This is a genomic window from Treponema sp. UBA3813 (genome assembly GCA_002368605.1).
Lineage (GTDB): Bacteria > Spirochaetota > Spirochaetia > Treponematales > Treponemataceae > Treponema_D.
Genome location: DFEB01000043.1, coordinates 1 through 41,215, shown reverse-complemented (window position 1 = coordinate 41,215; position 41,215 = coordinate 1). Strand labels below are relative to the sequence as shown.

Below are 41,215 nucleotides of genomic sequence, written 5' to 3'. Positions count from 1 at the left end.
CGGTGGTTTTTATTAAATGATTCAACTTTTAGACTGTACCCTTCGTGATGGTGCATATGTAAATAATTCGGAATTTGGCGAGCCAGCATTAAAAGGTATAATTAAACATTTGCAAGATGCCAATGCGGAAATCATCGAATGTGGCTGGCTCAAAGACACCCCGCATGAAGAAGGAAGCAGTTATTTCCATGTGCCGTCAGATATCGAACCGTATCTTTTAGAGAAGAAATCTTCCGCTACTTATGTTGCGATGATTGACTACAACCGCTATGACGATTCTGTTCTTCCGCAGTATAACGGAAAATCTATTGACGCAATCCGCGTCGTGTTTCCGCACGGCAAGCATGAGGAAGGCATTGCTATCGGGGAGCAGATTAAGAAAAAAGGATACAAGGTATTCTTTCAGGCTGCGAACACGCTTGCCTATTCCGATGACGATTTGCTTGTACTAGCAAAAGCCATGAACAAAGTGAAACCTGTCGCAGTCTCAATCGTTGACACTTTCGGCGCGATGTATGAGGACGACCTTGAGCGCATCTTCTCAATTCTTGACAGGGAACTTTCAAAAGACATAAAAATCGGTTTCCATGCGCACAACAACCAGCAGCTTGCCTTTGCGCTGTCTTCAACATTTGTGGAGCTTGCAGAAAAAGCGGGGCGCGATGCCATTGCCGATGCTTCTTTATGTGGCATGGGACGTGGGGCGGGAAATACGACCACAGAGCTTATGACAAACTACCTGAACCGAAAGCATCACAAGAACTATGACATGAACGAAATCCTTGATGCCATCGACATGTACATGACGGGCATTCAAGAAAAATACTCGTGGGGATACTCAACGCCGTATTTCATTGCGGGCGTGTACCAGTGCCATGTGAACAACATCGCATACCTACAGAAAAACCACCGCACGAACGCAAAGGATATGAGTAACATCATCGCATCGCTCTCCCAGTCAGAACGAAGGGCTTATGACTATGACTTGCTTGAAAAACGCTACATGGAGAATCAAGACAGGATTATTGACGACTCTCTTGCACTAAAGGCTTTGCGCGAGGAATTCGCAGGTAGAACGATACTGCTCTTGGCTCCCGGAAAGACGATTGTTTCTGAGAAGGAGAAAGTCCAGAGGTTCATAGAATCCGAAAAACCTGTCGTCATTGCGGTGAATGCAGTTCATAAGAACTATGAGTGCGATTTTGTCAGCTTTATCAATTCCGTGCGTTACCAGTATGCAAAGGAAGCCTACGGAAAGAAACTGGCAGGATTGAAGAAAATCCTTCTTTCAAATATCAAAACTTCTGGCGAAAATGATGAAATTATCGTGAACTTCAACAGCGTCATAAAGCGCGGTTGGGAACACTTTGACAATGCCGTTATCTGTGTCCTCCGACTTTTGAGCAAGCTTGAAGTCCAGAATGTCGCAATCGCAGGCTTTGACGGTTTTAAGACCGCATACAATGAGAGCTATGCAGATGTTTCTCTTCCGACTTTGAACCCTGACGGAAAATGGGACGAACTGAACAAAGAGATTGAGAATATGTTCACCGATTTTTTGCTGTCTACAAAAGGAAAGATGAGCATCCAGTTTGTAACTGAGAGCATATTTGAAGGAGCAATAAAGTGAAATTTATCATCGTGCAGGCGGGCGGAAAAGGGACTCGCCTTGAGCATCTTACGCGCAACAAACCGAAGGCTCTTTTGCCCGTGCAGAATCTCCCAATGATTTTCCATCTGTTCCGCCAGTTCCCCGAGAAAAAATTCATCGTCATCGGCGACTACAAAATCGATGTGCTGAAAAAATATCTCGCCGCATTTGCCGATGTAGACTACAAAATTGTTGACGGTGCGGGAAAGCCCGGTACATGCGCGGGGCTTTCGGACGCGCTTGCGCTCATTCCAGAAAACGAGCCGTTCATGCTTACCTGGTGCGATTTGATTCTTCCCGAGGACTACGCGCTTCCAAAAGAAAATGCCGACTACATCGGCGTGTCGCGCGGCTTCAAGTGCCGCTGGAAGTACGAGGGCGGTGCTTTTGCCGAAGAGCCGAGCGAAAACCACGGCGTGGCGGGGCATTTCATTTTCAGCGACAAAAAACGGATTTTTGATGTTCCCGGCTCAGGGGAATTCGTCCGCTACCTTTCGGGGAAGAACATCGCCTTTAAGGAGCTTCCGCTTGCACGGACGCGCGAATTCGGGCTTCTCTCTGAATATGAAAAGCTTGCAACGGAAAAATGCCGCCCGTTCAACCGCATGACAATGCAAGGCGACCGCATCATAAAAGAAGGAATAGACGAGCAGGGAAAAAAGCTTGCCGTCCGCGAAAAAGCGTGGTACGCAAAGGTCGCCGATAAGAATTTCAAAAACATTCCGAAGATTTACGCGCTCGACCCGCTCACTATGGAAAAAATCGACGGCAAGAACATTTACGAATACTCCACCATCAGTTCTGACGAAAAAAAACAGATTCTTTCCCAAATAATCGGCTGCCTAAAGTCGGTGCAGACGCTGGAGTCTGCCCCTGCCGACCGAGAAAGCTATGATGACGCATACATCGGAAAAACAAAGGCGCGCCTTGAAAAAGTGCGGAATCTTGTTCCGTTCGCAAACGACAAGACCGTAACGGTGAACGGCAGGACTTGCCGCAATGTGTTCTACCACTGGGAGGAGCTTGAAAAAATCGTTGCTTCATTTTACCCATCTGAATTCCGCTTGATTCACGGCGACTGCACATTTTCAAACATGATGCTCCGCACCGACGGAAGCCCCGTTTTGATTGACCCGCGCGGCTACTTCGGGAAAACCGAGCTGTACGGTGACACGGCTTATGACTGGGCGAAGGTCTACTACTCTGTCGTGGGGAACTACGACCAGTTCAATTTAAAGCGGTTCCGTCTTGACATCCGCGAGCGCGATGTTGAACTCAAAATCGACTCGAACCACTGGGAAGACATGGAGGAATCCTTCTTTGAACTGCTTGGCAATGAGGTTTCAAGAAAACAGATAAAGGCTCTCCACGCGATAATCTGGCTTTCGCTCACCACCTACGCATGGCATGACTACGACTCAATCTGCGGCGCGTTCTACAACGGGCTTTATTATCTAGAGGAGGTTTTGGGCTAATTGCTCACAATAAGAAAAATATGAAAGAGTATTTTGATTCTATAATAAAAACAATTTCAGCATCCGTGAATTCATTAGATTACGAAAAACTCAACGCTCTTACCGAAGCGTGTGTGAATGCAATTGAAAGCGGGCATAAAATAATTGTGTCTGGACTTGGAAAGAATGTTCCAGTCTGTGACAAATTTGTTGGTACGATGAATTCTGTCGGTCAGCCAGCTGTTTTTATGAATACAAATAGTGCAGTTCATGGTGATATTGGCATGGTAAAAGAAGATGATATTGTCATCATTCTTACAAAATCTGGTGAAACCGAAGAGTCTGTTTATCTAGAAACTTTGCTTGAAAAACGGAATTGTATAATTTGGCTTTTAACTTTTACTAAAAATTCAAAACTTGAAAAAGCTATACATAATTATAGGGGGGGGGTAATATCTTTGGAACTTGAGAATGAAGGTGACAAATGGAATATTATTCCTAATAACTCAACAACAGTCAACCTTATAGTTTTGCAAGGTTTGGCAATGGAAATTGCTAATAGACGCGGAGTAACGCTTTCAGATTTTAAGAAAAATCATCCTGGTGGACATATTGGAGTGCAACTGAAAAATGTTAGATAAGTTAGAAAAAACGATTGAATTCTCAACTCTTCCAAAAACATGGATTTTGGATTTAGACGGCACTATTTTAAAACACAATGGCTATAAACTAGATGGGCATGATTCTTTTCTTAAAGGAAGTCTTGAATTTCTCCAATCTATTTCTCCTAATGATATGATTATCTTTATTACATCAAGAAAAAAAGATTACGCAATACAAACGGAATCCTTTTTAAAACAACATAATATTCACTATAATTCAATTATTTATGAAGCCCCATACGGGGAAAGAGTTATAATAAATGATAATAAACCTAGCGGTTTAAAAATGGCTTATGCAATTTGTACAAAACGAGATTCTTTTAATGTCCCCACTTTTATAATTAACAAAGAGGTTTAATAATATTTTATGAACAAGAGAACACTTATATTAAAATTGAAGATAAAGTTGTCAAGATTTTTTATTATCTCCAAGTTTGCTAGGAATTATTATATAAATGAGTTAAAAAAACTTATTCCCCTAAATGAAAAAACTTTATCAAATGAAAATGTTTCCTTGACAGATGTTTTAGATAATAGAATCGAAAATGATTTTTGCATTGCTTTATTACCAGCTTCGCTAGGGGATACAATGTTATTTTTCATGTATAAAGACGAGATAGAGAAACAGAATAATGTCAGAATCTTTACAGTTCTTAGAAAAAGTCATTCAGTTATTCCCAAATTATTGAATGAACAACCTGAAAATTATTTGCTAGTAAATAGTGTTTTTGATATTTTTAATATGCCAGAGTTTAATATTTTTTTTGGAAATTGGAAAAAATGTTGTGGAGATATAGGACTTATTAGTTTAAAACCCTCTAAAAAAAGTTTTTTTATTGCGCATTTGGACTATATGAGAAACAGGAAGGCAGAGTGGGCTACGAAAAAAATAAATGATTTTTTGGCTTGTACAAGATTTACATTTTATTTAAATTCCTCTACTAAGTTTTCACGCAAATTGAACTATTCTCTTCTACCGCAAAAAAAACTGTTGAAAAAAACAGTTCTGTTGGCTCCAGAGTCCGCAACACTTGCCACAACACTTGCCATAGATAAAACTTTTTGGAACACCATAGCAGAATATTATAAACAGAAGGGTTTTAATGTTGTGTATAATGCTGTTTCTGAAATTAACTATTTATCAAAGAGTTGTTCTTGGTTAAATGCAGATCTGGAAACTGCTTTGGGAATAGCAATTCAATGTGAGACTGTCATATCAATTAGAAGTGGTTTTTGCGATTTATTATATAAACTAGGAGAAAAACTTATCGTTATTTATCCTAATAAAATTTTTTTTGAAATGTTTTCTCTTAATAAAATGTTTGAAGTTAATGATATAAAAGAGTTTGTTTACAATAAAGACTCATTAAATGAAATATTGTCTTGAAGGTAGAGAATAAAATGAAGGTAAAGGTTTCAGATTTTGCTTTTGATTACATTTCCTCACTTGGCGTAAAGCATGTGTTTTATCTGCCAGGCGGCGGAGCAATGCACCTTGATGATTCTCTAGGGCATAATAAAAATCTTACGCCGATTTGTATGCTCCATGAGCAGCCCTGTGCGATTGCGGCAGAAGCGTATGCCCGCATAAGCGGTAATTTTGGTGTATGCGTGGTAACAAGCGGTCCCGGTGCTACAAATACTATTACAGGTCTTGCGGGAGCATGGCTTGACGCGACGCCTGTCATTTTTATTTCAGGACAGGCAAAAAGAGCAGATTTAGTTCGCAACCAGAAAATCCGGCAGTTTGGCATTCAGGAAGTGAATGTTGTCGAGCTTGTAAAATCTGTAACAAAATATGCTGTTCAGATAAAAGAACCTGAAGATATTCTTTATGAACTTGATAAAGCGGTTGCAATTGCAAAAGAAGGAAAGCCGGGACCTGTGTGGTTGGATATTCCTCTTGATATTCAGGCTTCTCAAGTTGAGCCAGAACGATTACCTCGTTTTACTAAAAAAATGCCTTTGTATGAATGTAAAGAAAGTGATGTGAAAAAAACAATGGATCTTTTTAATAAAGCAGAAAGACCTTTGGTTGTTTTAGGAAACGGTATCCGTCTTGCAAATGCAATTCCAGAAATGGAAGAGCTTATAAAAAAACTTAATGTTCCTGTTATGACAACGTGGAATGGCGTAGACTTAATTGAAGATGATAATCCATTGTTTTTCGGCCGGCCTGGCGCAGTTGGCCACAGACATGCAAATTTTATCCAGCAGAATGCTGATTTTGTGCTGACAATAGGAACTCGTCTTAATCTGCTTTCTACTGGTTATGATTTTGAAAGCTTTTTACGAAAAGCCAAACATGTTATGGTAGAAATAGATAAAAACGAAATGAATAAATGCAGCGTTCATCCTTATCTCAAAATTCATGCAGATGCAAAATCTTTTTTACAAAAGATGCTTTCTAACAAAGACAAAATCGAAGACAAAGAGCGAACTGAATGGTGGAACTATTGCCATAATATAAAGGCAAAATATCCACTTTTTGTTTCTGAACAGACTCCGGACGGGCAGGGAATTAACACATATAAGCTTGTTGATAGCCTAACCGGAAAAATGACTTCTAATGATATTTTTCAGTTTACAAGTTCTGGTACAGGCGCTGATATTTCTATGTATTCGTTTAGAATTAAAAAAGGTCAGAGGGCATTTCTTACAAAAGGACTAGCTTCTATGGGATTTGATCTTTCTGCATGCATAGGCTCTTGCATTGCTGGAAACAAGCGAAGGACTGTTTGCATAACAGGTGATGGCGGATTTCTGATGAATGTACAGGAGCTTGCAACTTTGAAATATTTGAATCTTCCTGTAAAAATCTTTATACTTTGTAATGACGGTTATGGAATGATTTATAATTCCCAGAATGGCAATTTTAAACGCCTTACAGGATGCACTAAAGATAGCGGACTTGGAATGCCAGAAATGAAATCTGTCGTAGAAGGTTTTGGTATAAAATGTTTTGAATTATCTGATGAAAATGATTTAAATAAAACTATAGAGGCTGTTCTTTCTTACGACGGACCTTGTGTTTGTAACGTCAAAGTCTTTATTGGCCAAAAAATACTTCCGCGTCAGACAAATTACATGAAAGAAGACGGACAAATGGCAAGCCGCCCGCTAGAAGATATGTCACCACTTTTGGAACGTGATGAATTTAATAAAAATATGATTGGAGAAAATGAGGCAATATGAAACAATTTACTAGGGCTGATATTGAAAAATTTTTAAAACAGAACATTTCTAATTTGAAAAACAAAACATTGTATATAATGGGGGGGGGCAATACAACACAACTTTTTCAAGAGGGCTTAAGCCGTGAATTTTTTTATAATCAGATAAAAGGTTATACTAATTCAAACTCTGTAAATTGGGGAAAAGAAATGTTTGGTAAGCCTTGTGTGGGCCCTGAAAGCTTGGCTGGACAGGAGGATGTACTTGTTCTTATAAATACACCTCAGCCAGCCTTTATTAAGGAAATGAGGAAAAAACTTTCCGAACTTAATATTGAAAGTTGCCTTATGGAAGAGGCAATATTAAAAAATCATGCAAAAGAAGTTCTTGAGGTTTATGATATGCTTTTTGACCAAAAATCAAAAGATGTATATGCGAATATGCTTTGGTGCAGATTAAAAGGCGAATATCCAGACTGTGATTTGCTGACAAAAGATCAGTATTTTTGCTGGAATGAATTCACAAACAAGAATATCGGTAGTGTTTTTGTAGATTGCGGCGCCTATGTTGGTGACAGCATGGAGCGTTATATTTGGAATAAAGATGGCGTTGTAGATAAAATAATGTGTTTTGAACCAGATAAAAACAATTATAAGGCAATGCAGTTCAGAACAGAGAGATTAAAAAAAGAATGGAATTTGTCAGATAATAAGATTACACTTCTACCTTATGGTGTAAGTGACATCTCCATGGAAGGTGTCGTTCAAGAATATTCGGCAAATAATGGGCTTGGCTCGAAAATTATACAAGGAAGTTCTGCAGAAGGAACAAGCATAAAAATCGTTGCTTTGGACGATGTTATAAGTGAAAGAATTGATTATTTGAAAGCTGACATTGAAAGTTATGAGTATAAAATGTTGCTTGGCGCTGAAAAAACAATAAAAAAATATCAACCTTGTGTTGCGGTTTGTATTTATCATAATTCGACAGATTTTTATTCTATACCGCTTTTATTAAAACGAATGATGCCAGAGGCCAGAATGGCCGTTCGGCATCATTCGAATACATTAGCTGATACTGTTCTCTACGCCTGGACTTGAGAACAGTCTCAGCCGTAGAGAACAGTATCAGGAAAAAAGTAATGAAAAAGATTCTTATAACCGGTGCTACAGGAATGATTGGCTCTGCTATCATCCGAAAAGCCTTAAAACAAGATTATGAAATAACATGTCTTGTTAGAAAGAACTCCTCTCGTATAAATAATATTCCAAAAGATGAGAGGGTAAAAATTATTGATTGTAATATTAGTGATTACAATACTTTAGAACTTGATGATACTTATGATGTTTTTATGCATCTTGCCTGGAATAAAACTTCTGTGGGTGGACGTGATGATGTAGATTGCCAGCTTAAAAATGTTGAGTATACATTGGATGCTGTAAGGCTTGCAAAGCGATGCGGATGTTCTGTATTTATTGGAGCTGGCAGTCAGGCAGAATATGGTGTACAGACAGTGCCACTTACCCCTAATTTGCAGGTAAACCCAGAAAGTGGTTATGGTATTGCTAAATATACAGCAGGAAAATTTGCAGGGATGCTTTGTAAACAAATTGGAATACGATTTAATTGGATGCGAATCTTGAGTGTTTATGGACAAAATGACGGTGAAAATACTTTAATAAGTTATGTAATTCGTGAACTTAAAGCTGGTAAAAGTCCGGAACTTACAAAGTGTGAGCAGATCTGGGATTATCTTCATTGTGATGATGCTGCTAGAGCTTTTCTGGCTGTTGCAGAACATGGAGTTGCTGGAAAAATATACCCTCTTGGAAGTGGCTGTGGAAGGAAACTTTGTGAATATGTAGAAGATATACAGAAGTATTTAGCTCCATCAATTCCTGCAAAATTTGGAGTGAAAGACTATTATCCACACCAACCGATGTACCTTGTGGCGGATATTTCTGAACTTACTGCGGATACAGGATGGAAAATAGAAATGTTATTTAAAGATGGAATAATGAAAATCATCACTTCAGAAGAATTAAAAACAATGAAATAAGGAGATACTGTAAAATGGATAAAAATATCATAAAAAAATGTAATATTTGCCATACAAATGTCGGGGGGGGGGTATAACTCTTTATTAAAAGAGTTAATTGGACTTGGAGATTATACTCAAGAGATTTGTCAGTGCAAAAATTGTGGATTCATATTTGTGAAAAATCCTTTGACTCAAGAACAACTAGATGAGCAATATAAAAACTTTAGTAAATACGAATTTGATAGCAAGGAAGTAAGTGTTTCAAAAACTTATATGAATCGGTGTGTTGAGCAAAAATCTTTTATTGAGAATTCATTAAAAGCTAATAATGAAGTATTCGAAAGTATTCTTGAAATAGGTGCAGCAAGTGGTGCAAATTTGAGTCTCTATAAAGATAAATATGCTTTAGGTGTTGAACCTAGCAAGTGGAATTGCGATAATGCAATGAAAAATTATGGTGTCGAAATGTTTGCTGGTACTTTTGAAGAGTACATGAATAGTGCTGTTCAAAAGAAATTCGACATGATATTTCTTTCGCATACGCTAGAGCACATCGTAAATCCTTGTGATTTTGTAAAACAGTGTTCTAAAATTAATGAAAAATATTTTTTTATAGAAGTTCCTTCTTTTGATTACAAATTGAAAGATGAGCCATACGGAATGTTCACGGATGAGCATGTCAATATGTTCACCTTTGAGAGCCTTCAGAATCTGATGCTTGTTTGCGGCTATGAGCTTTTGAATGCAGAAATTCCTTTTGATATTGGAAATATTGCTCCTAGCGGATATCCATCCCTTAGAACTTTATGGAAAAAATCAAACAATCAAAAAAAATATGAACCCGTTCTTTCAAGTAAAGTCTTGTTCAAAGAGTATATGAAATGGTCTGAGAGGGAATTAAAGAATATTTCGAAAAGAATAGATGAAATCCCTTCAACTGCAAAAGTAGCAGTATGGGGAATTGGTAATACTGCAGCAAGACTTCTTGGAAGTACAAAGCTTGGAAAGAAAAACATCGTCAGATGTTATGACTCAGACAAACGAAAGCATGGGCTTAAGTTTGCCGGGGTAGAGGTTAGCACTTTTGATAAAGATGATATAAAAAACGGCATAATCGATACCATTATAATTACAACATGCACTGCACAAAATACTTTAATGCGGATTCTCAAAAATAATTCGCCTGACATTGAAATTGTACGGCTCTTTAATGTATAGTACATAATTATAAAATGCAAAAGTTACATATCATTTGGGATTTAGACGGCACATTAATTGATTCTGCCCCTGAAATTAAGGCAGTTTTGGCTAAGTCTATAAAAGAAACTGGATTTTCTGAAATAAAACCATTGGAACCTTTCCGTTCGGGGCCTCCTTTGGATAAAACTTTAGGATATATGTATGGACTACAATTATCCGCAGAAAATATAGAGCAAATTCTTTCAGCCTTTCGTAATAACTACGACAACTGCGGATTTAACCATACACCGCCATTTGATGGCATGGAAGAAATCTTGGCAGACACAAGATTTTTACATCACATCGTTACCAATAAACCCGATTTGGCGACAAACCGCATTTTGAAAAAACTCGGCTGGAAAAAATATTTTTCTTCCGTGGTGACTCCTTACAGCTACATGAAATCAAGCGATGACAAGCGAAAAACAAAGACAGAACTTTTTGCTTTGTGCATGAAAGACTATCCAAATGAAAAATTTGTCGGAGTAGGCGACATGGACACGGATGCAAAAGCGGCATTGGAAAATGATATTCCTGCAATAGGCGTTCTTTGGGGAACTGGCTCGGAAAAAGAATTAAAAGCGTGTGGATGCACAAAAATCGTCCATAGCGTTAATGAATTGAAGCAATTATTGGCAGATTTCTGCTAAAAAATCAAAATTACACGAGGTAAATTTGATTTCCATGTTCTTTGACATTTCTATATTTAACTGATAATTACCTTGTTTTTCTCCGGAAAGTTAAGTAAAATTAAACTTAATGGAGGAAATACATATTGTTAAATACAGCATTTGCTCTTGTTTCAGAACTTAAGAATCACTACAAAGCTCCTAAAAACAAATTACTTTCTTTGGAAAAACAGGGACGAATCATAAAAGTCGTAAAGGGCCTTTATGAAACAGACAAATCTGTTTCACCTCTTTTACTTTCTTCTGCGATTTACGGGCCATCATATATTTCCTTTGAGACAGCTCTTTCATATTGGGGTTGGATTCCTGAAAAAGTTACATCCATAACGGCTGCAACCTTCGGTAAGAACAAATCAAAGAGGTTTGACTCAAGTTTTGGAACATTCCTCTATCGGGATATTCCAAAAACGGCTTTTCCTTATGAAGTTTATATAATAAACGAAGGGGAACGCTCCTTTTTGATTGCAGGAAAAGAGAAAAGCCTTTGTGATATACTTTATCGCCAAAGTCCTTTAGAATCTGAAAAAAAATTAAAAGAATATCTTTTTGAAAATCTTAGGATTGTAGAAGAAGATTTTTATTCCGCTGATTTTTCGCTTATCTTTGATTTGTGTGATTTTTATAAGTCTACAAACCTGAAGATTCTGAAAAAAATTGCACAAAAAACAATGGGGGGAAAATCATGACAACACCCGTCCAGCAGATGCTTGAAAAATATGGTTGCAAAAATACTTTGGAATATAAAAACGCACTGAAAGAAGTGATACAGGAAGTAGCTTTATGTGGACTTTCCAGAGGAGGATTCTTTAAGAAATCTGCTTTTTATGGGGGAACCGCCTTAAGAATTTTTTATGGACTAGATCGTTTTTCTGAGGATATGGACTTTTCTCTTACAGAAAAAGATTCTGATTTTCAGATTGATAATTATTTTTCTTATCTTTCTGATGAGCTTTTGTCTAACGGATTTGAGCTTAGCGTTGAGAAAAAAGAAAAATCAGCCATAAGCAATGTTCAGTCAGCGTTCATAAAAGACGGAACTATGGTCCATCTGTTAAAAATCATGCCGACAAGCGAAAAAATTCTTGGTGTTTCAGATAAAGAGTTAATCAAAATCAGGTTCGAGATTGACACAAATCCCCCGGACGGAGCTTCTTTTGAAACAAAGTATGCTCTTCTTCCGATTCCTTATGCAGTGCAGCTGTATGATGAAGGTTCTCTTTTTGCAGGAAAGATTCACGCAGTCCTTTGCCGTTCCTGGAAAAACCGCGTAAAAGGTCGTGATTTTTACGATTACCTTTGGTATCTTTCCCACGGAACAAAAGTAAATCTGAGCCATCTTCAAAAACGACTTGAACAAAGCGAAAAATGGCACTCGAAAGAAGAACTAACTTTACCAAAATTGATTGATTTGCTTTGCGAGCGTTTTGGTTCAGTTGATTTTGATAATGCAAAAAATGATGTTCTTCCGTTTATCAAGGACCCACGCAAACTTGATTTGTGGAGCCGGGATTTTTTCTGTGCAGTTACAAAAGCAAGTTTAAAATGATTCAGTGAAAAAATAGAAATGTCATCGAAATAAATGAAACAACCTGCTCTAGGGCAGTTGATATATATGTTATTTGATATTTCTATTTTTATGTTTAAATCTGTAATATACTTTACAGATTATAACAGTATATGTTATGATTTGTGAAGTATGCAGCCAATAATCCAATTTGAAAAGACTTTGCGTAATCTTTCCTCCCCGGAGCATTTTATTTATTCAAAGTACGATTTAAGAAACATATTTCCGAATATTACGGATTCAAATCTAAATATGATTCTTTCAAGGGCGTGTTCAAAAGAAATTTTGGAGCGTGTTTGCAAGGGAGTCTATATATTTGATTTTGCAAATTTTGGAAAACCTAATGTTCTTTATCATGTGGCGGCAAAATTACGCTCTGATTGTTTTAATTACATCAGTTTGGAAACTGTTCTTTGCGAAACTTCCTATATTTCACAACAGATGATTTCTTATCTTACCGTTATGACCAGCGGGCGCTCCGGAATTATAGACTGTGGAAAATTCGGTACGATTGAATTTGTACATACTGCAAAAAAAATTGAAAGGATCTCAAAAAATCTTTTTTTGGACACTAAATCTAAAATGCTCAAAGCTAAACCTGTTCAAGCCTACAAGGATATGATAGATGCTAAGCGAACTACAATTGAATTGATTAGCAACGAAGCAAAAAAGGAGCTTTCGTATGAATGAATTTGACATACTTGTTTCAAAAGTTCTTGAACAAAATTCTAATCTTATAGTTTTACAAACCGTTGTTGAAAAAGAACTTTTGCATCACGACATCTTGCGGATAATGAACGAGAATAATTTTCTTTCCAAACTCACTTTCATAGGCGGAACTTGCCTTAGAATGTGCTATGGCTCAGAAAGATTGAGCGAAGATTTGGATTTTTCAAGCGATTTTGATTTTTCGAAAGATTCTCTTTCCAAGTTGGGAGGTGTCCTTTGTGCTGAATTTAATAAAAAATATAACCTTCCTGTAACAGTAACTGAGCCAAAAAAAGAAGAAGGAAACACCGATACATGGAAAATCAAACTGATTACGAAGCCCGAAAAACCTGATTTTCCATCGCAAAAGATTAACATTGACATTTGCCACCTTCCTTCCCACGACAGAAAAATTCGTATTCCAAACAACTATTATGGTATTAATTTGGGAACGGATGACCTGCTTTTGTATGCAGAGAGTATGGAAGAAATCCTTTGTGATAAATTGATTGCTTTTGTGAACAGACCTAACCGTGTAAAGAATCGCGATTTATGGGATATTTTCTGGCTAAAGAGAAAAAACATTGAGAAAAATGAAAATCTGCTTGAACAAAAACTCGCCGACAGAAAAATCTCACTTTCTGACTACAAAGAGAAGTTTCAAAATCGGATTGAGCAGATAAAAACCGAACAAGAAGCTTTCCTAAACGAAATGAAGAGATTTCTTTTTCCAGAAAGCTTCACGAAGAATTTTATTTCACCGTTGTGGTGGGAATATCTTCTCGGACTGCTGAGCGAATTAGAGTAAAAATAAATAGAAATGTCATCGAACACAATTTGATATTAAGTAGTCTGATTTTTGATGAAAAAACTTATTCTTACAGGTGCCACAGGCATGATTGGTTCTGCAATCGTGCACGAGGCATTAAAACAGGATTACGACATAACCTGTATCGTCAGAAAAAATTCTTCTCGCATAAAAAATATTCCGCAGGACTCTCGCGTTCATATCATTGATGCGGATATTTCTGAATACAAGAATCTTGAACTTAAAAAAAATACGACATATTCCTGCACCTCGCATGGTACAAAACTTCTGTTGGTGGACGAGATGATGTAGATTGTCAACTCAAAAATGTTGAGTACACCCTTGATGCTGTTCGCCTTGCAAAACGATGTGGGTGCACTGTCTTTGTTGGGGCTGGAAGCCAAACTGAGTATGGCATTCAGTCCGTTCCGCTCACAACGAATCTTCCAGTGAATCCCGAAAGCGGGTACTGAATCGCAAAGTATACGGCAGGAAAACTTTCTTCGCTTCTTTGCAAGCAACTTGGAATTCGCTTCAACTGGATGCGAATTCTGAGCGTATACGGAAAGAATGACGGTGAGAATACACTGATTTTTTATTGCATTCGTGAGCTGAAAAACGGCAGAAGTCCGGAACTCACAAAATGTGAGCAGATTTGGGATTATCTGAACTGCGATGATGCGGCTCGGGCATTCCTTGCTGTATCTGAGAAAGGAGTTGACGGAAAATTCTACCCGCTCGGTAGCGGTAATGGACAAAAATTGTCGGAATACATTATAATGCTAAGAGATTTGTTAAATCTTGAGTTGCAAATAGATTTCGGGAAAAAAGAATATTACCCACACCAACCTATGTATATGGTCTCTGATATAAGAGAGTTAGTAATTGATACAGGATGGAGGCCGGAGATATTTTTTTCTGACGAAATAAAGAAATTATGTTAGACATCATTAAGTAAGGATGCATAAATTGGAAAATAACATTTCTGATTAGCTAAATAGAGAAATCTTTTATCGTAATGAGACTCCCAAAAGAAGATTACTGGAGAAAAAACAATGTCGTATAATTTACTTTTGTCAATTTGTATTCCAACCTATAATCGATACGAAAAGCTTCGTCCTATGTTGCTACAGCTATTAGCTTGTAAGCGAGAAGACTTTGAAGTTATAGTTCAGGATAATTGTTCCAATGATGGTACACAAAATATAAAAGAAGATATAAAAGATTCTCGATTACGATTGATTGAAAATTCTAAAAATATTGGTGGAATTCTAAATGGTTATGGGGCTCTTTTAAATGCAAATGGAAAATATTGCATGATATGCTTGGATAAAGATTGTGTATTGGGAAATAAACTTGAAGATTTTTTAAAAACTTTAACAGAAACCCCAGCAATAAGTTATGGACTTTGTAATTTAAATGTAAAATCACAAAACGAAAATGAAATCTATACTTCGCAAGAAGAAAGATTCAAATTCTTTGCCTACATAGGACGCCATCCTAGTGGAATGTTTTGGAAGTCTCAACTCTTAAAGAATTGTTCTATTATCCCTAGAATTCTAAATTCCAATATTACATTTGGATTCTTCACAGAACTCATATTTGCTGAATGTTCAAGTAAAGAGGGAAATGGGTTGTGTTATAAAAATCCATTGATAATAACAGAAACTCCTGAAGAAGCTGCCCAAAAAAAGACTTTAACATATGATATTTCACAAATATTCTTTTTGCCAAAAAACAGAATTACTGAATATAAGATTTATTTAGGACATCTTGAATTATTAACATTGAATAAAAAAATTTTTGCATGGTTTAGAGTATTTATAAGAGGATTAAAAATAACTACTATGTGGTATAAGAAAATTATGAGAGATACTCTCCATTTGGAGCATTATGGAATTTCCCCAAGAAATATCACTACATTGGAAATTATTGGTATAGCCGTTAGATATGTAATTAGTGTTTTATTTGCATCAAGAAAAAAGGCTTTTAACGGACTTTTTCTAGAGGATTTTTAATAAATGAAAGAAACCATTTTAATCACAGGTGCTACTGGATTTCTTGGAAGCCGACTGCTCCATAAGTTGCTAGATTTAGGGCAGTATAATATAATAATTTTTAAGCGTAGTTTTTCAGATACTGTACGACTTTCTGATATCATTGATAGAAAAAAAATTAAATATATTGATTTAGATATCGTGAATGAAAATTATTATAAGGATTTTTTTGCTTCTCATACCATTGATATTATTATTCACTGCGCTACATATTATGGAAGGGAAGCCTCGGTCTCAATCACTAAAGTCTTAGAAACCAATCTGATGTTTCCCCTTTCACTTATAGAAGAAGCTGTAAAACACGGACTAAAACTCTTTATAAATACAGATTCATATTTCAATAAGCCAAATCAAACTTATAAAACACTACTAGATTATTCACTTTCTAAAAAAACATTGAATCTATGGTTGGAATATATTGCAACTAAAGTAAAAGTTGCAAATCTTAGACTTGAACACATTTATGGTGAAAATGACAGTCCAACAAAATTTGTTGAGGCCATGATTCGTAAAATCGCATTCAAAAAAGAAGACTCAATAGCTCTGACTTATGGTCAACAGTTGCGAGACTTCATTTATATTGATGATGTTTGTGATGCATATATTGCTGTATTAAATAATTACAAAAAATATTCTTTTCATTATCTGACTTTTGAAGTAGGAACAGGAAAAACTTGTTCAATCAGAAAATTTGTAGAAACAATAAAAAAGATTTCTGATTCATCGTCGAAACTGGAATTTGGAAAACTACCTTACCGTGAAGATGAAATCATGAGTTCCTATGCTGATACATGTTTTCTGCAAAACCTTGGCTGGCACCCAAAAACAACAATTGAACAAGGGATAGAAAAGATTATTCAACACTATCGTTCAAATGGTTTTATTATACCTCTAATAAACTTACAAGAGTCTAAGTTGCATTCTGATAATCATGAGCCTGTAATATCGCTTTGTATTCCATCAAGCGGAAGAACACACTTTCTAAAAGAAACTTTGAATTCAATCTTCGAGCAACAGACTGATACATCTCTTTTCGAAGTATGTATTTCAGATAATTCAGATAATGAAGAAACTAGGAAACTGTTGGAAAACGAATACGCAGATAAAAAGAATATAAAATATAAAAAAAGCACAGAATATTCATATCTGAATTTAATAGAAGCTCTTAAAATGGCTAATGGAACATATTTAAAACTTCTCAATGATTATACATATTTAAATGATAAACAAACATTAAATTACATGATTAATACAGTTTCTAAATATGCGGGCAGCAATACGGTTGTTTTTTTCAGCTTACAGGAAAAAAATAAAGAACCTAAAGAGTATAATAATTTTGATTCTTTTTTAAAAAATGTGAGCTATATAGAAACTGCAGCTCCATGCTTTGGAATTTATAAAAGTGTATTTTATTCAATAATGAAGTCTGGAGTGACTCTGAACTATTGGTTTCCTCATGTAACACTCCTCCATAATCAAGCAGCAGAAAAATACATTGTGGATGATACAAAAATACTGAAAAGTTTATCAGTAAAAAAAAAGGGCGGTTATAATCTGCCAATGGTTTTTGGAAATGAATATATCAAAATGAATGAATTACTATTAAATACTGATAAGATATCTCGGAGTACATTTGATTTTGTACGTCTTGAGACATTAGATTTCATTGCAAGCTGGTATTCTAGGTCAAAATATGATAAAAAGCATTGCTCTTTTGATTTCTCAGAAATGAAAAATTGGTTATCGAACTATTATAATGAAAGGGAAATAAAAGATTTTTTCATTTTAGCTAGAAATTATAATAAAAAACAAATTATTCGTAAAATTTTTTCTCTTGTTTTTATTGTTGTCAAAATCTTAAAAAATCTTTCAAGAATAATGACTAGTAGAAAAACATACAGAGCGGAGTATTAAATTATTGTACAATTCCTTTAAAAAAGAAATCAGACAGAGCATGTCTAGAAAAGGAACTGTATTGATAATTCAGTGATGGAAAACTTTTTTGGATTGTTAAGTCAGAGCTTTTATACTTACAGGAGTTTGAGTCTGTCGAGCATTTCAAAAAAGAATTGATTGAGTATTTGTCTTGGTACAACGAAAAGAGAATTAAGGTTAAATTAAAAAGACTGACTCCTTTACAATTCAGGAATCAGTCCTTAAAATCAGCCTAGTTAAAGTGTCCAATAATTGGGGTGCACTTCAGCTGGACTATGTCCATCGAAGACTGGGGACTGGCACTTAATCAATTTGCAATATTATTTGACGGGCGTGTTCCCGGCTTTAATTACCCCCTGCCACTTACACAGAATTTATGACAGGGTCACACAAAATTTTTATAGGTTTAATGTGTAAAAATCAATGCATACAGTTTTCTATGAAAAGACCTTTTCTCTATCGATAATGTAGTTACCATTGACATGGTTTCTGCATCTAGAATACTATGTATTATAAAAGTATTTTCTTCCATTTTCGCCCTCTCTCCATCTCCCCCCCATTGAAGAATCTCTAGTTTTTCTTTAAACTAAATATAACCTATATCGTCTTATGAAAAACTTTCTTAAAATCTTCAAAATTTTAACCCGCCGTCAAATGACACTTTGCAGTTTTCTCATCGTTCTCATGCTCATAATAGCTGTGTTTGAAGCTCTTGGAATCGGTCTGTTATATCCGCTTATAAATATAATCGGTAACCCAAACTGGCTTGAAGACCATGAGAAAATAGCCAAAATTCTTTCTGTTTTCGGGATAAATTCACACCGCAAATTAATTTTCTTTGCGTCAATATCACTTTTCGCTTTCTATGTTTTCAAAAATTTTCTTATATTGTGGCAGGGGAAAATCCAGATAAATTTCTCGCTCAACAATCAGCGTGATTATTCAAAGCGATTGTATGCTTATTATATGAATAAGCCTTATCTATATCATCTTGACACCAACATTTCTGTCATATCAAGAAATATTCATAGCGGAGGAGACACCGTCTTCAGCCAGATTCTTATAAGTACGCTCCAAATTATGACAAATATCATAACGATTATTGTAATCTGGGCTTTTATATGCTTTATGGACTGGCTCATAGCTATTGGTGTTGCTTTTATTCTCGGTCCTTTGGTTCTTGCCATGCTTAATTATTTCAGAAAAAAAATTGGAATTGCAGGTACAATTCAAAATAAATGTCAAATTAACAATGGGAAATGGATAAATCAGGGCTTCTATTCCGTAAAAGAAACTAAAGTTATGCAACGAGAAGACTATTTCATTTCTGAATTTGACAAAAGCTATACCGAGTTCATAAAAAGTAACAAAGATTTTCTTTTTGTGCAGCGCTTTCCGAAATCAATAATTGAATTGTTTACTATCGGTGGAATTCTAATTCTTATAGCAGTAAAAATGATTTTAGATGCGAATCCAGCCTCATTAATTCCGACTCTTGGTGTCCTTGCATTAGCCGCGGTTCGCCTTATGCCGAGCCTCAATCAGATGATTGCAATGTTCAATTCTATAAAATTCAGAATGCCTCTTTTCACCGAAATGTTCAATGATCTTATGATTGTAAGGAACAACAAAGATTTGGAAGAGCAAAATTTTATCAAAAAATCTGAGTCAACATTAAATTTTGACAATGAGATTTCCATTCAAAACCTAACATTTGCTTATCCATCAAAAAAAGAAGATGTTCTTTCAAATGTATCATTCACTATTCCAAAAGGCTCTTTTATTGGTATAATAGGTCCAAGTGGTGCAGGAAAAACAACATTCGTGGACATACTCCTTGGGCTTCTTCCGCCAAAATCTGGTACTATAACCGTTGATGGTCATGATATTCACAAAAATCTTTCTAGCTGGCTGAACAATATAGCATATGTTCCTCAGAGCATTTACCTTATTGATGGTTCGATAAAAGATAATATCGCTTTCGGACTTGCACCAGAAGAAATTGACGATTCTCGTATTCTGGAAGTGCTTAGAATGGCAGAGCTTTACGATTTCGTTCAGACTTTGCCTGAAAAGGAAAACACTAATGTCGGTGACCGAGGTGCAAAACTTTCTGGTGGGCAGAAGCAGCGAATCGGTATTGCGAGGGCCTTGTACCACAATCCAAATGTCTTGATTCTCGATGAAGCGACCAGTGCCCTTGACAATGAGACCGAAAAACAGATTACAGATACAATCTTAAAACTAAAAGGAAAAATTACGATTATTGCCATTGCTCATCGTCTTAGCACCCTTGAAAACTGTGATTTTAAGATTAAATTTGATGGGGGAAAAGCAGAGCGGGTATAGCCGAAAATACTTCTTTTCCTATATAATCTACCTATATGCTTCTCTATCTCGCATTCAAGAACATTATCTCTAAAAAAAGTTCTTTCGTCATAATTCTTTTTATCGCCTTTGCAGTTATGCTGCTTGTAATTACGAATGCCGTTTTTGACAGCACGGAGCAGGGCGTTCAGGAGACTTTTGTCTCAAGTTTTACAGGAGACATCGTTATCCGTCCTGAATACAAGTCTCCTTTGTCGCTTTTTGGCGATGAGACTCCAGTTACTGGCAGTCTTACTGAGCTTCCAAAACTTATTCCCTATGATGAGATTTACAGTTTTCTTTCAGAGCATCCCTCTATCAATAATCTCGTTCCCCAAGTTTCAGGCATGGCTGTCTTAGAGAGTGATTCTGAAGACACAAAATGCTACATGTTCGGAGTTCCTGCCTCCAAGTACTTAGAGCTCATGTCTTCAATCCGTCTTATAGAGGGTAATGCATGGGCAGATGGCGAAAAGGGAATCATGCTTTCAAAGCCTTATGCAGAAAAACTAAAGGTAAAAATAGGGGATACCCTTCAGTTTGAAATCAGCGAGGGATTCTCCTCTCGTATCCGTTCCGTTCCTCTCACCGCAATTTATGAATATTCTGTTGACAATGCGATTCTCGACAAAATCGTTCTTACAAATCCAGAAACTGTCCGGGCAATCATGGATATGTCTGATTTGTCATCTGCTGATAAAGTCGAATTTTCCGATGACATAGAAAAAATGCTCACGGATTTTGACCTGGAATCGTTTTTTTCTGATGCCGAAGACACAAGCGAGGGTATCACAACTGATGAAATCACCGTCTCAAGCGAGGATATTGCCGCTTTGGAGAACAGTTACACAAATTCATCGTCATGGAATTTCCTGATTTGTAGGGCTGATAATCCTAAAAAAGTCAAAAAATTAATCAAATCATTAAACAAGACTTTCAAAGAAAATGACTGGCCTTGCGAAGCAGTCAACTGGAGAAGTTCTGCGGGAAACACTGCTTTTTACCTCTACGTTCTTCGTCTTATCCTCAATATCGGTATCATCATAATTCTTGGAGCCGGTTTTATCGTCGTTAATAATACGCTTGTCATTAATGTTCTCGACCGTATCCGTGAAATAGGCACGATGAGGGCTATCGGGGCGAACAAACGCTACATCACGAAAGAATGTGCCTCTGAGACTTTAATCATGGCTTTCATAGCAGGAATTTCAGGCTGTATCCTCGGCATAATCGGCTCGCATGTCGTTTCGTCCATGCACATCACTTTCTCAAACTCATTCATCGTACAGCTTTTCGGAGGAACGGTTCTGCAAACTTCTGTTTCCTTGCAAAATCTTCTGGGGGCTTTCTCGCTCTCAATTTTCATTGGTCTTATCGCCTGGATTTACCCGCTTATCAATGCCATCAGGGTTAATCCCGTTGAGGCGATGCAGGGGGCAAAATAATGTATCAGACGAAAATTGCGCTTCGCTCGCTTCTTTATCGAAAAACACAATATATAAGCCTCTTTCTTGTCTGCATGGCAGGCGTCGCGATTTCCCTAACCTCAATAGCAATAAGCTCAGGAATGATAAAATCGCTCAATCAAAAGGCAAAAATCTACTACGGCGGCGATATTGCCCTTATGTGTTCCGTAAATTCTGACGGACTCGACATTTATAATTATAAAACGCATATCGATGAAATAAAGTCTGTCCTTCCAAAAGATGCCATTGTCAGTCCCCGCATGGATTTTGACGCCCGCTACTCGTCTTTTTACTTTGAAGGAGTGCAGGCTTTGCAAAACGTCATAAAAGGCGTTGATTTTAACAATGAAAAAGATTTGATTTCAAGTTTTACATTTGTTGATGGCGGAATCGAGGAAATGGCCGGATCAAACGGCGTTCTCATCTCTTCTCCCATAGCAAAAATGCTCAATGTTCATGTAGGGGATGAAATCACATTCCAGCTTGAAACTGTTGATGACTATATTAATACAGTTCCTGTAATCGTGAGGGGAATTTTTCAGGATTCAAGCGTATTCGGTATGTATACTTCCTATATGGATTTTGAATTTATCCGTGACACATACGGCCGACCTCAAAATTATGCAAACCGAATCTGCGTGAACTTTCCCAACAGGACTGTTTCCGAAAAAGAGCTTCATGATTATTACAATTCTCTCTCAAAAGTCCTCAACATGTATTCTTGGGTTGATGACAAAGACGACTATATTGACGCGACGGATAATTTCAAGGTTGAGACATGGGGATTTATTCCTTTGAGCGCAAATCTAAATGATGTCGAAATTATGGAATTGGCGATGGATGCGATTATCACCTTTATTATCGCAATCCTCACACTTATCATTATCGCAGGAATCGGAAGCACATACCGTGTTCTTATCATGAAGCGCATCACCGAAATAGGAATTTACATGGCCGTGGGGATGAAAAAACGCTCTATCATCAGTACGCTGCTTTTTGAGGCTTTGCTTCTTCTCATCGTCGGCTGTATCGGCGGAATTCTGCTCAACTCTGTTTTCTGCTCAATTATTTCCCTTTTTGATTTTTCTTTTATCCCTTCTTTTGATATGTTCCTCGAAAAAGGTAACCTTTGTCCGCGCATGGATGTTATTAAAAGTGTAATGGTTATCGTAGCAGTCATAACCTTTACGATTCTTGCAGTGTTGTATGCGACGCTCAAGTCTATAAAAATCATGCCGGTTCAAGCCCTTGCGACAACGGAATAGGCGGGGGCTTTCACAATAAGGAGGCGAACCATGAAACTTACAATGAATTTTAAAAAGATTTTTACAAGTGCTTTTATTCTCTCTTCACTTTGTCTTTCTGCAAATGCGATTTCATCATCTGATGCAAAGGCTCTTCTTCAAAAAACAGAGGATACGACGGCATTCTATGAGACCGATTTCAAGGCAGATTACGAAGTTATCCAGCAAAAGCCAGGCGAGGGTAGAAGCGTTACGAATGCTACAATTTACCGCCGTGACAAATCCCTCAAATGGACTATTCTTATCAAGGCACCTCTCAAGGATAAAGGCAAGGGCTATTTGCAGACTGACAACAGCATCTGGTTCTACGATCCTGCTGACAAACGATTCACATTCACAAGCTCTAAAGATAAATTCCAGGGTACTAACGCAAACACTTCAGATTTTGCTCCCCAGCTCTATGCAAAAAATTACGATATAGAGTCTGCTGAAGAGGTCAAATTAACAAAATTTGACTGTGTTCTTTTTACGCTCAAGGCTAACTCAAAGAATGTAGACTATCCAACCATTAAATTGTGGGTTACAAAAAATGACGGACTTACCCGTATGAAGGAAGATTATTCTCTTTCAGGTCAGAAATTACGGACAACAATTATTCCTTCTTACCAGAAAATCAATGGTGCTGGCGGTAAAGTCTATTGGATTCCTGTAAACATGAGGATTATGGACAATCTCAAGGGTAAAAAAATCAGTGGCAAAATGGAATATGAAACCACGCTTATCTCAATTTCAAATGCTGCTCTTGTAAAACAAGACGATGCCATATATACTAAGCCCTACCTAGAACTCATGGCTGGCAATTAAAAAGTGACTTCACCCTTCAAAAAACTCTTTACATTAATACTTCTTTCTCTCGTGCTTTCTTCTACAGCGATTTTTTCCCAGGAAGAAAGCACGGAGCAAGATTTTTCTGAATTTTTTGAAGATGCAACCGACATTGAAGAGCCTGTAATAACAGAAGAATCAAATCCTACTACAAATTATGATGTCACACTGGGAAACCTCAGGTTTCCAATTGAGGTTTCTGGCAAAATGAATTCCGAGCTTGGTCTTGCCTATGTCCGAAAAGACAAGGAAGGGGATGCAGCAGGATATTTTGATTTTAAGAATTACATTTATTTTACCACCCGCCCTGATAAATACCTTGCCCTCAAAGGAACCCTAAAATCAAGTCTTCCTGCCGACAGTGATGATGAGCTCGACGGTCAGTCAAATTATTTATATATCTACGAGATGTATTTTGACTATCTTATGATTGACCGCATATATATAACGGCAGGGAAAAAAAAGACTGTTTGGGGAAACATCCGTCTCTTTTCCGACACAAAAGAATATGAGGGAGATGAAGATGCCTTGTGTACAAATATTCTTTATGACTCCCGCGACCATATTTCTGGTATAGTAAAAATTCCTATATACAATCATACCTTTACAGGTCTTGCGATGTACCGTGGTGGAACAGGAAATGATTCTCCAGGAACAAAAGACATGTCATTTGCAGGAAGCGCAGAATTCATTTTTTTCAACACATCGATTAACTTCTTCGGAAGACGATTTCCTCTTAAAGACAGTGACATTGCAATACAAAAACCTGAGCTACACAAAAATTCAATAATCGGTCTTGAACTTAAAAGGACATTTTTCGGCTTTGATATTTATGGTCAGGAATTGGGAAAACTTTCAGAAGATGAAGACGCTTCTATCAAAAAAGTATTCACATCCAAATTTGACGATATGACGGCTTTTGACAAAATCATCTCAACAGGTGGAATTTACAGGATGTGGACAGAAAGCACTCCGTATTTTGGATTCAATTTTGAATTTCAGAACATTTATAATCCTGCGCCGGAAGACAGTGAAAAATTTTTCGTAAATCGCTTCGCAAGCTACATAGGAATCGCAAAACTCGGACCTAACAAAGATATCAGTATTGGCATTCAGTGGAATCACAATATCACGGAAAAAACAGGATTTATAAAGCCTGGAATTAACTTTTCAAGGGTTCTCCCTCACTGTGACTGGCGCTTCGGAGCAAAATACGAATACGGCTATGACGAATTGGTCAAAGGCTATTCAACGAAGCTCACAGTGGGAACATATATTACGATTTCAATGGATTACTAAATTATTCACCCTGAATCTTACCGTCCCTGATTTTGATAACATGGTCAGAGAGGGCAACAATTTTCGCATCGTGGGTAGAGAAGACGAAAGTTGTCTTTAAATCCTGATTGAGTTTTTTCATGAGCTCAAGGATCTGGTCGCCGTTCTTTGAGTCAAGGTTGGCTGTTGGCTCGTCGGCGAGGATAATGGGAGCCTTTGTGACCAGGGCGCGGGCAATGGCGACACGCTGCCTCTGACCGCCAGAAAGTTCTGAAGGTTTGTGATCCTTCCAGTCAGAAAGGCCAACTGTCTCAAGCAAAAATGCCACCCAATCCTTTTTTTCGGCAGGCGAAAGAGTGTCGTTTGCAGGAGATTTTCCGAGAGAAAGAGGGAATTCCACATTCTCCCAAACATTAAGAACCGGAATAAGATTGAATGTCTGGAAGATAAAGCCCAAATGGGCGCGGCGGAGTTCCGTGAGTTTTGAGTCGATTTTAAATGGCACTTTTTTCGATTTTTCAAGGTCGATTCCTTTATAGACATCCGTGCCTTCAAGGATAATTGAACCAGAATTAGGCAAGTCGATGAGACCAATCATATTAAGAAGGGTAGATTTTCCTGAACCAGAAGGACCTGAGAGAGCGGCGAATTCACCTTCTTCGATTTTAAAAGATGCCTTGTCCACCGCTTTGACTTGTACTTTATCCATCTGATAGATTTTGCTAACATTTTTTAACTCAATTACTGCCATATCTTCTGATTATACACTTTTTTTTTATTTGCGACAATGTTATACTAAGGCTTATGAAAGGAATAATTCTAGCAGGCGGAAGCGGAACCCGCCTTTACCCGATTACAAAAGCAGTTTCAAAACAAATTCTTCCGCTCTATGACAAGCCCATGGTTTACTATCCTCTTTCTTGTCTCATGCTGGCAGGAATCCGCGAAGTCCTTATTATCTCAACACCACGGGACATTTCCCTTTTTAAGGAACTTTTCGGTGACGGTGCCTGGCTTGGCATGACTTTTGAATACGCAGTTCAGGAAAAGCCCAGGGGCTTGGCAGACGCTTTCATCGTCGGCAAGGATTTTATCGGAAGCGATGATGTTGCCCTTGTTTTGGGGGACAATATTTTCTACGGTCAGAGTTTTACCAGAACCCTCAAAAATGCCCGTGCAAAAATGGAGTCAAAGGCAAGTGAAGCCGTGATTTTCGGTTACATGGTAAAAGACCCCACGGCTTACGGCGTGGTTGAATTCGACAAAAATGGCAAAGTTCTGGGAATCGAAGAAAAGCCGAAGGAACCAAAGTCAAATTATGCCGTTCCAGGTCTTTATTTCTACAATAACGAAGTCGTCAAAATCGCAAGCGAGGTAAAGCCCTCTGCCCGCGGGGAAATTGAAATCACTGCCGTGAACAACGCCTACCTTGAGCGAGCTTCTCTTTCTGTGGAGCTTTTGGGCCGCGGTATGGCCTGGCTTGATACAGGAACTTATGACGGTCTTCTTGAGGCAAGCAATTTTATCGCCACGATTCAAAAACGGCAGGGCATGTATGTTTCTTGTATCGAAGAAATCGCCTTTGCCAACGGCTGGCTTTCAAAGGAGTCTCTTCTGGAACTTGCAGCCGGCTATAAAACCGACTACGGCGCATACTTAAAATACATCGCGGAGAAAAACTAAATGTCTTTTGAGTTTAAGAAATGTCTGGCGGCGGACGGAAAAGTTTTTGACGGGCTTTACGAGATTCAGCCTAAAGTTTTTGGAGATGCACGGGGATATTTTTTTGAGGTTTATTCTGAGAAGGATTTTTTTGAGGCCGGCTTAAAGATGAAGTTCGTGCAGGATAATCAGTCTTCTTCTTCAAGGGGCGTGCTTCGTGGCCTTCATTTCCAGACCCGTCATCCTCAGGGAAAGCTGGTGCGTGCTGTGAGCGGCCGTGTCTATGATGTGGCTGTGGACTTACGAAAAGGCTCTGCCACTTTCGGAAAGTATTACGGAGTCATTCTGGACGGCGAAAAACAGAATCAGTTTTATATTCCTGAAGGATTCGCCCACGGCTTTTATGTCCTTTCAGATTCAGCTGTCTTCGCCTACAAGTGCACTGACTTCTACGACCCGAAAGGCGAGGGTGGCTTAATGTGGAATGACGGGACAATCGGAATCGACTGGAAGTCTGTCGCTCCTGAGATTAAGCCTCTTCTTTCAGAAAAAGACGGCAAACATCCGGCATTCGACCCCAACGGCGACTATTTTGACATCAAGGGAAAATGGATTGGAACAAACTGAAAGTGGAAAACTGAAAACTGAGTTCATTTTTTTGCACAAATAAAAATTAACTTTCCACTTTCCGTTTTCAACTTTCAATTTAAATAAATGGAGAAGAATATGTCTAGAAAACTTACAAATATTCTGGTAACAGGCGGGGCAGGTTTTATCGGCTCTAATTTTATCAACTATCTCTTCGGGCAGAGCGCGACTGGTAGCAAAGAATTCATGGATTCGGGCTTTAAGGGCAAAATCGTCAATGTGGATTGCCTTACTTATGCCGGAAACCTTGAGAATCTTTCCGGTGTGGACGCTAAATTCGGTAGCGGGGCGAGCGAGAGCGAGCGGAGATATTTCTTTGAGAAAGTTGACATCTGCGACAGAGGGGAGATTGAGCGGATTTTTAAGGCTTATGACATCGACACGGTGATTCACTTTGCCGCTGAGAGCCATGTTGACCGCTCGATTTTGGGGCCTGAAGCCTTCATCAAAACCAATGTAATGGGAACTTTCACCCTGCTTGATGTTGCGCGAAATTACTGGGGAGTTTCCCTTGACAATAAGCGGGATGATGTTCTTTTTCATCATATTTCCACGGACGAAGTTTACGGCTCTCTTGGGGAGACCGGCTACTTCACCGAAACTACGAATTACGACCCCCGCTCGCCATATTCTTCTTCAAAGGCAAGCTCTGACCATATCGTAATGGCCTACTATCACACTTACGGCCTTCCGATTACTCTCTCAAACTGCACCAACAACTACGGGCCTTATCAGTTCCCGGAAAAACTTCTTCCCCTTATGATTTCAAATATCCGCGACGGAAAGAACCTTCCGGTCTACGGCGAGGGAAAGAATATCCGCGACTGGATTTATGTCGAGGATCATAACCGGGCTGTATGGCAGATTGTAAATTCTGGTAAGACAGGCGAAAAATACAACATCGGCGGCGAAAACGAATGGCAGAACATCAAGCTTTTGCACAAAGTCATAGAGCTTACCGCTCCAAAAGTAAACAAATCCGCAGAAGATGTTGAAAAGACAATCGTCCATGTAAAAGACCGACCCGGCCACGATGCCCGCTATGCAATCGACTGCTCAAAAATCAAGAAAGAGCTTGGCTGGGAGCGAAAAATGACCTTCGAGCAGGGCTTAGAGCTTACGGTAAACTGGTATCTTTCCCACAAAGACTGGGTAGACCACATTTTAAGCGGCGAGTACAAAAACTGGATTAATGCAAATTACGGCGAGCGGAAGTAAATGGTTTGGATTATCGGCTGTAACGGCATGCTGGGCACGCAATTGTGCCGCACTCTTGAAGAAAAAAATCTTTCTTACACAGGAACTGACAGCGGTGTGTCAATCCTTGATTATGCCGCCCTTGAAAACTTTGCCTCCGATAAGGACATTTCATTTATCGTAAACTGCGCGGCTTACACTGCAGTGGATAAGGCTGAGACCGATGCTGAACTGGCCCGTGCCCTGAATGAAGAAGGACCGCGAAATATCGCCAGACTTTCAAAAAAAATCGGCTGTCCCCTTGTCCATATCTCAACTGACTATGTTTTTGACGGCTCGGCTTCTTCCCCCATTTCTGAAGATTCTCCAATAAAGCCAATCGGAGTTTACGGCGAGACAAAGGCCGCTGGAGAAAAGGCTGTATCCTCAGAAACAGATGATTTTTACATTTTGCGCACGGCCTGGCTATACGGCTTTTACGGAAAAAATTTCGTCTATACGATGATTCGTGCCATGAACAGCAGGGAAAGCGTTAAGGTCGTCGCCGACCAGAGGGGAACGCCTACAAACTGCCTCACTCTTTCTTCCGTGATTGCAAGAATCATTGAAAACCGCCTTGAAAATCCTGACTCGGAAAACCATTCCCAGAAAATCCCCAACGGAATCTATCATGTGACTGACGAGGGGGAGACGACTTGGTTTGACTTCACCAAGGAAATCAAAAAACAGGCGTTTGAGGCGGGAATCCTCACGAACGAAAAGTGTCAGGTCAATCCCTGCACTACGGCGGAGTATCCCATGCCTGCGAAAAGACCGGCTTATTCAGTCCTTGACAAGTCAAAGATTCAGCAGACTCTGGGCATAAAACTTCCCCAATGGCAGGAAAGCCTCAGAAAATTCATAAATTCACCACACTTTGACAAGAAACGCATTGATATAGTAAAATAAAGTGTGTTTTTGGTTTTATTTATAACAACCATTTGTATTTTCCTCGTTATTCGCCTGCTTGTTTTGTTTCAGGTTCAAATTCAATTCTTTATGATGGGGCAGGACAAAGGCTTTAAATTCAACGAAATCACTTTACTTTGGAAGCTGGCAAAAGAAGCCGAAATCGAAGAGCCTATGCAGCTCTATGTTTCAGTTCCAACGCTTAACATGGCAATCTCAAAAATCGTCATGGATTCAAAAGCAAACGGAACAGAGAGCCTTGAGTCTACACAAACATTCATCAACAAATTATACAACTACAGAACAAAAATCGACATCGATCACGAAAACAAAAAAGGGCTGGAGTCAACGAAATACCTTGAAAAAGGGCAGCGACTTCGCATTATCCTCAAAGGCAAGGGAATTTTCGTTTCTGAAATTCTTAGTGTCGGACATGAGTTGATTATCCGTCTTCCTCTGCAAAAAAATATCAGGACTCTTGATGGTGATGATTGGGTTACCCATGATGTAAGCGTATATCTCTGGCGAAAAGGAGATGCTGGCTATGTTTTTGATACGCGCGTAACAAATGCGGGAGTCTTTCAGGGGCAGAGCGTAATTTATCTGGCGCATACTAACACTCTGGAGCGAGCACAAAAACGCAAATCAGTTCGTGCAGCATGTCAGATTTATGCACAGCTTTATTTTATTGATGCTGATGAGCCTGACTTTGAAGCCGTTGAGGTCGAGGCTGGCTATAAATGTCTCCTTGAAGACATTTCTGAAGACGGAGCGATGGTTCGAATCGGCGGTCGTGGCAAACAAAACATAAAAATAAAACTCCAGTTTGAAATCGATGAAAAGTTAATCATCATGTTCGGAATTATCAGGGCAGTTGAATATAACCAAAATACTAATCAGTCTCGCTTGCATTTTGAGTGCCTTCATATCGAAAAAGAAATGAAGAATTCAATTCTAGCCTTTATTTACCGTGACTTGTCAGATGAGAAAAAAGAAGAACTCACGGCTCTTGCAGAAGTTGAAGAAGAAGAACAGGAGTCACAGAAAATTCACGACACAGATTATTCCTCATTGCAGCAAAATCAAGCAGATGCTAATCCTACAGAGCAAGTTGGTCAAGAAGGGCAGGCGCCAAGCTATGACGAAGAAATTCCAGAAGAAAATTCATCGATACCAGAGGAATAAACTCAATGAAAAGAGCTGTTTTTTTTCTTCTTTCCTTCTTTTTCTCATTATTCATTAGCCAAGCCAGCGAAAATGAAAAAAACTTCATCAAAGGAAGCCTTTCTGAAAAAATAATAATCCTTCAAAATCTAAATGAATCAGAACGTTTTTCTGTGGTAAAAAAAGCCCTTGATTTTTCAATTGAGCATGCGGCAGTTCTTTCTGAAGATGAAGATTTTACAAAACTTGCGCTTGCTGCCGTCACAGTTCTTTCCGACAAAAAAGACGAAATTACTAAAATCAATCTTGATGAACAGATGAAAATTTCCGAAAAATTGATGGCTCTGTTTCGTCTGTTTAAAAATAAAGAATTAAAAAAAGCCGTTATGGAAAAACTTCCCCTCTATTCAACGGAAAATTCTTCCCTTACGGTTGATTTCTTAAATGAATATTTGTTATCTTCGTTCAAACAAGGAAAAAATTCTTCAGAAGTCCTTGAATCTTCTATCGAAGCTCTTGGAAAACTGGGAAATGAAGAGTCGCTTTCAATAATCTACAACATCTGGCAATCTAAGATTTGGCCTGAATATCAAAAAACAACCGATGCGGCTCTTGTAAGGCTTTCACAAGAAAGTTTTGCTGATGTAATCAAGATTTTTTCCATTTCTACCATTGAAGACGCTGCCCATTATTTCACGCTTTTGCATAAATCTTCTAAAGTTTCACAAAATTCTTTGTGCGATATTGCCGAAAACTCACTTTTAATTGCTATTAATAATGCAGAGAAACTGAAGGCAGGAAGTGAGACGGCAGAACGCGCATTCCTTGGTTTTCAAATTGAAGCCCATGAAGTGCTTACAAATCAAAAATGGTCACACGCATCTTCTGTAATTGTAAAAAGTATTCTTCTTGCAAAAAAATCATACGATGCAGGAATTTTGGGCGAAAGTGATTTCACAAAGCTGATTCGTTCTTCCGTTCAAATCCCGTCGCATGAACTCGCGCAAAGCCTTTGCGACATGCTTTCAGAATGCAATGGCAAAGTAGAATCATTCGCTCAAGGGGATTCTAAAATGCCTGCCAAGAGCGTTGTTCTTGCTCTGATTTTTGCATTAGGGGAGCTGGGAGACAAAACGGCTTTCGATACGCTTCTATATGTCACTTATATCTCATATCCGCTTGAAGTAATCGATGCGGCAAAAGCGTCTCTCGCAAAATTACAGTGGTAAAAAATCCCATATTTTTATCTTCTCTTGTCATCGCATTCCTGTTTTATTCTGGAATTGCCCAAGTCAGGGAGCGTCATCCCTTTGTCAGTCTGGCTGAAGAAAGTCAGATAATCAGCATTGAGGGAGTTCTTTCTTCAAATCCCGTAAAAACATCTCTTTTCTCATCGTCATATAAGGCAAATCTTTCTGTAAAAAAAGTATTCACGGAAAAAGGAATATTTGAGGCAAGGGGAGAGGTGACCGTCTTCGTTCCCAGCGAACTTGCCGAAGCCTTTTATCCCGGTAAATTATATAGCCTTGGAATGAAATCATCGAACGGGGGATTTCTTCTTGAAAACGGCGGGATTTTTTCATTTGATGTAGCTGCCGTTAAAACGGAAGGATTTTCTCACTCTTTTGTCGTAAGAAGGGGAAAATCTCTTGGTTGGAGCGGAAACAGAATCATGAGAAAAATTAAATTTTTCCGCGCCCTCTGCCGCCTTCAGTTCAAGCGACTCATGTACGCTTGGGGTAAAGCCGGAGGACTTCTGCTTGCCCTTCTTTCCGGAAGCAGGGAATATACAGAAAAGTCAGTCTCTGACGCATTCCGTGACTCAGGACTTTCTCATATCCTTGCGCTTTCCGGCATGCACTTAGGGCTTTTCGGTTCAATCGCAAATTTTTTCGGTAAAAAGGCCAGGGGAAGGAATTTCGGGGATGCGATTCAACTGGGAGCCGTCTGCTTTTTCGTATGGTTCGCAGGAATCTCTCCGTCACTCTTCAGGGCATTTCTCGCCGCCCTTATCTTGTATTTAAATTCCCTGTTCAGGATGAACCGCCCGGATTCAATTTCCCTTTTATGTCTCTGTTTTATTCTTCATTTCCTTGTTTTTCCGGAGCATATTCAGGATGCGGCCTTTATGCTTTCTTATTCTTCCCTTACCGGAATTATAATCTTTAGCAAGATGTTTAAAAAAGTATACCCGGTTTTTGTTCCTCACAAGTTACGAATGTCTCTTTCCGATTCAAGCGCGGCCCAGCTTTCCACGGCTCCTGTCTCACTGCGCTTTTTCGGAAAAATCGCGCCTCAGGGAATCATTGCCACAGTCTTTGTATCGCCATTAGTCTTTCTTTTTTTATATATAGGTCTTTTTGGGGTAATAATTTGCCTGCTTTTGCCTTTTCTTTCAGGGCCAATCAGTGCTATTATGAATGCGCTCTATCTTTTGATTAAGAAATTTGTTTTCTTTTTCAGTTTCAATATATAAGGAATAATATGAATCACCCAGACTACAACAGCCCCCTGGCATTAAAAGCATTTTTAGACGATAACGGCATGGCCATGCAAAAAAAATTCGGTCAGAATTTTCTTGTAAACGCTGATGCCCGTAAAAAAATCATCGACTGCCTCGATATTGAGAAGGGCACAAAAGTCTGGGAGGTTGGTCCCGGCTTGGGCTGTATGACAAGCGAAATCCTTGAACGGGGAGCAAATGTCACCGCCTTTGAGATTGACCACGGATTTGCCCGACTTCTCCGTCAGTTTTTTCCCGAATATTCAGAAAAAAACACTTTCGAGCTTGTGGAAGGCGATGTCCTAAAGACATGGAAGAAATACAGTGATAGTAACGGAATCGCCCAAAGATTTTTCGGAAATTTACCTTACAATGTCGCGGCCACTATTATCGCAGATACAATCAACGAGGGAGTCAGATTTGACAAGGCCGTCGTCACCATTCAAAAAGAAGTTGCCCAGCGCATGAATGCAAAAGAAGGAAGCGAAAACTATTCCTCATTTTCTGTTTTATGCCAATGGGCCTATGAAATAAAGAATGTCGTAGACTTGGCTGGCGGAAATTTCTGGCCTGTGCCTAATGTGGCAAGTCGGGCAGTTCTCATGACAAAAAGAGAAGATTTTCCCCGTTGTGAGAATCCAACACTTTTCATGAAAATGATCCGGCAGCTTTTCTCTTCACGGCGAAAAACTGTCCGAAACAATCTGCTCGCTCTCGCCGGTGCCGAAAAAACCGACATTGCCTTGAAAACGGCTGGCATCAAGGCGAGCGAAAGGGCTGAAAACCTGAGCGTTGAAACCTTGCTTTTGCTTTCTGATGCCTTGAATAAAGTTTTATAAAATGAAACGATTTTTTTGCTTTTTATTTTCTTTTTTTCTATTTTTCTCATGTTTACCGCAAAATCTAAGGGCAGCCGACTCATCGGCAAATACTTCCTACGATGACATAAACTTTCCTCAGTGGGCAAAAGACTTGCGTCGAACAGAAATCATCACATTCGGCTCACTTCCTTTCGTAACTCTTTGGACGACCGTAGGCTACTCACTTTATGAATACGGTGAATTCAGGAATCCATTGGACAAAAGCACCGATGGTTTTACCGAAGACGATCAATGGAAAATCATTAAAATTTCTGCCGCTACCTGCCTTGCTTTAGGGCTTACAGACCTCATGATTAACCTAATTTCCCGCACAAACAAAGAACGGCGTTTACGAAAAGAACTGGAAATGCGTCCTTTCACAATTAAGCCAGAAAGTGAGATTATAAAACAGACTCCCCCCCGCATTGAAGAAGAAAGCGATGAAGAGGCGACAGACCGTCTGAAACGAGAAAAAGAAATGGAAAAACACCCAAGAGAAGAATTTTTCATTGATGAAGTTGAGAGCGCGGTCTTTTAAAATTACTTTTTTCCGTATTTTTCATGAAGCGTCCTGAGCACTTTTTTAAAACGAAGGGGAACGGGAGCTTTAAAAACCTTAGGCTCTTTCTGGTCAGGAAGCCTGATTTTTAAGAGATAAGCATGAAGCATAAGACTCGCGCTTTGAAACGGTGAGCCCTTCAAAAAATTGCCGTAAATCGGGTCTCCCATAACAGGGCAACCTATATACTTCATGTGCACGCGGATTTGGTGAGTCCTGCCAGTTTTGATGCGGATTCTCATAAGGGAGAAGGGACCGTAAGTCGCGAAGCATTTGTAAATCGTGACGGCTTTTTTTCCTTCGTTTGTGCCAGTGACAGCCTTGAATCTTTTTCGGTTCCGCGGGTCACGGATTATCTGCGTTTCGATCCTGCCTTCAAGTTCTTTTGGACGGCCGCAACAGATTGCTATGTATTCTTTTAAAATCCGATTGTGATGCAGGAATTCATCGTGCAAGAATTCTTCCGCCATTCTGTTCTTCGCAGTGATAATCAGGCCGGAAGTATCTTTGTCCAGGCGGTGAATGATTCCAGGACGGCGTTTTGCAAGGATTTCGGCATTCACTTTCTCCACGGAGCCTTGATGAATCGCCTGCCTTCCCCAATGATACAAAAGGGCATTTACCAGCGTGCCTGTCCAGTTTCCGGCTGCAGGATGCGTGACCATACCCTGCTTTTTGTTAACGACGCAGACATTTCCGTCCTCGTAAAGGATTTCCAGCGGGATATTTTCAGGCTCAATGTCTTCGGGAATGTTTTCTTCCCATTGGATATCGATGATGTCGCCAGCCTTTACCTTCGCCGCAAGCTTTGCCTTTTTACCGTTGATAAGAATCTCGCTTGCCGCGCTTTTTAGCCTGGAGCGGTTCATGCTCGTTCCACCGAATTTTTCTTTGGGGATTGATGCAATGAATTTATCGAGACGGGTTGAATCTTTAAAATCTTCGGGAACTTTCGCACTGAAAAATGGCATTTTTTTCAAAAATTAAAAATAAAGATGACACAGAGTATCACAGATTTTGAATTTTGACTATAATGAAACAATGAATGTCATTCACGAGCCCAGCGCTTCTTCTCCTTTTCTCGTTATCTCTAAGCCTGCGGGAATTCCATCGGCCCCGCTTTTTGAGGGAGATGAAAGTCTGCTCACCCAGGCAATCCGTCTTTTTCCAGAAATAAAAAATGTCTGCGGGAAAAAAAGTGTTGAGCACGGACTTATACATAGAATTGACACGGAAACCAGCGGGCTCCTTTTGATTGCGACAAGTCAGGAAAGCTACGACGCTCTCCTTAAGGCCCAAAAAGACGACAAATTTGAAAAATTCTACCGTGCAGAAATCGAGAAGATTCCAGACTGCGCAGGAATTCTCGGCGGCTTTCCCCCTCTGCCAGACGCTTTTTCAGGCACAGAAACAAAAATCTCTGCCGAAAGCTCATTCCGCACCTTCGGAAAAGGCGGAAAGGAAGTTCGGCCAGTTACACAAGAAGCGGGGCGGGCCGCACTCAAAAAAGGGGGAAACAGGCTTTACAAAACGGAAATTGTTTTTGAGTCAGAAAAAACCGCCCTCTGCCATATTACGGCAGGATTCCGTCATCAGGTAAGATGCCATCTGGCCTGGTGCGGATTTCCCGTACATGGCGACAAAATCTACAATCCCAAGGCAAGAAATCTCTCAAGCGAAAATCACGACATGAAATTCTGTGCCTGCAAGATTATTTTTCCTCATCCGCTGACCGGCTTGCCTCAAGTTTTTGAAACATAAAAAGAACGAAAGATTTTATTCTTCCGCAGAACATTTCCTCAACAAAATCGCTGAAAAAAGGACCGTGAAAAATATAAGCTCCGCCCAAGGCGTAAATCACCCAGTTTTCGCCATATCTGAACACAGAGACTCCGGCTATCATCTTTTCTTTTTTAATTGCATTCAAGAACAGGTATTTGACTTTTTCTGTGTTCCTCAGCGTGTAAAAATAATAGTCGCCCTGATTTTCGGCCTCAATACGGGCTGTATAGGATTTAAGGGGATTCATCAAAAGCCGTTCGTCAATTATGAGTTTTTCATTTTCTTTACTAATCGAAATAATTTCAGCCTCTTCAAAAAGCTGGAAATAACGCTCATGCTTTTCTGAATAGTAGGGAATTTCCTTGTACGCGTCTATATCCTGCATGATTTCAGAAATTCGCTCTACAAGGTTTTCATTTCCTTCGTAAGGAAGAATTTTTATGACCTCGATAAGATGATTCGGATTTACTTTTTTTACAGTCTCGATATCCTGCTCAGTTTCTTTAATTTTGTTTATTCTGACATTTTTGATTGACTTAATGCTGTTAAACACAAAATCGCCGTTTTTAAGTTGATTTTTTTCTGAATCTGTAAGTCGCTCATTAAATATGACAGAGAAATCAATTTCTGACATCTTAACATTTTGCTGGGAAAAAAGATTATATGAGAAATAAAGGTATAGGAAAAGGAAAAATATTTTTTTCATTTGGGAACAGGCTTTTATTTTATAAAATTCTCGCACTGTTCGCAATCTTGTGATATACTGTTTCATCATGATTGCAAAACATATTCAGGAAATGATAAATTCAAAAGGCGCTTCCGTTATCCGAAAAATGTTTGAGGAAGGAATCGTCCTTAAAAAAGAACATGGCGAAGAAAATGTCTTCGACTTCACTTTAGGAAACCCGGACTTAGACCCGCCGCAAAAAGTCGTTGCGGCCATTCAGGAAGAAGCAAAAGACATCTCTCACGGCTGTCACGGTTACATGCCAAATGCGGGCTATCCTTTCGTCCGCGAGGCAATCGCTCAAAAAATCACAAAAGAGCAGGGGCTTTCCGTAAAAGGAGAGAATGTCATTATGACGGTGGGGGCGGCCAGCGCTCTTAACTGTGTATTCAAGTCTCTCCTCAATCCGGGAAATGAAGTGCTTGTTCCCATGCCATTTTTCGCCGAATACCGCCACTATGCCAGAAATCACGGCGGTTCTCTCATCGAAATTCCCTCTAAGGCAGATTTTTCCCTTGATTTACAGGCGATTAAGGCTAAGCTTTCTTCAAAAACGGCGGCTGTTTTAATCAACAATCCCAACAACCCAAGCGGAAAGATTTATTCAGAGTCCGATATCAAAGAACTTGCCACAATTTTAAGCGAGCACAATAAAAAAACAGGCAGAATCACTTACCTTGTCTGTGACGAGCCTTACCGCGCCATTGTTTACGACGGCGCAAAGGTCGCTCCGGCCTTTCAGTTCTATGAAAACACGGTCATTGTCTCATCTTTTGCAAAAGATTTGAGCCTGCCGGGCGAGCGAATCGGCTACATCGCTGTAAATCCGAAGTCAGACGCTCCAGAAGAATTCATCAAGGCAGTCACTTTTGCCCTGCGTGTTTTGGGCTGCGTAAATGCCCCTGCCTTCTTCCAGAAAGTCATAGCCAAATCTTGGGATGCCCAGGTGGACTACTCAAGCTACAAAATCCGCCGGGACAAACTCATGGCTATTCTGGACAAATGCGGAATCGAATATTACCGTCCTCAGGGAGCTTTCTATCTTTTCTGCAAGGTTCCTTCCCGATTTTCCGGCGATGACGGCGACTTCTGCGACTATCTCAAAAAGTACTTGATTCTCGCGGCTCCGGGAAGCGGATTTGGCGGTAAGGGCTGGTTCCGCCTGGCATATTGCGTTTCAGAAAAAACAATAATCAATTCAGAAAAGGCCTTCTCTAAGGCAATGGAGGAATTAAAATGAAAATCTTGATGGTAAGTGCTGAAGCAGTTCCTTTTGCAAAAACCGGCGGTCTGGCTGACGCTGTATCCGCTCTGGCAGGAAATCTTTCTCTTTTGGGCCACGATGTTAAAATCGTCATGCCACGCTACTATAAAATCGACCGAAAAAAACTCACTGCCCTTGAGGGCCCTCTTGGCGTTCCCGTTGGAATGGGGCAGGAGTGGACAGAGGTTTACAAGGCTCCTCTTCCGGGCTTTCCCAAAGTCGAGGTTTACTTCCTTGACCATGAGAATTGCTTTGGCCGTGATGGTGTTTACGGCACAAAATTAGAGCCTGACTTCTTCGATAATCCCTACCGATTCAGTCTCTTGTGCCACGGAGCCTTTCAGGTCTGCAACAAATTGCAGTGGTTCCCCGACATTGTTCACGCCCACGACTGGAGCGCTGGTCTCGCGCCTGTTCTTTTAAAGCATGTGTGCCGTTATCAGCCGGCTTTTTCTCACACAGCCAGCGTTTACACCATTCATAACATGGGCTATCAGGGTGTTTACGGCAAAGACAAATTCCCTGACCTTGGAATCGACTGGGGGCTTTACTACGGTGCCGGCTTTGAGCGAAACGGAGCAATCAATCACTTACAGGCAGGAATTTCCTGCGCCGACATGGTGACTACTGTTTCTCCCACTTACGCCCGCGAAATACAGACAATGGAAGGCGGATTCGGCTTGGACGGTCTTCTGCGAGTCCGAAGCGATGTGGTGCGGGGTATCGTAAACGGAGTAGATGTCTCAACCTGGAATCCAAAGACTGACAAAGAGCTTCCGGCAAATTATTCGGCCTCAAACATGAAGGGCAAGGCAGATTGTAAAAAAGCCTTGCAGGAAGCTTTCGGCCTTGAAGTGAATCCCGACATTCCCCTCATCGGCATGGTTGGACGCTTGGTAAGTCAGAAAGGCATCGCCGAGGTTTTTGCCCCAACTTACGGCTCAATCTACAGCATTTGCCGTGACATGAAAGTTCAGTTCGCCATTATCGGAACCGGTGAAAAATGGTGCGAGGACGAAATCAATAATCTCCAGTCAAAATTGCCAAATCTCCGGGCAAAAATCGGCTATTCCGAGGCCTTGAGTCACTTGGTCGAGGCAGGAAGCGACTTCTTCCTCATGCCGTCAGCCTACGAGCCATGCGGTCTTAACCAGATGTATTCTGAGCTTTACGGCACTCTCCCAATCGTACGAAGAACCGGCGGTCTGGCCGACACGGTGGAAAACTACAATCAGGAGACGGGCGAGGGCACAGGCTTCATGTTCGACTCCCTCACGCCTGGCGCAATTTACGACACGGTAGGCTGGGCTGTCTGGGCCTACTACAACCGCAAAGAGCATATCAAAAAGATGCAGAAAAAGGCAATGAGCCAGGATTTCACATGGAAGGCAAGCTGCGAAAAATATGTTGAAGTCTACAAAGAGGCTCTCGCCAGAGGTTGCGGAATAAAGAACTAAACACTAAAAATACCGCTTAATCGCATTGACTAAGCGGCATTAAAAATGATATAATCATGCTCAACCCCTTGAGTCTGCGTATGCGGATTCCAAATGTCCATAAGGAGAACATACAGAAATGAAAAAGTATGAACTCATGACTATCTATCCTATCGAGGATGAAAAGTTCAAAGACGGCACAGAAAAGGTAAAGGCCGTTCTCGCACAGTTCGGTGCAACAATCGAAAAAGAAGAGTCTTACGGAGAACGTGATCTCGCGTATGAAATCAAAAAAATCAAGCGCGGTAAGTTCGTTCTTTTCACAGTAAAGGCAAATCCTGCAAAAATCGTCGAAATCAACACACAGTTCCGATTGAACAACAATTTGCTCAAATCGCTTTTTGTCAAACTCAACGACAAAGAGGCATAAGCTGACTTTAGCTTAATAAACCACAAAAATCTTTCTTTCGGGGGCAAAAATGACTGACATCAATACTGTTACAATCGTAGGTCGGTTGACTCGTGACTTAAACGGCAGCGACCAGCGGGAATATGCGTTCACACCGAACGGACAGGCTCGCGCAAACATCAGCATTGCCGTCAATCGTAGCCGAAAGCAGGGTGATCAGTGGGTCGATGAGGCTAATTTCTTTAATGTCACAATCTGGGGAAAGACAGCCGAAAATCTTCTTCCATACCTCAAAAAAGGCAAGCAGATTTGTGTTGAAGGCTATCTCAAACAAGACCGTTGGCAGGACAAGACTACAGGGCAGCAGAGAAGCAATGTTTCAATCGTTGCAAATAATGTTCAGCTTTTGGGCGGAAATTCGGGAAATGGCGGCGCACAGTCCGCTGGGGGTTATACACCGAAATTCCAGCAGCCACAGCAGAACTCTTTTGCTCCCAGTCAGGAAGCACCAAGCTATGACGATCAGAGTTTTGGCGGCGCTCCAGACAGCGGATTCCCGGAAGACATTCCATTTTAATTCCCGATTTTTTATGTCGGATTCCATTTTATAGGAGAACACTATGTCAGACGAAGTTACAAACGAAGTCGAACTCAAAGATAACCAGAATGTTGCGACAGAAGGTCGCGATGGCGAAGAGAAAGGCGCTCGCAAGGGAAAAACTTTCTTCCGCAAGAAGGTTTGCCGATTCTGCGCTAACAAGGCAAAAATCGATTACAAAGATGCAGACGGTCTCAAACGCTTCACAACTGAGCGCGGTAAGATTCTTCCACGCC

Annotated in this window: 40 protein-coding genes and 2 pseudogenes; 39 read left to right on the top strand and 3 right to left on the bottom strand. The window is 39.6% G+C overall.

Going from position 1 to position 41,215, the window contains the following annotated elements; all coding sequences use genetic code 11:
* Window positions 1–16: 16 nt before the first annotated feature.
* From B2089_RS07650 to B2089_RS07535, 24 genes and pseudogenes are all read left to right on the top strand, one after another.
* On the top strand, window positions 17–1,630 hold the full coding sequence (locus tag B2089_RS07650) for an aldolase catalytic domain-containing protein (protein ID WP_296323004.1): 1,614 nt from the start codon (window positions 17–19) through the stop codon (window positions 1,628–1,630).
* A complete protein-coding gene (locus B2089_RS07645) occupies window positions 1,627–3,126 on the top strand; it encodes an NTP transferase domain-containing protein (RefSeq protein WP_296323007.1) in 1,500 nt (499 codons plus the stop codon). The genes B2089_RS07650 and B2089_RS07645 overlap by 4 nt, the downstream gene beginning before the upstream one ends.
* Before the next feature lie 20 nt (window positions 3,127–3,146).
* On the top strand, window positions 3,147–3,746 hold the full coding sequence (locus tag B2089_RS07640) for an SIS domain-containing protein (protein WP_296323009.1): 600 nt from the start codon (window positions 3,147–3,149) through the stop codon (window positions 3,744–3,746).
* A complete protein-coding gene (locus tag B2089_RS07635) occupies window positions 3,736–4,125 on the top strand; it encodes a hypothetical protein (RefSeq protein ID WP_296323012.1) in 390 nt (129 codons plus the stop codon). Before B2089_RS07640 ends, B2089_RS07635 begins: the two co-directional genes overlap by 11 nt.
* A gap of 9 nt (window positions 4,126–4,134) precedes the next feature.
* On the top strand, window positions 4,135–5,154 hold the full coding sequence (locus B2089_RS07630) for a hypothetical protein (protein ID WP_296323015.1): 1,020 nt from the start codon (window positions 4,135–4,137) through the stop codon (window positions 5,152–5,154).
* Window positions 5,155–5,168: 14 nt separating this feature from the next.
* The gene (locus B2089_RS07625) at window positions 5,169–6,962 is read left to right on the top strand and encodes a thiamine pyrophosphate-binding protein (protein ID WP_296323018.1); all 1,794 of its coding nucleotides are present in this window, start codon (window positions 5,169–5,171) and stop codon (window positions 6,960–6,962) included.
* Window positions 6,959–8,041, top strand: a complete 1,083-nt coding sequence (locus B2089_RS07620; protein ID WP_296323020.1) for an FkbM family methyltransferase — start codon at window positions 6,959–6,961, stop codon at window positions 8,039–8,041. Before B2089_RS07625 ends, B2089_RS07620 begins: the two co-directional genes overlap by 4 nt.
* 41 nt (window positions 8,042–8,082) lie before the next feature.
* The gene (locus B2089_RS07615) at window positions 8,083–9,000 is read left to right on the top strand and encodes an NAD-dependent epimerase/dehydratase family protein (RefSeq protein WP_296323023.1); all 918 of its coding nucleotides are present in this window, start codon (window positions 8,083–8,085) and stop codon (window positions 8,998–9,000) included.
* 156 nt (window positions 9,001–9,156) lie between these two features.
* A complete protein-coding gene (locus B2089_RS07610; protein WP_296323024.1) occupies window positions 9,157–10,200 on the top strand; it encodes a class I SAM-dependent methyltransferase in 1,044 nt (347 codons plus the stop codon).
* 14 nt (window positions 10,201–10,214) lie between these two features.
* Window positions 10,215–10,871 (top strand): HAD family hydrolase, encoded by a 657-nt coding sequence (locus B2089_RS07605; RefSeq protein ID WP_296323028.1) that lies wholly within the window; start codon window positions 10,215–10,217, stop codon window positions 10,869–10,871.
* 125 nt (window positions 10,872–10,996) lie between these two features.
* A complete protein-coding gene (locus B2089_RS07600) occupies window positions 10,997–11,596 on the top strand; it encodes a type IV toxin-antitoxin system AbiEi family antitoxin domain-containing protein (protein WP_296323032.1) in 600 nt (199 codons plus the stop codon).
* Window positions 11,593–12,456, top strand: coding sequence for a nucleotidyl transferase AbiEii/AbiGii toxin family protein (locus B2089_RS07595; RefSeq protein WP_296323035.1), 864 nt, complete (start codon window positions 11,593–11,595; stop codon window positions 12,454–12,456). Before B2089_RS07600 ends, B2089_RS07595 begins: the two co-directional genes overlap by 4 nt.
* Before the next feature lie 150 nt (window positions 12,457–12,606).
* Window positions 12,607–13,164: a type IV toxin-antitoxin system AbiEi family antitoxin gene (gene abiEi / locus B2089_RS12085; RefSeq protein WP_296323039.1), complete on the top strand. Its 558-nt coding sequence runs from the start codon at window positions 12,607–12,609 to the stop codon at window positions 13,162–13,164.
* A complete protein-coding gene (locus tag B2089_RS07585) occupies window positions 13,157–13,990 on the top strand; it encodes a nucleotidyl transferase AbiEii/AbiGii toxin family protein (protein ID WP_296323042.1) in 834 nt (277 codons plus the stop codon). The genes abiEi and B2089_RS07585 overlap by 8 nt, the downstream gene beginning before the upstream one ends.
* Before the next feature lie 54 nt (window positions 13,991–14,044).
* Window positions 14,045–14,302, top strand: coding sequence for an NAD-dependent epimerase/dehydratase family protein (locus B2089_RS07580; protein WP_296323054.1), 258 nt, complete (start codon window positions 14,045–14,047; stop codon window positions 14,300–14,302).
* A pseudogene (locus tag B2089_RS07575) lies at window positions 14,248–14,934 on the top strand (NAD-dependent epimerase/dehydratase family protein). Before B2089_RS07580 ends, B2089_RS07575 begins: the two are co-directional and overlap by 55 nt.
* 129 nt (window positions 14,935–15,063) lie before the next feature.
* Window positions 15,064–16,008 carry a glycosyltransferase family 2 protein gene (locus B2089_RS07570; protein ID WP_296323057.1) on the top strand — a complete coding sequence of 315 codons (945 nt, stop codon included), beginning with the start codon at window positions 15,064–15,066 and terminating at the stop codon, window positions 16,006–16,008.
* Between the two features lie 3 nt (window positions 16,009–16,011).
* Entirely contained in the window at window positions 16,012–17,961 is a 1,950-nt protein-coding gene (locus B2089_RS07565) for an NAD-dependent epimerase/dehydratase family protein (RefSeq protein ID WP_296323060.1), read from the top strand.
* Between the two features lie 19 nt (window positions 17,962–17,980).
* Window positions 17,981–18,218, top strand: a pseudogene (locus B2089_RS07560) (IS3 family transposase); the annotation flags it as partial.
* A gap of 373 nt (window positions 18,219–18,591) precedes the next feature.
* The gene (locus tag B2089_RS07555; protein WP_296323063.1) at window positions 18,592–20,331 is read left to right on the top strand and encodes an ABC transporter ATP-binding protein; all 1,740 of its coding nucleotides are present in this window, start codon (window positions 18,592–18,594) and stop codon (window positions 20,329–20,331) included.
* A gap of 35 nt (window positions 20,332–20,366) precedes the next feature.
* Window positions 20,367–21,794 (top strand): ABC transporter permease, encoded by a 1,428-nt coding sequence (locus tag B2089_RS07550; RefSeq protein ID WP_296323066.1) that lies wholly within the window; start codon window positions 20,367–20,369, stop codon window positions 21,792–21,794.
* Window positions 21,794–23,080 carry an ABC transporter permease gene (locus tag B2089_RS07545; RefSeq protein WP_296323069.1) on the top strand — a complete coding sequence of 429 codons (1,287 nt, stop codon included), beginning with the start codon at window positions 21,794–21,796 and terminating at the stop codon, window positions 23,078–23,080. The genes B2089_RS07550 and B2089_RS07545 overlap by 1 nt, the downstream gene beginning before the upstream one ends.
* A gap of 30 nt (window positions 23,081–23,110) precedes the next feature.
* Window positions 23,111–23,923, top strand: a complete 813-nt coding sequence (locus tag B2089_RS07540) for an outer membrane lipoprotein-sorting protein (protein ID WP_296323072.1) — start codon at window positions 23,111–23,113, stop codon at window positions 23,921–23,923.
* Window positions 23,924–23,926: 3 nt separating this feature from the next.
* Window positions 23,927–25,243, top strand: a complete 1,317-nt coding sequence (locus tag B2089_RS07535; protein ID WP_296323075.1) for a hypothetical protein — start codon at window positions 23,927–23,929, stop codon at window positions 25,241–25,243.
* A 1-nt stretch (window position 25,244) separates the two neighbouring features.
* Here B2089_RS07535 and B2089_RS07530 read toward each other — a convergent pair whose 3' ends face one another.
* A complete protein-coding gene (locus B2089_RS07530; RefSeq protein WP_296323078.1) occupies window positions 25,245–25,973 on the bottom strand; it encodes an ABC transporter ATP-binding protein in 729 nt (242 codons plus the stop codon).
* 53 nt (window positions 25,974–26,026) lie between these two features.
* Between B2089_RS07530 and rfbA the strand changes: the two genes are divergently transcribed.
* The 9 genes from rfbA (at window position 26,027) to B2089_RS07485 (ending at window position 34,742) form a co-directional block, all read left to right on the top strand.
* Window positions 26,027–26,905, top strand: coding sequence for a glucose-1-phosphate thymidylyltransferase RfbA (gene rfbA / locus B2089_RS07525; protein WP_296323081.1), 879 nt, complete (start codon window positions 26,027–26,029; stop codon window positions 26,903–26,905).
* On the top strand, window positions 26,906–27,511 hold the full coding sequence (gene rfbC, locus B2089_RS07520) for a dTDP-4-dehydrorhamnose 3,5-epimerase (RefSeq protein WP_296323084.1): 606 nt from the start codon (window positions 26,906–26,908) through the stop codon (window positions 27,509–27,511).
* A 99-nt stretch (window positions 27,512–27,610) separates the two neighbouring features.
* Window positions 27,611–28,750, top strand: coding sequence for a dTDP-glucose 4,6-dehydratase (rfbB, locus tag B2089_RS07515; protein ID WP_296323086.1), 1,140 nt, complete (start codon window positions 27,611–27,613; stop codon window positions 28,748–28,750).
* Window positions 28,751–29,677: a dTDP-4-dehydrorhamnose reductase gene (gene rfbD, locus B2089_RS07510; RefSeq protein WP_296323088.1), complete on the top strand. Its 927-nt coding sequence runs from the start codon at window positions 28,751–28,753 to the stop codon at window positions 29,675–29,677.
* Between the two features lie 9 nt (window positions 29,678–29,686).
* Window positions 29,687–30,862: a PilZ domain-containing protein gene (locus B2089_RS07505; protein ID WP_296323091.1), complete on the top strand. Its 1,176-nt coding sequence runs from the start codon at window positions 29,687–29,689 to the stop codon at window positions 30,860–30,862.
* Window positions 30,863–30,867: 5 nt separating this feature from the next.
* Window positions 30,868–32,070 carry a hypothetical protein gene (locus B2089_RS07500; protein WP_296323096.1) on the top strand — a complete coding sequence of 401 codons (1,203 nt, stop codon included), beginning with the start codon at window positions 30,868–30,870 and terminating at the stop codon, window positions 32,068–32,070.
* Window positions 32,064–33,317, top strand: a complete 1,254-nt coding sequence (locus tag B2089_RS07495; protein ID WP_296323109.1) for a ComEC/Rec2 family competence protein — start codon at window positions 32,064–32,066, stop codon at window positions 33,315–33,317. Before B2089_RS07500 ends, B2089_RS07495 begins: the two co-directional genes overlap by 7 nt.
* Window positions 33,318–33,325: 8 nt before the next feature.
* Window positions 33,326–34,183, top strand: a complete 858-nt coding sequence (gene rsmA, locus B2089_RS07490) for a 16S rRNA (adenine(1518)-N(6)/adenine(1519)-N(6))-dimethyltransferase RsmA (protein WP_296323125.1) — start codon at window positions 33,326–33,328, stop codon at window positions 34,181–34,183.
* 1 nt (window position 34,184) lies between these two features.
* Complete coding sequence (locus tag B2089_RS07485; RefSeq protein WP_296323128.1) at window positions 34,185–34,742, top strand: hypothetical protein; 558 nt, start codon at window positions 34,185–34,187, stop codon at window positions 34,740–34,742.
* Window positions 34,743–34,744: 2 nt separating this feature from the next.
* On the opposite strand, the gene B2089_RS07480 is transcribed toward B2089_RS07485, so the two are convergent.
* Window positions 34,745–35,734, bottom strand: coding sequence for an RluA family pseudouridine synthase (locus tag B2089_RS07480; protein ID WP_296323197.1), 990 nt, complete (start codon window positions 35,732–35,734; stop codon window positions 34,745–34,747).
* A gap of 70 nt (window positions 35,735–35,804) precedes the next feature.
* Here B2089_RS07480 and B2089_RS07475 point away from each other — a divergent pair, with 70 nt between their 5' ends.
* Window positions 35,805–36,524: a pseudouridine synthase gene (locus B2089_RS07475; RefSeq protein WP_296323130.1), complete on the top strand. Its 720-nt coding sequence runs from the start codon at window positions 35,805–35,807 to the stop codon at window positions 36,522–36,524.
* Here B2089_RS07475 and B2089_RS07470 read toward each other — a convergent pair.
* Window positions 36,475–37,251 carry a DUF6675 family protein gene (locus B2089_RS07470; RefSeq protein WP_349675783.1) on the bottom strand — a complete coding sequence of 259 codons (777 nt, stop codon included), beginning with the start codon at window positions 37,249–37,251 and terminating at the stop codon, window positions 36,475–36,477. The two genes, B2089_RS07475 and B2089_RS07470, sit on opposite strands and share 50 nt — an antisense overlap.
* Window positions 37,252–37,318: 67 nt before the next feature.
* Here B2089_RS07470 and B2089_RS07465 point away from each other — a divergent pair, with 67 nt between their 5' ends.
* From B2089_RS07465 to rpsR, 5 genes are all read left to right on the top strand, one after another.
* A complete protein-coding gene (locus tag B2089_RS07465) occupies window positions 37,319–38,512 on the top strand; it encodes a pyridoxal phosphate-dependent aminotransferase (protein WP_296686569.1) in 1,194 nt (397 codons plus the stop codon).
* A complete protein-coding gene (locus tag B2089_RS07460) occupies window positions 38,509–39,993 on the top strand; it encodes a glycogen synthase (RefSeq protein WP_296323139.1) in 1,485 nt (494 codons plus the stop codon). The genes B2089_RS07465 and B2089_RS07460 overlap by 4 nt, the downstream gene beginning before the upstream one ends.
* A 118-nt stretch (window positions 39,994–40,111) precedes the next feature.
* Window positions 40,112–40,402, top strand: coding sequence for a 30S ribosomal protein S6 (gene rpsF, locus B2089_RS07455; RefSeq protein ID WP_296323142.1), 291 nt, complete (start codon window positions 40,112–40,114; stop codon window positions 40,400–40,402).
* A gap of 49 nt (window positions 40,403–40,451) precedes the next feature.
* Window positions 40,452–40,958 carry a single-stranded DNA-binding protein gene (locus B2089_RS07450; protein ID WP_296323147.1) on the top strand — a complete coding sequence of 169 codons (507 nt, stop codon included), beginning with the start codon at window positions 40,452–40,454 and terminating at the stop codon, window positions 40,956–40,958.
* Between the two features lie 43 nt (window positions 40,959–41,001).
* The coding region (gene rpsR, locus B2089_RS07445) for a 30S ribosomal protein S18 (protein WP_296686565.1) at window positions 41,002–41,215 on the top strand (214 nt) is incomplete at its 3' end.

Bases quoted from the DNA above. Each gene is read 5' to 3' on its own strand.
- B2089_RS07550 (WP_296323066.1), top strand. From the start codon at position 20,367: ATGCTTCTCTATCTCGCATTCAAGAACATTATCTCTAAAAAAAGTTCT.
- B2089_RS07580 (WP_296323054.1), top strand. From the start codon at position 14,045: ATGAAAAAACTTATTCTTACAGGTGCCACAGGCATGATTGGTTCTGCA.
- rpsF (WP_296323142.1), top strand. From the start codon at position 40,112: ATGAAAAAGTATGAACTCATGACTATCTATCCTATCGAGGATGAAAAG.
- B2089_RS07585 (WP_296323042.1), top strand. From the start codon at position 13,157: ATGAATGAATTTGACATACTTGTTTCAAAAGTTCTTGAACAAAATTCT.
- B2089_RS07615 (WP_296323023.1), top strand. From the start codon at position 8,083: ATGAAAAAGATTCTTATAACCGGTGCTACAGGAATGATTGGCTCTGCT.
- rfbB (WP_296323086.1), top strand. From the start codon at position 27,611: ATGTCTAGAAAACTTACAAATATTCTGGTAACAGGCGGGGCAGGTTTT.
- rsmA (WP_296323125.1), top strand. From the start codon at position 33,326: ATGAATCACCCAGACTACAACAGCCCCCTGGCATTAAAAGCATTTTTA.
- B2089_RS07630 (WP_296323015.1), top strand. From the start codon at position 4,135: ATGAACAAGAGAACACTTATATTAAAATTGAAGATAAAGTTGTCAAGA.
- rfbC (WP_296323084.1), top strand. From the start codon at position 26,906: ATGTCTTTTGAGTTTAAGAAATGTCTGGCGGCGGACGGAAAAGTTTTT.
- B2089_RS07635 (WP_296323012.1), top strand. From the start codon at position 3,736: ATGTTAGATAAGTTAGAAAAAACGATTGAATTCTCAACTCTTCCAAAA.
- B2089_RS07555 (WP_296323063.1), top strand. From the start codon at position 18,592: ATGAAAAACTTTCTTAAAATCTTCAAAATTTTAACCCGCCGTCAAATG.
- B2089_RS07545 (WP_296323069.1), top strand. From the start codon at position 21,794: ATGTATCAGACGAAAATTGCGCTTCGCTCGCTTCTTTATCGAAAAACA.
- B2089_RS07595 (WP_296323035.1), top strand. From the start codon at position 11,593: ATGACAACACCCGTCCAGCAGATGCTTGAAAAATATGGTTGCAAAAAT.
- B2089_RS07540 (WP_296323072.1), top strand. From the start codon at position 23,111: ATGAAACTTACAATGAATTTTAAAAAGATTTTTACAAGTGCTTTTATT.
- B2089_RS07640 (WP_296323009.1), top strand. From the start codon at position 3,147: ATGAAAGAGTATTTTGATTCTATAATAAAAACAATTTCAGCATCCGTG.
- B2089_RS07480 (WP_296323197.1), bottom strand. From the start codon at position 35,734: ATGCCATTTTTCAGTGCGAAAGTTCCCGAAGATTTTAAAGATTCAACC.
- B2089_RS07460 (WP_296323139.1), top strand. From the start codon at position 38,509: ATGAAAATCTTGATGGTAAGTGCTGAAGCAGTTCCTTTTGCAAAAACC.
- abiEi (WP_296323039.1), top strand. From the start codon at position 12,607: ATGCAGCCAATAATCCAATTTGAAAAGACTTTGCGTAATCTTTCCTCC.
- B2089_RS07565 (WP_296323060.1), top strand. From the start codon at position 16,012: ATGAAAGAAACCATTTTAATCACAGGTGCTACTGGATTTCTTGGAAGC.
- rfbD (WP_296323088.1), top strand. From the start codon at position 28,751: ATGGTTTGGATTATCGGCTGTAACGGCATGCTGGGCACGCAATTGTGC.
- B2089_RS07500 (WP_296323096.1), top strand. From the start codon at position 30,868: ATGAAAAGAGCTGTTTTTTTTCTTCTTTCCTTCTTTTTCTCATTATTC.
- B2089_RS07450 (WP_296323147.1), top strand. From the start codon at position 40,452: ATGACTGACATCAATACTGTTACAATCGTAGGTCGGTTGACTCGTGAC.
- B2089_RS07465 (WP_296686569.1), top strand. From the start codon at position 37,319: ATGATTGCAAAACATATTCAGGAAATGATAAATTCAAAAGGCGCTTCC.
- B2089_RS07475 (WP_296323130.1), top strand. From the start codon at position 35,805: ATGAATGTCATTCACGAGCCCAGCGCTTCTTCTCCTTTTCTCGTTATC.
- B2089_RS07470 (WP_349675783.1), bottom strand. From the start codon at position 37,251: ATGAAAAAAATATTTTTCCTTTTCCTATACCTTTATTTCTCATATAAT.
- B2089_RS07605 (WP_296323028.1), top strand. From the start codon at position 10,215: ATGCAAAAGTTACATATCATTTGGGATTTAGACGGCACATTAATTGAT.
- B2089_RS07620 (WP_296323020.1), top strand. From the start codon at position 6,959: ATGAAACAATTTACTAGGGCTGATATTGAAAAATTTTTAAAACAGAAC.
- B2089_RS07530 (WP_296323078.1), bottom strand. From the start codon at position 25,973: ATGGCAGTAATTGAGTTAAAAAATGTTAGCAAAATCTATCAGATGGAT.
- B2089_RS07650 (WP_296323004.1), top strand. From the start codon at position 17: ATGATTCAACTTTTAGACTGTACCCTTCGTGATGGTGCATATGTAAAT.
- rfbA (WP_296323081.1), top strand. From the start codon at position 26,027: ATGAAAGGAATAATTCTAGCAGGCGGAAGCGGAACCCGCCTTTACCCG.
- B2089_RS07625 (WP_296323018.1), top strand. From the start codon at position 5,169: ATGAAGGTAAAGGTTTCAGATTTTGCTTTTGATTACATTTCCTCACTT.
- B2089_RS07485 (WP_296323128.1), top strand. From the start codon at position 34,185: ATGAAACGATTTTTTTGCTTTTTATTTTCTTTTTTTCTATTTTTCTCA.